At 60.6% G+C, this 57435-nt stretch carries 49 protein-coding genes (1 of these 49 only partly in view); 25 read left to right on the top strand and 24 right to left on the bottom strand.

The window, feature by feature from the left end; genetic code table 11:
- A protein-coding gene (locus ACM6IT_RS11075; RefSeq protein ID WP_414917993.1) for an HD-GYP domain-containing protein crosses the window boundary here: on the bottom strand, nucleotides 1-1094 show its 5' portion. The gene continues 64 nt to the left of window position 1, outside the view; the window shows 1094 of its 1158 coding nt (coding positions 1-1094); its start codon is at nucleotides 1092-1094; its stop codon lies beyond the left edge, outside the window.
- A gap of 270 nt (nucleotides 1095-1364) precedes the next feature.
- Here ACM6IT_RS11075 and ACM6IT_RS11070 point away from each other — a divergent pair, with 270 nt between their 5' ends.
- Nucleotides 1365-2066, top strand: a complete 702-nt coding sequence (locus ACM6IT_RS11070) for an EthD domain-containing protein (protein ID WP_414917992.1) — start codon at nucleotides 1365-1367, stop codon at nucleotides 2064-2066.
- Nucleotides 2067-2121: 55 nt separating this feature from the next.
- Here the strand turns inward: ACM6IT_RS11070 and ACM6IT_RS11065 are convergent, their stop codons facing one another.
- From ACM6IT_RS11065 to ACM6IT_RS11045, 5 genes are all read right to left on the bottom strand, one after another.
- Entirely contained in the window at nucleotides 2122-3120 is a 999-nt protein-coding gene (locus ACM6IT_RS11065) for a 3-hydroxybutyryl-CoA dehydrogenase (RefSeq protein ID WP_414913262.1), read from the bottom strand.
- Nucleotides 3120-4226, bottom strand: coding sequence for an NAD/NADP octopine/nopaline dehydrogenase family protein (locus ACM6IT_RS11060; protein WP_414913261.1), 1107 nt, complete (start codon nucleotides 4224-4226; stop codon nucleotides 3120-3122). Before ACM6IT_RS11060 ends, ACM6IT_RS11065 begins: the two co-directional genes overlap by 1 nt.
- Nucleotides 4227-4322: 96 nt before the next feature.
- On the bottom strand, nucleotides 4323-5297 hold the full coding sequence (locus tag ACM6IT_RS11055) for an AraC family transcriptional regulator (RefSeq protein ID WP_409079393.1): 975 nt from the start codon (nucleotides 5295-5297) through the stop codon (nucleotides 4323-4325).
- Between the two features lie 85 nt (nucleotides 5298-5382).
- Nucleotides 5383-6744: a spinster family MFS transporter gene (locus ACM6IT_RS11050; protein WP_414917991.1), complete on the bottom strand. Its 1362-nt coding sequence runs from the start codon at nucleotides 6742-6744 to the stop codon at nucleotides 5383-5385.
- Between the two features lie 160 nt (nucleotides 6745-6904).
- Complete coding sequence (locus ACM6IT_RS11045; RefSeq protein WP_056722799.1) at nucleotides 6905-8155, bottom strand: OprD family outer membrane porin; 1251 nt, start codon at nucleotides 8153-8155, stop codon at nucleotides 6905-6907.
- Nucleotides 8156-8942: 787 nt separating this feature from the next.
- Between ACM6IT_RS11045 and ACM6IT_RS11040 the strand changes: the two genes are divergently transcribed.
- From ACM6IT_RS11040 to ACM6IT_RS11030, 3 genes are all read left to right on the top strand, one after another.
- A complete protein-coding gene (locus ACM6IT_RS11040) occupies nucleotides 8943-9815 on the top strand; it encodes a TauD/TfdA dioxygenase family protein (RefSeq protein WP_414918008.1) in 873 nt (290 codons plus the stop codon).
- Nucleotides 9816-9930: 115 nt separating this feature from the next.
- Nucleotides 9931-10410, top strand: coding sequence for a 2,4'-dihydroxyacetophenone dioxygenase family protein (locus ACM6IT_RS11035; protein WP_414917990.1), 480 nt, complete (start codon nucleotides 9931-9933; stop codon nucleotides 10408-10410).
- Nucleotides 10411-10591: 181 nt separating this feature from the next.
- Complete coding sequence (locus ACM6IT_RS11030; protein ID WP_414917989.1) at nucleotides 10592-12241, top strand: 3-(methylthio)propionyl-CoA ligase; 1650 nt, start codon at nucleotides 10592-10594, stop codon at nucleotides 12239-12241.
- Nucleotides 12242-12301: 60 nt separating this feature from the next.
- On the opposite strand, the gene ACM6IT_RS11025 is transcribed toward ACM6IT_RS11030, so the two are convergent.
- Nucleotides 12302-13345, bottom strand: coding sequence for an alpha/beta fold hydrolase (locus ACM6IT_RS11025; RefSeq protein ID WP_414917988.1), 1044 nt, complete (start codon nucleotides 13343-13345; stop codon nucleotides 12302-12304).
- Between the two features lie 111 nt (nucleotides 13346-13456).
- Here ACM6IT_RS11025 and ACM6IT_RS11020 point away from each other — a divergent pair, with 111 nt between their 5' ends.
- Entirely contained in the window at nucleotides 13457-14494 is a 1038-nt protein-coding gene (locus ACM6IT_RS11020; protein ID WP_414917987.1) for an AraC family transcriptional regulator, read from the top strand.
- 434 nt (nucleotides 14495-14928) lie between these two features.
- A complete protein-coding gene (locus ACM6IT_RS11015; RefSeq protein ID WP_414917986.1) occupies nucleotides 14929-15963 on the top strand; it encodes an AraC family transcriptional regulator in 1035 nt (344 codons plus the stop codon).
- A gap of 85 nt (nucleotides 15964-16048) precedes the next feature.
- Here the strand turns inward: ACM6IT_RS11015 and ACM6IT_RS11010 are convergent, their stop codons facing one another.
- Nucleotides 16049-17380 carry an MFS transporter gene (locus ACM6IT_RS11010; protein ID WP_056722811.1) on the bottom strand — a complete coding sequence of 444 codons (1332 nt, stop codon included), beginning with the start codon at nucleotides 17378-17380 and terminating at the stop codon, nucleotides 16049-16051.
- A 460-nt stretch (nucleotides 17381-17840) separates the two neighbouring features.
- Here ACM6IT_RS11010 and ACM6IT_RS11005 point away from each other — a divergent pair, with 460 nt between their 5' ends.
- From ACM6IT_RS11005 to ACM6IT_RS10970, 8 genes are all read left to right on the top strand, one after another.
- Nucleotides 17841-18713, top strand: a complete 873-nt coding sequence (locus tag ACM6IT_RS11005; RefSeq protein WP_414917985.1) for a GNAT family N-acetyltransferase — start codon at nucleotides 17841-17843, stop codon at nucleotides 18711-18713.
- Entirely contained in the window at nucleotides 18713-19606 is an 894-nt protein-coding gene (locus ACM6IT_RS11000) for a polysaccharide deacetylase family protein (protein ID WP_414917984.1), read from the top strand. Before ACM6IT_RS11005 ends, ACM6IT_RS11000 begins: the two co-directional genes overlap by 1 nt.
- Before the next feature lie 161 nt (nucleotides 19607-19767).
- On the top strand, nucleotides 19768-20322 hold the full coding sequence (locus tag ACM6IT_RS10995; RefSeq protein WP_056722819.1) for a YdeI/OmpD-associated family protein: 555 nt from the start codon (nucleotides 19768-19770) through the stop codon (nucleotides 20320-20322).
- A gap of 282 nt (nucleotides 20323-20604) precedes the next feature.
- Nucleotides 20605-22017 carry an NAD(P)/FAD-dependent oxidoreductase gene (locus tag ACM6IT_RS10990; RefSeq protein WP_414917983.1) on the top strand — a complete coding sequence of 471 codons (1413 nt, stop codon included), beginning with the start codon at nucleotides 20605-20607 and terminating at the stop codon, nucleotides 22015-22017.
- Between the two features lie 16 nt (nucleotides 22018-22033).
- Complete coding sequence (locus ACM6IT_RS10985) at nucleotides 22034-22993, top strand: alpha/beta fold hydrolase (protein ID WP_414917982.1); 960 nt, start codon at nucleotides 22034-22036, stop codon at nucleotides 22991-22993.
- A 146-nt stretch (nucleotides 22994-23139) separates the two neighbouring features.
- A complete protein-coding gene (locus tag ACM6IT_RS10980) occupies nucleotides 23140-24567 on the top strand; it encodes a GGDEF domain-containing protein (protein WP_414917981.1) in 1428 nt (475 codons plus the stop codon).
- An 85-nt stretch (nucleotides 24568-24652) separates the two neighbouring features.
- The gene (gene gfa / locus ACM6IT_RS10975) at nucleotides 24653-25231 is read left to right on the top strand and encodes an S-(hydroxymethyl)glutathione synthase (protein ID WP_056722828.1); all 579 of its coding nucleotides are present in this window, start codon (nucleotides 24653-24655) and stop codon (nucleotides 25229-25231) included.
- Nucleotides 25232-25520: 289 nt separating this feature from the next.
- The gene (locus ACM6IT_RS10970; RefSeq protein WP_056722830.1) at nucleotides 25521-25709 is read left to right on the top strand and encodes a ribbon-helix-helix domain-containing protein; all 189 of its coding nucleotides are present in this window, start codon (nucleotides 25521-25523) and stop codon (nucleotides 25707-25709) included.
- Nucleotides 25710-25730: 21 nt separating this feature from the next.
- Here the strand turns inward: ACM6IT_RS10970 and ACM6IT_RS10965 are convergent, their stop codons facing one another.
- Nucleotides 25731-27392: a SulP family inorganic anion transporter gene (locus ACM6IT_RS10965; protein ID WP_414917980.1), complete on the bottom strand. Its 1662-nt coding sequence runs from the start codon at nucleotides 27390-27392 to the stop codon at nucleotides 25731-25733.
- 175 nt (nucleotides 27393-27567) lie between these two features.
- On the opposite strand from ACM6IT_RS10965, the gene ACM6IT_RS10960 reads away from it, so the two are divergent.
- Nucleotides 27568-27798 carry a hypothetical protein gene (locus ACM6IT_RS10960; RefSeq protein WP_056723133.1) on the top strand — a complete coding sequence of 77 codons (231 nt, stop codon included), beginning with the start codon at nucleotides 27568-27570 and terminating at the stop codon, nucleotides 27796-27798.
- 463 nt (nucleotides 27799-28261) lie between these two features.
- Here the strand turns inward: ACM6IT_RS10960 and ACM6IT_RS10955 are convergent, their stop codons facing one another.
- On the bottom strand, nucleotides 28262-29026 hold the full coding sequence (locus ACM6IT_RS10955; protein WP_414917979.1) for a tetratricopeptide repeat protein: 765 nt from the start codon (nucleotides 29024-29026) through the stop codon (nucleotides 28262-28264).
- Nucleotides 29027-29361: 335 nt separating this feature from the next.
- On the opposite strand from ACM6IT_RS10955, the gene ACM6IT_RS10950 reads away from it, so the two are divergent.
- Both ACM6IT_RS10950 and ACM6IT_RS10945 read left to right on the top strand, forming a co-directional pair.
- Entirely contained in the window at nucleotides 29362-29688 is a 327-nt protein-coding gene (locus ACM6IT_RS10950) for an AzlD domain-containing protein (RefSeq protein ID WP_056722846.1), read from the top strand.
- A gap of 83 nt (nucleotides 29689-29771) precedes the next feature.
- Nucleotides 29772-31631 carry an ABC transporter ATP-binding protein gene (locus ACM6IT_RS10945; protein ID WP_414917978.1) on the top strand — a complete coding sequence of 620 codons (1860 nt, stop codon included), beginning with the start codon at nucleotides 29772-29774 and terminating at the stop codon, nucleotides 31629-31631.
- A gap of 212 nt (nucleotides 31632-31843) precedes the next feature.
- Here ACM6IT_RS10945 and ACM6IT_RS10940 read toward each other — a convergent pair whose 3' ends face one another.
- On the bottom strand, nucleotides 31844-33181 hold the full coding sequence (locus ACM6IT_RS10940) for a Wzz/FepE/Etk N-terminal domain-containing protein (protein ID WP_414917977.1): 1338 nt from the start codon (nucleotides 33179-33181) through the stop codon (nucleotides 31844-31846).
- A 276-nt stretch (nucleotides 33182-33457) separates the two neighbouring features.
- Here ACM6IT_RS10940 and ACM6IT_RS10935 point away from each other — a divergent pair, with 276 nt between their 5' ends.
- Both ACM6IT_RS10935 and ACM6IT_RS10930 read left to right on the top strand, forming a co-directional pair.
- Nucleotides 33458-33856, top strand: a complete 399-nt coding sequence (locus ACM6IT_RS10935) for a hypothetical protein (RefSeq protein WP_414917976.1) — start codon at nucleotides 33458-33460, stop codon at nucleotides 33854-33856.
- Between the two features lie 198 nt (nucleotides 33857-34054).
- Nucleotides 34055-35227: a DUF1624 domain-containing protein gene (locus tag ACM6IT_RS10930; RefSeq protein ID WP_414917975.1), complete on the top strand. Its 1173-nt coding sequence runs from the start codon at nucleotides 34055-34057 to the stop codon at nucleotides 35225-35227.
- Nucleotides 35228-35295: 68 nt separating this feature from the next.
- Here ACM6IT_RS10930 and ACM6IT_RS10925 read toward each other — a convergent pair whose 3' ends face one another.
- The 7 genes from ACM6IT_RS10925 to ACM6IT_RS10895 form a co-directional block, all read right to left on the bottom strand.
- Nucleotides 35296-36669: an LLM class flavin-dependent oxidoreductase gene (locus ACM6IT_RS10925; RefSeq protein WP_414917974.1), complete on the bottom strand. Its 1374-nt coding sequence runs from the start codon at nucleotides 36667-36669 to the stop codon at nucleotides 35296-35298.
- A 34-nt stretch (nucleotides 36670-36703) separates the two neighbouring features.
- Entirely contained in the window at nucleotides 36704-37549 is an 846-nt protein-coding gene (locus ACM6IT_RS10920) for an amino acid ABC transporter permease (protein WP_414913249.1), read from the bottom strand.
- Nucleotides 37546-38367, bottom strand: coding sequence for an ABC transporter substrate-binding protein (locus tag ACM6IT_RS10915; RefSeq protein ID WP_414917973.1), 822 nt, complete (start codon nucleotides 38365-38367; stop codon nucleotides 37546-37548). The genes ACM6IT_RS10920 and ACM6IT_RS10915 overlap by 4 nt, the downstream gene beginning before the upstream one ends.
- Nucleotides 38368-38556: 189 nt before the next feature.
- A complete protein-coding gene (locus ACM6IT_RS10910; protein ID WP_414917972.1) occupies nucleotides 38557-39525 on the bottom strand; it encodes a DHH family phosphoesterase in 969 nt (322 codons plus the stop codon).
- A 12-nt stretch (nucleotides 39526-39537) separates the two neighbouring features.
- Nucleotides 39538-40326, bottom strand: a complete 789-nt coding sequence (locus ACM6IT_RS10905) for an SDR family oxidoreductase (protein ID WP_223541640.1) — start codon at nucleotides 40324-40326, stop codon at nucleotides 39538-39540.
- 32 nt (nucleotides 40327-40358) lie between these two features.
- Entirely contained in the window at nucleotides 40359-41528 is a 1170-nt protein-coding gene (locus tag ACM6IT_RS10900; protein WP_414917971.1) for a sulfotransferase family protein, read from the bottom strand.
- Nucleotides 41525-42640, bottom strand: coding sequence for a DUF1214 domain-containing protein (locus ACM6IT_RS10895; protein WP_223541642.1), 1116 nt, complete (start codon nucleotides 42638-42640; stop codon nucleotides 41525-41527). Before ACM6IT_RS10895 ends, ACM6IT_RS10900 begins: the two co-directional genes overlap by 4 nt.
- Nucleotides 42641-42849: 209 nt before the next feature.
- On the opposite strand from ACM6IT_RS10895, the gene ACM6IT_RS10890 reads away from it, so the two are divergent.
- From ACM6IT_RS10890 to ACM6IT_RS10875, 4 genes are all read left to right on the top strand, one after another.
- Nucleotides 42850-43320, top strand: a complete 471-nt coding sequence (locus ACM6IT_RS10890) for an SRPBCC domain-containing protein (RefSeq protein ID WP_414917970.1) — start codon at nucleotides 42850-42852, stop codon at nucleotides 43318-43320.
- Nucleotides 43235-44329, top strand: a complete 1095-nt coding sequence (cysD, locus tag ACM6IT_RS10885; RefSeq protein WP_414917969.1) for a sulfate adenylyltransferase subunit CysD — start codon at nucleotides 43235-43237, stop codon at nucleotides 44327-44329. The genes ACM6IT_RS10890 and cysD overlap by 86 nt, the downstream gene beginning before the upstream one ends.
- Complete coding sequence (cysN, locus tag ACM6IT_RS10880) at nucleotides 44329-46221, top strand: sulfate adenylyltransferase subunit CysN (RefSeq protein ID WP_414917968.1); 1893 nt, start codon at nucleotides 44329-44331, stop codon at nucleotides 46219-46221. The genes cysD and cysN overlap by 1 nt, the downstream gene beginning before the upstream one ends.
- Before the next feature lie 121 nt (nucleotides 46222-46342).
- Nucleotides 46343-47515, top strand: a complete 1173-nt coding sequence (locus tag ACM6IT_RS10875) for a helix-turn-helix transcriptional regulator (RefSeq protein ID WP_056722886.1) — start codon at nucleotides 46343-46345, stop codon at nucleotides 47513-47515.
- 50 nt (nucleotides 47516-47565) lie between these two features.
- On the opposite strand, the gene ACM6IT_RS10870 is transcribed toward ACM6IT_RS10875, so the two are convergent.
- The 5 genes from ACM6IT_RS10870 to ACM6IT_RS10850 form a co-directional block, all read right to left on the bottom strand.
- Complete coding sequence (locus ACM6IT_RS10870; RefSeq protein WP_414917967.1) at nucleotides 47566-48018, bottom strand: VOC family protein; 453 nt, start codon at nucleotides 48016-48018, stop codon at nucleotides 47566-47568.
- 139 nt (nucleotides 48019-48157) lie between these two features.
- Nucleotides 48158-49399: a thiolase family protein gene (locus tag ACM6IT_RS10865; protein WP_414918007.1), complete on the bottom strand. Its 1242-nt coding sequence runs from the start codon at nucleotides 49397-49399 to the stop codon at nucleotides 48158-48160.
- Nucleotides 49400-49407: 8 nt separating this feature from the next.
- Nucleotides 49408-51291: a feruloyl-CoA synthase gene (locus ACM6IT_RS10860; RefSeq protein ID WP_414917966.1), complete on the bottom strand. Its 1884-nt coding sequence runs from the start codon at nucleotides 51289-51291 to the stop codon at nucleotides 49408-49410.
- Between the two features lie 90 nt (nucleotides 51292-51381).
- Entirely contained in the window at nucleotides 51382-52830 is a 1449-nt protein-coding gene (locus ACM6IT_RS10855) for an aldehyde dehydrogenase (protein ID WP_414917965.1), read from the bottom strand.
- Between the two features lie 83 nt (nucleotides 52831-52913).
- Nucleotides 52914-53744, bottom strand: a complete 831-nt coding sequence (locus ACM6IT_RS10850; protein ID WP_414917964.1) for a p-hydroxycinnamoyl CoA hydratase/lyase — start codon at nucleotides 53742-53744, stop codon at nucleotides 52914-52916.
- A 214-nt stretch (nucleotides 53745-53958) separates the two neighbouring features.
- On the opposite strand from ACM6IT_RS10850, the gene ACM6IT_RS10845 reads away from it, so the two are divergent.
- Nucleotides 53959-54447 carry a MarR family winged helix-turn-helix transcriptional regulator gene (locus ACM6IT_RS10845; protein ID WP_056722902.1) on the top strand — a complete coding sequence of 163 codons (489 nt, stop codon included), beginning with the start codon at nucleotides 53959-53961 and terminating at the stop codon, nucleotides 54445-54447.
- 60 nt (nucleotides 54448-54507) lie between these two features.
- Here the strand turns inward: ACM6IT_RS10845 and ACM6IT_RS10840 are convergent, their stop codons facing one another.
- A complete protein-coding gene (locus ACM6IT_RS10840) occupies nucleotides 54508-55815 on the bottom strand; it encodes an OprD family porin (protein ID WP_414918006.1) in 1308 nt (435 codons plus the stop codon).
- 345 nt (nucleotides 55816-56160) lie between these two features.
- Here ACM6IT_RS10840 and mhpT point away from each other — a divergent pair, with 345 nt between their 5' ends.
- Entirely contained in the window at nucleotides 56161-57378 is a 1218-nt protein-coding gene (gene mhpT, locus ACM6IT_RS10835; protein WP_056722906.1) for a 3-(3-hydroxy-phenyl)propionate transporter MhpT, read from the top strand.
- Nucleotides 57379-57435: the final 57 nt, after the last annotated feature.

The raw sequence follows: 57435 nt of genomic DNA, 5'->3' as shown, positions 1-57435 counted from the left end.
GCGAAGCGCTCGGCAATGGTCTGGAACTGTTCGAGGCAATCCAGGAAGGCATCGCAGATATCGGGGTCGAAGTGCGTGCCGCGCCCCTGACGAATAATCTCGACGGCCTGCTCGTGGGGCATCCCCGCTTTATAGACCCGACGGCTGATCAACGCGTCATAGACGTCCGCCACCGCCATCAACCGGGCGCTGATAGGGATGTCGTCACCCGCCAGCCCTTGCGGATAGCCACTGCCGTCCCATTTTTCCTGGTGACTGTAGGCAATCTCCTTGGCCAGGCTGAGGAATTCGGCGCGAATGCCGAGCTGATCCTCGGCATGCTGGATGGCGTCACGCCCCAGCGTTGTATGGGTCTTCATGATCTCGAATTCTTCCTCGGTATAGCGTCCCGGCTTGAGGAGGATATGGTCGGGGATGCCGATCTTGCCGATGTCATGCAGCGGCGCCGACTTGAACAATAACGCGATGGTGGCCTCGGTGAGAAAGTGACTGAAGCGCGGATGACCGCGTAGATGCTCCGCCAGCACCTTGATGTAATGCTGGGTCCGCCGGATATGGTTGCCGGTTTCGTTATCGCGAGTCTCGGCCAGTGAAGCCATGGCCTGGATGGCCACATCCTGGATCGCAATCACCTCTCGGGTCCGGCGCGCCACTTCCTTCTCCAGATAGTCGTTGTGATCGCGCAGGAAGTCTGCCGCCGCCTTGAGCTTGAGCTGGGTATCCACCCGCGCCAGAACCAGCGCCGGCCTGATCGGTTTGGTGATGTAGTCGACGGCCCCCAGTTCCAGGCCATGGATCTCGTCTTCGGTGCCGGCCATGGCCGTCAGGAAGATGATCGGAATGTCGCGGGTACGCGGGTCGCGCTTGAGCTGCCGGGCCACTTCATGGCCGGACAGCCCGGGCATCATCACGTCCAGCAGGATCAGGTCCGGGAGGGTGTCGCCCTGCAGTACGCGCAAAGCCTTTTCACCGCTATTGGCGGCCTTGACCCGGTAGCGATCCTTGAGCAGATCCGTCATCAGCATCAGGTTGTCGGGCGTGTCATCGACCACCAGCAGGGTCGGCGGGCTGTAATGACTCTGTTCGGCGCTCATGGCGGGTGGCTCCCTTGCCGGAAATGGACCTCCCGGGGCAACGCTTGCACTGCCACCCCGGCGCAAGAGAGCTTAGCTGCTGTTTTCCATGGCTGCCCGGCGTCGAGCGGCGCAGTCATTGCCCTCATATTGTGAGTCAATAGTCTGTTTGAAGTATTACCCGGGGCTGACCTTGATTGACTATGACGCCAGGGATTTTCGGTCATCCGGATGGGCCAGACAGCACGACCGCGACCCCATCCATCAACCGCAACGAGGAGCTTGATAGCTATGGAAAAAGTCATCTATCTGCTGTGGCGTGATACCCAAGTCAGTCCTGATACCTTCGCCCATCGCCTGCGCAGCGAGGTCGCCGGGCAATTGCAGGCACTCGGTGCCCTAGGTGTGCAATTGAACCTGGCCGATGCCGATGTCCAGCCGGCCAGCGGCCTGCGCCAGGAAAACAACCGACCGTTGCCCAATGGCAGCCTGTCGCTGTGGCTGGACAGTGCCAACGGCCCGGCCCGTCGCCCGTTCGACCAATTGATCAGCGCGGCAACCGCGCGCATGGCCGCCTACCTGGTCTGCGAGTCGGTCGCCATCGCCAATACCCGGTTCCCGGCAACGCCCGGTGAGCGTACCCACGGATTTGCCCAACTGGCCCTGCTGACCCGCCCTCCACGGCTGACCCCCGAGGCCTGGCTGGACATCTGGCGCAACCATCACACGGCCGTGGCCGTGGACACGCAAGCCAACTTCCAGTACGTGCAAAACCTGGTGGTGTCGGCACTGACCCACGGCGCCCCACGGATCGACGCCATCGTCGAGGAATGTTTTCCGCCAGCGGCCATGACCGATCCCATGGCCTTTTTCGATGCGGCGGGCGACGACGCGAAATTCCAGCGCAACCTGGCGGCGATGATGGACAGTTGCAGCCGCTTCATCGATTTCGACAAGATCGACGTGCTGCCCACCAGCCAGTACTGCCTGTAGGACCGGGAAATCGTAGCGTGAAGCGTGTCAGGGCCCGGCCTCCAGGCCCTGATGCTCAGGCCTGTTTCAAGGCGCCATCGAACGCAGGCGTCAGCCCCGACAACTCCAGCTTGCGAACAAAGTCGCCAAGGCGCTGCTGCTTGTAGGCGTCTACGTCCATGTCGCGGTAGTCGTAGAAACCCTGGCCATCGCGCAAGCCATTGCGGCCGTTTTGCATGTTGTCGGCGATGACCTGCGGCGATTCGAAGCGCGGTGACAGCGCACCACTCAGGTAGCGCGAGGCGTAGTAAAGAATGTCGCCGCCGCCCCAGTCGATGAACTCAAGCAAGCCCAGCACCGAGAAACGTAAACCAAAGCCGACGCGTACCGCCGTGTCGATATCCTCTGCACTGGCCACGCCCTCTTCCACCATCCGTGCCGCTTCGTTCATGACCAATGCCTGGATGCGCGGCACGATGTAGCCAGCCACCGGGTTGCACACCACGGGCACCTTGCCGATGCGCTTGAGCAGTTGCAGCAGCCTCTGGACCACCTGCGGGCAGGTCGCATCACTGCGGCTGACTTCCACCAACGGCATCAGGTACGCGGGATTTAGCCAGTGCGCGTTCACGAAGCGCTGGGGCTCACTGACCATTTCGCTCAGTTCGGTGACCAGGAAAGTCGAAGTGGTCGAGGCGATGATGGTCGAGGCCGGGACATGCTCGCTGACCCAGGCGAAGGTCTCCTGCTTGACTGCGATGACTTCCGGCACCGCTTCGAACACCAGGTCGCACTGGCGCAAAACCTCTGCGGCTTGGGATCTGGATTGCAGCGTCAACCGGGCTAGCGCGATGTCCGCCTGATGCCCTTCGAGCACACCAAGGCGTACCAGCATCTGCAATTCGTTGTGGATGTTGTTGCGCACACGCTCGAAATAGCCGTGCCGCTCATCCTCGGCGCGATCCTTGATATCGATCAGGGTCACCGGCAGGCCCGCATGGATGAATGCCAGGGCAATGCCCTCGCCCATCCGCCCGGCACCGACCACGCTGACTTGGGGCAGCGCGGCGTTCATCAGTTGTAGCCCTTGGTCAGCAGCTCGGTCATCTGCGCCCGACTCAGCGTGGCCAGACCGAGGTTTTCCAGGGTGCGGCCTTCGGCGTAGAGATCACGCGCAGCGACGACCGAGGCAATGCTCAGCAGGCCTTGCGCAACCGGAGTCGGCACACCGGCCCAGCGACCGACGGACACCAGGAAGGACAGGCCCAGGCGGGTGTCTTCGAGCATGTAGCGATGCTTCTGCAGGTCGATGTCTTCGCGCCAGTCGCCGCTGTCGGTCAGCTTGCCATGGGCACCGCGACCGTACATCCACTCGTCACCTTCGGTGGTGTTGTAGTGGTCGGCCAGCGGGAAATGCGGCGCGCCGTAGGTCAGTGCTTCGCGCACGGCCATGCGCTCGGCATCGAGCTGGTTGGTCACGCGGCGAATTGACGGTTGGGTGCCTTCGTTGTGAATGTCCCAGGCCTCGAAATGCTCCAGTGGACCTGCGTTCATCATGATCAGCGGCGGGTGGATGATGGGACCTGCGTTCATCAACGCACCGCTCAGGGCGTCTTCAATCGGCTCGACGCTCGGGTAGGCTTCACGCAGCACCGCGAAAGCATGCTCGGACAGGTTGCTGGGCAATACCCCGGTCGGCAGGCGGGTGGCATAGCCGCTGATCACCAGGTCGCTGGCGCCGTGTTTGCGTACCAGGTACGGCAGCGTACCGGTTTCTGCGAAGGCGACCTTGCTGCGGTTGCCCGCATCGGCCATGGCCTTGGCGAACACGAAGCTGCCGAAGGTGCCCGGCGGCAGGAACACCACCTGACCGTCGTGCAGGTGCGGCGCAACATGTTTGGCCAGGTCTTCGTGGGAGGTCGACGGCAGCGGGATGATCACCAATTGTGCGTCGGCCAGGGCTTCGGCCAGGTCGTCGCTGAACGAGAGCTTGTCGCCCTGCTGGCCGACGGACAATTTGCGGGTGCCCTTGTAGTCCTTGATGGTCAGGCTGCCGATGGCCAGCAGTTCCTTGAGCGCGGCGCCGTCTCGACGCCAGAGGCGGGTCTGGTGGCCCTTTTCAGCCATTTCGACAGCAGCGGCGTAACAGCCGTGACCACCACCCAGCACAGTAATATTCATGCAGATACTCCTTTTTGTCAGAGACTCGATCCTATCGAGCCGCACCGCCACGGACTCATCCGATTGCGCAGCCGAATGACGGATTGCGCAGGAGTCTCAATGCTTTTGCCGCCGCAGGGTGTCCGACGGCAGGCAACCATAGCGCTGCCGGTAGGCGCTGGAAAAATGCCCGAAGCTGTTGATGCCATGACGCAACAGGATATCGGTGACGGTCTCGCCGGCCCTGCCCTGTTTGAGCGATTCGTGGATCACCGCCAGGCGACGGTCGCGGATGTACTCGACCGGCGCCTGCTGGAGGAACTGGTTGAAGCCGTTCTGCAAGGTGCGCACCGAGACGCCACACAGTTCGCTCAGGGTCGTCAGGCTGATCGGTTCGTCGAGGTGTTCCTCGATGTAGTCACGGGCCTTTTTCACGTGGTGCGGCAGCGGCGCGCGCGAGTCGATCAACAGATCCGCCGAGTAGTTGTGCGGCAGCTGAGTGAGCAGCAACTGCATCAGGTATTCGGACAGGCCGCTGGCCAGGCGCGAACCGTCAACGCCGCTGCCGTACAGCCGGCAAATGTAGTCCAGGGTGTGATAGAGGCTGACGACCCCGACGCCCAGGTGGTCGACGCTGACATCAAAGATCACCGACTGTCGCAGGCTGCGGCCGAGCAGGCGTTGCAGTTGCGTCTCCAGGGCATCACGGTCGACGCGCAGGATCAGGTTGCGGCACTCGCCATCGGTGACGATGCGGCTTTGCGCGAACGGCGAGGAAACGCTCAGGTAGCCCGACTGCATCGCCGCGCTGCGCCGCCCGTGGGCCACTTCGCAATGCCCCTGCAAGGTGATGCGAAACAGGTACTGATCGGTAATGTCGCCGATGGTGATCTCCACCGGCGCGCCATAGCGCAGGTCGAGCAGTGCCGAATCGCCGAAGAATACGCCGTTGAGCCGGGTGTGGATCGGCTCGTCACACAGCACGTTGAAGCTGTGGGGGCACAGGTATTGGCTGACCTTGTCCTTGATCTCGCGGTAATCGGCCGAGCTGAGCAGGCTGTGCCGTTCAAGCAGGTGTACGTCATTCAACATCAAGGGTTCTCCTGACCTGGAGCACCTCGGCCCCGCTCCCTTTAACAGGAGCGAGGCCGGGGCGCCGATCGTGGACTATGACCAATCAGGCCCGGGTCGGGTGCTCACGGGCATAGCTTTCGCGGAAATGACGGCAACCACGCCACAGTAGAAGTACGGTCAATGCCGAGGCGCCGGCGATCACCAGCGACATCGACGAGCCGACTGCCGCAGGCGATCCGAAGTAGCGGTCGGTCAACAGCGCCACCAGCGTGGTGCCCAGGCCCAACCCCAGCAGGTTGCTGATCAGCAGGAACACCGCTGATACCTGCGCACGTACCTGGTTCGGCGCGAGGATCTGCATCGCTGCCGTGGACGCCGGCATCGGGAACGAAGCGAAGAACATCGCCGGCACCAACAGGGTCACCGACAGCCAAAGTTGATCGACTTGCGAGAACAGCACGGCCGGCACCGCCATGCCGAGGGCACCGATGACGCCAGTGCGCATGGCAGCGTCCTGATGACCTTTCTTCGCCAGATAATCGGTGAGCCATCCACCGAACAGTACCCCGGCGGTGTTGGCCACCAACAGCACGGTGCCGAGCATGTAGCCGGCCTCCATCGGCGACAGGCCAAACTTGCGGATATACAGCGCCGGGCTCCAGCTCATCAAGCAGAACAGGGCCATGGCGTAGAACGAAAAGCCCAGGTAATGGCAGGTGAAAGTGGCACGGTGGCGGCCAAGGAAGTGCAAGCCATCGCTCATCGCGACCTTCTTCGCCCGACCCTGCGCATCGACCTGCAGGCCTTTGCGCGCCGGATCGCGCACGGTGAGCCAGATCAACAGGCCGACCACGATGCCGGGCAGCCCGACAATGAAGAACGCCAGCTGCCAGGCCTTCATCGCGCCGAGAACGGCGACCTCAATGGTGTTCATGTCCTTGAGCATCGCGATCACATAGCCGCCCACCAGGAAGGCCAGGCCACCACCGACGAACGAGCCGATCGAGTAGATGCCCACGGCGCGGCCGAGTTTCTCCTTGGGGAACATGTCGCTGAACATCGAATAGGCCGAGGGCGACAGGGCCGCTTCGCCGACGCCAACGCCAATGCGGGCGAGGAACATGTGCAGGAAGTTCTTGCTCAGGCCGCAGGCAGCCGTCGCCAGGCTCCAGAACACCACGCCGACGGCGATGATCTTCGGCCGGGAGAAGCGATCGGCCAGATAGGCGATGGGCATGCCCATGAACGCATAGAACAACGAAAAGGCCAGCCCGTGCAGCAAGCTGAACTGGGTGTCGCTGATCTGCAGGTCGGCTTTGATCGGCTCGATCATCAGCGCCAGGATCTGCCGATCCACAAATGAAAAGATGTAGGCGATCATGCACAAGCCGACCACGTACCACTCGTAAATGTAGGTTTTCTTCTTCTGCTGCTGCAGGACCGCGTTATCGACCTGGATATTCACTAGTGTTTGCTCCTCTTGGAATCCGCTCATGCGCGCAGCGCGCCGGGTGACGGTGCACAGCACACCGACTGGGAAGTTGCGGGGCAGATGCAAAGGACAAAGGGTTCGAACATGGTCACGCCTCTTATTGTTATGGGGTCAAACCCCGGATGGACCGGGCTTACCAGAACTTCCAGGTGTAGGTCGTGGCGACACGGAATTCGTTGTAGTCGTAGCCGTACTTCTGTTTCACGTCGATGTTGCGCAGGTCCAGCCCCAAGCCTTGCAGCGCTCCGCTCTGGACCACGTAGCTGAGACCCAGGAAGCGTTCGCTTTCCTGGTTGTCGCTCAGGTTGTTGCCTCGGTCCCAGTTGGTACCCTTGATGTAGCGGGTGTAGAGCTTGAGCCCCGGCATGCCCATCCCGGCAAAGTCATAGCTGTAGCGCGCGCCCCAGGACTTTTCATCCGGGCGGACAAACCCCAGGGACGACCAGTGCACCAGGTAAGGTTGCGGGATATAACCGTTCATCGTCGGGAACACGCTGTCACCGAGCATGCGCTGGTAACTGAGGCCAAACATGTGCGCGCCTTTGAGCAAAGTGAACAAACCACCGTAGGAACGGTTGTCGATCTCACCGTTCAAGGCATTGCCATCTTCATTGTTATTGAAGTAGCGCAAGTCGGTTTTAAGTTTGTAGCCATTACCCAGGTCAGCCATATGCATCAGGCCGAAATAGTGTTGCTGATAAATATCGTGCAACACGCCGTAGAAATAACTGGCTTGCAGGTTCTTGGTAATGTCGTAAGTTGCGCCGCCGAAATCCAGGCCGTCACTGTCGAGATTATCGGTGGAGCCAAACTTGTACAGTTTCTCGTGGTTGGAAGATTCCCGCGTCACGGCAGACCAGAACCGGCCACCGGTCATCGTCAACCCGTCGACTTCCCTGGACTCGACCACAGCCCCTTGATAGATCGTATCCAGTTGCCGGCTGGTGTCATCGTACGCCACCGGCAATTGTGGGCGAAGGTCACCCACCTTCAGCTCGGTCTTGCTGTAGCGCATCTTGAAGGTTGCACCGGCGCGACTGTAGTCATCGGCCGTCTGCTGGTCACGGACGCTGTAGGGCAGCGAACCGTCGTTGCCCGACGAATCCAGGCGCACGGCGTACTGCGCATCCACATCAAGGCCGATGGCCAGGGCCGTGTCGGTATAACCGGACGTAAACTGCGCATCGAAACCCTGAGACCAACTATGCACTTCAGAAACTGGCGCGTTGTTATTGGTGTAGTTACGGTGCAAGTAGAAGTTGCGCGTATCCACTTTCAAGTGACTGTCATCGACAACATCGGCATAGACTGCCAATGGTGAACAGATCATTCCCAATACGCCGGCAATACCGAGCCCACGGCAAGATTGTTTTACCTGATACATCTAACTTCTCCACACTTGTATGTGCTGGGCACTGTATTTATAGGAGCAGATTCGAACTGAAAATTAAAAATGCCGGCAGCCGAACACCGAGCCTTCTTGCGCAGGAAGGCGGATTGCATCAGGGATATAGAGAACGATGGGTTCGAGCATTGTCAGGCCTATTGTTGTTATGGGGGTAAAACGCCAGGCGGGCTCAATGGAACAGTCCGCCACGACGACACGCCTCTTGTCTAACCAAGGTAAGTCAGCAGGCGCCGCGCCGATATCGAGATGAACAGCATCCTCTGGGGGGAAATCTTCAACCCGGCTAAAGGTTTCCCTTAGTCGACTCAAAAGCGCAGGGCCCACAGTGGGCGATGGCAAGCCTGTATTGCATAAGCCTTCCTTTAGCGAGGTCTTGTTGCTGGATGGACCCTAAACTAGCGATTGCACTGCCCGCCAACCTCCCCGATTGCGCAAGCGACTCTCCAATTGCGCAGTCAGATGCAGACCGGCCGGGTACTGCAGCCCGCGAGCAACTTTGTTCGTTCTCCTCCTCTCCAGCGTCCCAATATGCGAAGAAACTGTCCCGCCATGCCCATGACATTGCGCCCTGGACACCTACTATTGGACCTGCATCCCTGCCCCACTGGCAGGGACCCGCTACCTATACCGGATGTGCACAGCGCACCCGGACAAGCACGGATTGGAGACAACAATGACAACAGTCGCCGCACCCCAAGACGCTCCTTCACCTCTTCCCGCCTCGGCACCCGCCATTATCCGCTCGTCAGTGCGCCAGCATTCGATCAAGGTGCAGATTTGCTCCCCCGCCATCGGTGCCGAGCTCAGCAACGTCAACCTGGCCGACGCTGCCCAGGACCCCGAACTGATCGCAGAAATCAGGGCACTGTGGTTGAAGCACAAAGTGCTGTTCTTCCGCGACCAGGACATCACCCCCCTGGAGCAACAGCACTTCGCCGCGCAATTCGGCGAACTGGAAGCCCACCCCCTGGCACCGAGCCATCCGGAGGCGGACAAGCTGCTGATGCTGTATCGCAATCTCGATCCGGGTAAACCCAAGAGCTATGTCGAAAAGGCCAGCCGCGAAAACCTCTGGCATGCCGATGTCACCTACAAGCCGGCGCCGCCCCGCGGTGCGGTTTTGCGCTGCGAGATGGGGCCGGAGGCCGGCGGCGATACCTTGTTTTCCAACATGGTGATGGCTTACGAAAAACTGCCGCAGGCCATCAAGCAACGAATCGACGGTCTGTATGCAAAGCATGGCGCCGAGCAGACTTTCGGCGCCCAGTTGCCACGCGAAGAGCGTCATGGGATGGCCGCGAAGAACCCCGCCGTTGAACACCCGGTGGTGCTGACCCATCCGGAGACCGGCGAAAGGGTCTTGTTCGTCAACTCCGCGTTCACGACCCACTTCTCGAACTTCTTCAACTTCGAGGATATCCGCTACGGCCAGGACTTCATGCCAGAGGCTCATCACCTGATGAACTACCTGATGTCCCAGGCTGCCATTCCGGAGTACCAGGTACGCCTGAAGTGGCGAACCAACACGATTGCCATGTGGGACAACCTGCAAGTCCAGCACTACGCGGTGGCGGACTACGGCAATGCACCCAGAAAGATGCTCCGCGCAACCCTTGCGGGCACCCCGCTCGCCTAATCCAAACGGGTTCCCTCCGGGAGAATTTAGGGCACCCGACCGACCATCCGAGTCAGTCGGGCAGCCCTGGCCGCTCACAAATGCTCGACCTCAAACAAAAACAATGGAGATACCTATGCTCTACGAACACGTCGACACCGCAGTCATCGATGGCGAATCGCTGCCGTGGATTCCCTTTACGCCCTATGCCGAAAACGTCCTGCTGAAGTACTTCAAGCTTGACCCGATTCGCGGTGAATGGATTGTCATGATGAAGGCGCCGATCGACATGCAACTGCCCAAGCATCACCACACGGGTACGGTGATGGTCTACACGTTCGAAGGCCAATGGAAATACAAGGAGCATGACTGGATCGCCGGCCCTGGCAGCATCGTCTATGAGACGGCCGGATCGACTCACACGCCGGAAGTCGTCAGCACGGCAAGCACAGACGGGTATGTGCTCACACTGGTTCAGGTTAATGGCGACCTCGCGTTCCTTGACGGCAACGACAACATCGTCGCGCTGGAGAACTGGAAGACCGGGTTGCAACGCTATCTGGCTTATTGCGAGCAACATGACATCGCGCCGAAGGACCTGACGGCATTCAACTGACCCGGATCTCACGGGAAACCCCGGCGCCTCTGGTTCAAGGGGCGACCGGGCCAGTTGCCGGTTAGCAATCATTCAGGGGAGGGAAACAGGCTGTGTCGGGGCGCGGTCTTGACGCGACATCTGACCCGGGCCTGGCCGCCTGCTCGCTCCCCGATCACAGACAAGCGAACGGAGCGATGCCATGAAAGGCCTGATGATGCAAAAGCAGCTTTTGATTTCCTCACTCATTGAACATGCCGACCGCCATCACGGCGATACGCAGATCGTATCCCGTCGGGTGGAGGGCGATATCCATCGCTACACCTTCCGTGACTGCCACCGCCGCGCGCGCCAGCTGGCCAGCGCGCTGACCCGCCTGGGCGTCAAGCCTTCCGAGCGAATCGGTACACTGGCATGGAATGGCTATAGGCACCTGGAGTTGTACTACGGCGTTGCCGGCATGGGTGCCATTGTGCATACCATCAACCCTCGCCTGCATGAAGACCAGGTCGCCTACATCGCCAATCACGCCGAAGACCAGTACATCTTCTTCGACTTGACCTTCCTGCCACTGATCCAGGCCATCGCCGGGCGCTGCAATGGGGTCAAGGCGTTCATCGCCATGACCGATCAGGCGCGTATGCCCAAGGATGCCGGCATCGACAACTTGCTGTGCTATGAAGACCTCCTTCAACAGGGATCCGCCGGCTACGCCTGGCCGGTTTTCGACGAGGATGCCGCCAGTACGCTCTGCTACACCTCTGGCACGACGGGCAACCCGAAAGGGGTTTTGTACAGTCATCGCTCGTCGGTGCTGCACACCTATGCCGCCGCGCTCCCCGACGCCCTGAATTGTTCGGCGCACGACGTGATCCTGCCCGTTGTGCCGATGTTTCATATCAACGCCTGGGGACTTCCCTACATCGCGTGCATGGTCGGGGCAAAACTTGTATTTCCCGGACCGGCCCTGGATGGAGCATCGCTGTTCGAACTGCTCGAAGCCGAGCAGGTGACACTGTCGGCGGGTGTCCCGACCGTGTGGCAAGGCTTGCTTGGTCATCTGGAAAAAACCGGCCGGCAATTCTCCAGCATGAAACGCAGCATCATTGGTGGCGCGACCTGCCCCCCGTCCATGCTGCACACCTTTGAGCAAACCTACGGCGTAGCGGTATTGCACGTCTGGGGGATGACGGAGCTGAGCCCTATCGGAACCGTCGGCGCCCTGAAGGCCAGGCACCTCGAAATGTCCCCGGCAGAGCGTCATGTCGTGCAATCCAAGCAAGGCCGGGCGGTGTTTGGCGTCGACATGAAGATCGTTGACGCCGATGGCATGGAATTACCCTGGGACGGCGCAACCTCGGGTGAGCTGTTGGTGCGTGGACCCTGGGTGGTGCGCGATTATTTCAGGAACGAAACGAACAGTTCGCCGCTGCTCGAGCACGCAGGCCAAGGGTGGTTCCCAACCGGCGATGTAGCGACCATCGACGTCGATGGCTTCATGCAGATCACCGATCGCAGCAAGGATGTGATCAAGTCGGGCGGCGAATGGATAGGCTCCATCGAGCTGGAAACCATTGCGATGGGCCATCCGGCAGTCTCCCAGGCGGCCTGCATTGCCGCCAGACACGCCAAGTGGGACGAACGCCCATTGCTGATCGTCGTCAGGAAGCCGCAAGCGACACTGACGCGAGAAGAACTGCTCGCATTTTATGAAGGCAAGATCGCGAAGTGGTGGACGCCGGATGATGTGATCTTTGTCGATACGATTGCGTTGGGTGCTACGGGCAAGATCCAGAAGAACCGTCTGCGCGAGCAGTTCGGTGACCATCTGCTGGTCAAGGCTGCCGGCTGAACGAGTGCAAGCACTGTGCCTGGCCGCGAGTGATCGCGACCACGCGCAGTGCACTTGTTTCTAGCGCTCCAGTTGCTCGAGAAAGGTCAGGAGTAATTCATTGACTTGATCGACGCTTTCTTCCGCGGCGCTGTGGCCCACGCCGGGTAGCAAGACCTTCTTCTGCAGCCCGGGCAGATAAGTGTCGAGCCGTTCGTAGAGCGCGCGGATTTCGTCCGGTTCCAGCGAAGGGTCGGCGGCACCGCCAATGAACATACTCGGCTGGCGTACCAGCGCACCGTCGAGAAACGCGGTGATCTCCCAGTTCCGGTCACGACAGCGGTAGTAGTTCAAGGCACCGGTAAACCCTGTGCGCGTGTATTCAGTGACGTAGTAGTCGAGCGCCCGTGGGCTCAGCCATGACGGGAACTCGCCCTTCGGCTCAGTGAACGCGTTGAGAATGGGTTCACCAGGTTCGACGAACAGGCGCCAGCGTTCAGCCCCGACAGCGCTGCCGGAGATCGAGTAGAAGACGCTGCGCAAGGTCTTGCGCGCATCGCTGGCCAACTCGCGGTCCGGCTTGTGGAGCTGCTGGAAATACAGGTGGTGATACACCCTGCCCTTCGCCATTGCCTGCAAGCCTATGGTCGGCTTGACCTTGCCCCGCGGCGGCACTGGCGTATTGAGCATCACCAGGCCACGGAACAGATCCGGCCGCAGCATGGCCGCCGCCTGGGCCACCCAGGCGCCCAGGTCGTGCCCGATGATCACAGCCGATGTTTCGCCCAGCGTCGCCATCAAGCCGACCATGTCGCCGACGGCCTGACTCATGTCATAGGCTTCAATGGCATCGGGTCGATCGGTTTGGCCAAACCCCCGTTGATCAGGGACCACGACTCGATAACCGGCCTCGGCCAGTGCCGCGATCTGGCGCCGCCACATGTACCAAAGGTAAGGAAAACCGTGCAGCAGGATGACGAGAGGCCCTTGTCCCTCGTCGATGTAATGCATGCGAATGCCGTTGAGTTCGGCAAAGCAGTGGTTGAATGCATCGGGGTCGTCGGCGTCCACCTGCGCCCTTGCCGCGAGCGGCTGGCCGATACCTGTAGCGGTGCGCGTGTCCATTATCTACCTCCATCTTTGTTGTCATTGTCGGCGTGAAGGTAGCCTTGGGCGGTTGTCCTGCACTAAGCTTCCCGGGACACAATCTGGTGAAACTGGGACACGAGGCCAAGCATGTATACCTTGACGCGAAGCGCCAGCCTTACCGACTTTGAGCAGGTTGCCCGTTCAGTGGGGCTCGATCCATTTCGCATGCTGCGCATGACCCGGCTACCGGCCAGTGTCCTCGACGATCCCAACATCATGATCAGCAGCGATTCGGTAGGCTGGCTGCTGGAGGAGTCAGCCCGCCTGTCCGGCCAGGAGGCCTTCGGGCTGCTGCTTGCGGAAACCCGGCACCTCTCCAACTTTGGCATGCTCGCGCTGCTCATCCGCGAAGAGCCAACACTTCGCGCAGCGCTGCAATCGTGCTTTCGCTATACGCGCTTGCATAACGCCGGTGTACAAATGTGGCTCGAGGATGCAGGCGACCTGACCCTGCTGCATGTGGGTGTAAACATGCAGGGCCATCGTGGCGTCTGGCGCCAGGCGATTGAACAGGCAACCGGTATTATGCTTCGCACGTTGAGCATCCTGAGCGGCCATGCCTTCCGGCCGGCAAGGGTCAGTTTCACTCACGAGCGACCTTCCAGCCTTGAAGTACACCACCGCGTGTTGGGTACCAACATCGAGTTTTCCCAGGAATTCAATGCCATCGTATGCCGTCGGCATGATCTGGACCTGCCTATTCCCACGGCCGACCCCGCGTTGCATCGCGAGGTGAAACGATCGCTGGACATGCAGTTGGCCAACCTGCGCGACGAACCGGCGCAGCGGGTACGCCAGATCGTCAAGATGCTGCTGCCAAGCGGACTGTGCTCCGTCGATGGCGTGGCCCAGCATCTCGGAATGCACCGACGCACCCTCAACCGACACCTGGCAGCCGAGGGAGAGAGTGTCACGACCATCATGAATGCCGTACGCGCCGAACTCGCCGAAGAGTATCTGGCCAACAGCAAGCGCCGATTGTATGAAGTCGCCGAACTCCTCGGGTTTTCCTCTGCCGGTGATTTTTCACGCTGGTTCCGCAGCCGTTTTGGCAAGACACCCTCGGCTTGGGCCGTCTCCTACCGAGCGAGCAAGACGGCATCCGGGCCCCTGTCGCCTGAATAAGAAAGCAGGTTAATGGCCGACTCAAGCCTGTTGGCCAGCCACATTGCCTGAGCCTCGCACCCCCGACGTTTCTGACCCCGCCACCCTTGCGCAAGCGTCCCAATACGCGAAGATTCTGTCCTGAAATGCTCCTTGCACCGCGCTCGTGCAACCTACTATGAGTCAGTGGCCCCTGCTCCGTTGATGGGGGCCACAACACCTACCGGATACACGTAGACCGCCCAGGATCCTGGGTCCTTGATGGCTCCAGCGGTTCGTGAATTCGGGCCCAGCAACCCATTCGATGGTGATGCAAAAAATACGATCCTGGATCTGATCGCGCTACTTGCAGTCCCCCACCGGGATCGTCCCGGGAGCAGCGCAAACGTCATCAGAACAGCACCCGATCGCGCAACACATCTTCACGTCACCATCGGCCGAGGGAAGTCCTACGCATGCCCACGCTTGTTCGCGCCGCCGTTTTGACCAAATACCTGGACGTTACCCAGGACCTGGGATTCAACCCGCTCGACGTCATGGCAGTCGCAGGCCTGAACAAGGCTCAGCTGCAAGACCCGGAATCGCGCATTCCCATCGATGCCGCCGTGCGTCTGCTGGAAGATTCGGCCATCGCCAGCGGTTGCCAGACCTTCGGCCTGAGCATGGCCGAGTCGCGCCAGTTATCGGACTTCGGCGTGGTCAGCCTGCTGCTCAGCCATCAACGCACCCTGCGCGAAGCGCTGCAGGTGATGGTGCGCTACCGTCATCTGATGAACGACTCGCTGGCCATCTTCGTTGAAGAGTGCGGCAAGATGGTGATCATCCGTGAAGAAATGGTCACCGAGTCGCCGATGCCCAGTCGCCAGGCCACGGAGCTGGCCATCGGCGTGACGTTCGGTCTGTGCTCGGCCCTGCTCGGCTCGCACTGGCGCCCTTACAGCGTCAATTTCATGCACCAGCCGCCGGACAACCTGTACCTGCATCGACGCGTATTCGGCTGCAACCTGGAATTCGGCAGCGAGTTCAATGGCATCGTTTGCCCTGTCGCCAGCCTCGACATGATCAACCCCGATGCCGACCCGACCATGGCCCGTCATGCCCAGAGCTACCTGGACTCGCTGCAAAGCCCCGAGTCCACCTCGACGCTGTTCGAAGTGCGCAAGGCCATCTACCTGCTGTTGCCCATGGGCCGCGCCACCATTGAGCAGATCGCCCAGCACCAGGGGATGAACGTGCGCACCCTGCAACGTCGCCTCAAGGACCATGGCTGTGCCTTCAGCGACCTGATCAACGATGTGCGCCGCGCCCTGGTACTGCGTTATATGGAAAACCCGAACCACTCGCTGAGCCACATTGCCGACATGTTCGGCTTCTCCATGGCGAGTTCCTTTACCCGCTGGTTCATCAACCAGTTCGGCATGCCGCCGGCGGTGTGGCGCAGCGCGCAGAAACAGTCCGGTTCGGACGCTGCCGCCTCCAAGTCATTCTGAACACACGGCAAAAAAAACGGCGACTGCTGGTACAGTCGCCGCAAAAAACGGTGTTTGTGGCACAGGTCGGGATGTTAACGACGACTCACAGTTTCACCTCCAGCCCGAATTCGCTCATGGACTCAGGAACACTCTGCCCCTGAAGGCGGGCAATGTCTTTGTGGTAATGACACTTGGCATAAAAGAACACCGCCGCCGCGACGAGGCTGATCAATGGCACCAGTTGAAACGCGGCATGCAGACCGATGAGGTCCGACACCCGGCCGGTGATGAACGGCCCCGGCGCCAGCCCCAGCAGGTTGTTGGCCAGGGTCAGCGTGGCGAATGCCGTACCGTGCACCGAGTAATGGGTCAGGTTGGCAACCATCGCGCCACTGGGGCCTGTAGTGCCGGTAGCAATCAACATGCCCAGGCAGATCAGCAGCAGTTGCACCGGCCCTGCCTGCAAGGCAAAGGCCGTCGACAGCAACAGGCAACTGCCCAGGCAGAAGCCGATGGCCAGGCTGACCTTGCGCTCCGGTGAGTGCCGACACAGGCGGTCGCTGAGCATGCCGCACACAATCATCCCCACACCGCTGCACAACACGATGCCCGCCGCCATGCCACCGGCCTTGTCGGTGGGCATGTCGTAGTAGCGATTGAGGTAGCTGGGAATCCACACCATCACCGTACCGCCGACGAACAACTGCAAGCCGCTGCCGATGTAGGTCGACACCACCGAACGGCTGGACCACAGCGTGCGCAGCGGACGCTTGACCGCCACCGTTGCCTTGTTCGCCACTGGAGCGACACGTGATGGCGCAATGCGCGCTTCCTTGACGATCAGCGGATAAAGCATCGCCAGCACCAGGCCAAACAACGACATGCCGGCGAACGACCAGCGCCAGCCCAGCTTGGCCGCGATGGCGCCGCCCAGGGCCATCCCTAAGACAGCGCCGAACAATCCGCCGGCCATGAAGGCACTGGTCAGGGTGGCCCGCATGTGTTTGGGGAACACCGAAATCACCACGGCGATGCCGACGCTGCCGTAGGCAGCCTCACCGACACCGACCATGAATCGCGCGATGAACATCTGCTGGTAGTCCTGAGCCAGCGCGCAACCCAGGGTCGCCACGCTCCACAGCAACGCCATCAGCGCCAGGCTCTTGACCCGGCCGAAACGGTCGGCCAGCAACGACAGGGGAAACGTCAGCAGCCCCACCATCAGGGCAACGATGCCACTGAGCAGGCCGAGCTGTCCGTCGCTCAGCGCCCACTCGGTCTTGAGCAACGGGAACACCGCGTTCAGCACCTGACGCGACATGTAATCGGAAATCAACAGGCCGAACGTCAGTGCAAAAACGATCCAGGCATATTGGCGCGAAACGCTGACGCAACCAGCGTCGTCATCGTCGGCGACGATAGGATGAAAGGCCATGCAGCCTCCTCGAAGTCTTTATTTTATTGTTGTTATCAAGCGTGTAGCCGGACGGCGAGCGATAGTCTCTTCAAAGCCCGCACGGGAGTGCATCTACATGGCCAGGGTCATGTTGTTGCCCGGCAGAACGTTCTTGAGCAGGGGGTCGGCGGTCAGGATTGACCAATGCGCATTGCAGTGAGTGCATCCACTTTCTACCTCCATCTATTTTCAGTAGTCGGCTTGAAGGTAGCCCTCGGAGGGCGCCTTGCACTCAGCTTTTCAGGACACAATATTGTGATACTGGGACAAAAGACCGTTCAGTTTGGGCATGCTCGCGCTGTTTATCCGCGAAGAACCCGCCGATGCTCCGGGTCAAAGCGGTCGGTAGACAGGCCAATGGCAAACAGGTGGTGCCCTGCTACCCTCTTTTTTACCCGGGTCGGGCTTACCGTCAATAGCGACTGAGGAGAACTTCGCGGTGTCGAATCAGCTGGTCATACGCAACATGACCCGTCCCGAGCTGGACGAGCTCGTCGATTGGGCTGCCCGTGAGGGTTGGAATCCCGGCCTTCACGATGCCGAGCTGTTCTGGGCGACGGACCCTGCCGCCTTCATCGCGGCGTCCCGGGGCGGCGAATTGATCGGCGGCGGTGCCATCACCTCCTACAATGGCGAATTCGGCTTCATGGGTTTTTTCATCGTCCGGCCTGAATATCGCGGTCAAGGCCTGGGCGATACCCTCTGGCACGCACGCCGCGAGCGACTCCTCGCCCGACTGCGCCCAGGCGCGAGCATCGGCATGGACGGCGTCTTCGCGATGCAGGACTACTACGCCAAGGGTGGTTTCGTCTTCTCCCATCGCAACATGCGTTTTCGCGCCGATCTCACCGCCCGCCCGACGACTTCGCAGGTAGACGGCCAGGACATCGTCCCGTTGGCCTCCTTCCCGTTCGATCAGGTTGTCGATTACGACCGCACCTGTTTTCCCGCCGCGCGCGCAAGTTTCCTGAGCGGGTGGATAGCCCAGGCCGATGCGCTCGCCGTGGGTTGCCGGCGCGCGGGCAGGCTAAGCGGCTATGGCGTAGTAAGGCGCTGCCGGGAAGGCTACAAGATCGGCCCCTTGTTCGCCGATGACACCCTGGCAGCCAATGCCCTCTATGCGCGCCTGGCGGAATTTGCCGAGGGTGGCCCGCTGTTTCTCGATGCCCCGGAGAATAACCCCGCCGCGATGGCGCTCGTGCACCAACAGGGCATGCTCGAGGTTTTCGGCTGCGCACGCATGTACCTCGGCCCTCCTCCGGCGATCGCGCACGAACGTGTGTTCGGCGTCACGACCTTCGAGCTGGGCTGATGTCCGCTCGCGACCTCATCGGATATGGCGGCTGCCCGCCCCACCCGCGTTGGCCCGGTGAGGCGCGCGTCGCGGTCCAGTTCGTACTCAATATCGAAGAAGGCGCGGAGTCATGCCTCCTTAATGGCGATGCCCAGTCGGAGGCCTGGCTTCACGAGCTGCCGGGCCGCCCGCCACGTGTGGGGGAACCGGACTTGAGCGTCGAGGGCATGTACGAATACGGATCGCGCGCGGGGGTGTGGCGCATTCTGGAGCTGTTCAGCGCCCGCGGCCTGCCGCTGACCGCCTTCGCCGTCGGCCGGGCACTGGAACTCACCCCGGCCATTGGCCTGGCGCTTTGCGCTGCGGGGCATGAGATTGCCGGGCATGGCTACCGTTGGCTGGACTATCGCGACATGCCTGAAGACCAGGAGCGGCGCCATATTCGCCTCACTCTCGACGTGATCGAGCAGATCTGCGGTAAGCGCCCCGTGGGTTGGTACACAGGAAGGGTCAGCCAGAACACCCGCCGTCTGTTGCGTGAGGAAGGTGGGTTTCTCTATAGCTCGGACGCCTACAACGATGACCTGCCCTATTGGCTCCCAGGCTCGCCCGCCCACTTGGTGATTCCTTACACACTGGTCAACAACGACGCCCGCTATCTGCTGCCCAATGGTTTCGCCTGCGGTGAAGACTTCTTCCAGCTGCTCAAGGACGCTTTCGACCTGTTGTGGCAGGAGGGCGCGCAACACCCGAAGATGATGAGCATCGGCCTGCATGGGCGGATCAGTGGCCACCCAGGTCGTGCGATGGCGCTGGCGCGTTTTCTCGATTACGTGCAATGCCACGATGCGGTGTGGATCTGCCGACGCGAAGAGATTGCCAGGCACTGGATAGCCCGATTCCCCGCGTGAGTGGCAAGTGGTTCGCAACGGCCTGCATCACTGACCTGTCTTATCCCGAATGTGTCACATTGTGCCGTTACCGCTCGTCCCTGAACCTCGGAATCGGCACCTGTCTGTCGGCCTGGGTAACGACCGCAGCTGAGCTTGGCGTATTAGTTGGAGGAGTTGCAATGACAACAATCGATGTGAAATCCCGATTCGAAGCAAAGCTTCTTCGTCCGGCAAAGCCTGGTAACGATACGTCGTGGGCGTTCGTAGTACTGCCAAGAGACGCGAGTGAACAGCTTCCGAGGCGAGGAAGGACGACAGTTGAAGGCACAATCAATGGACAGCATTTCCAGGCAACCCTTGAGCCCGATGGTCAACTGAGCCATTGGCTGCAGGTAAGTAGAGCGTTACTCGAGGCCGCAGGCGCGGCCGTTGGGGATATCGTTACACTCGAGCTAACCCCTGTGAAGAAGGAACCCGAGCCTGACATCCCGGCAGATTTTCAGGAGGCACTGGCAGCCGCTCCCGAGGCTCGTAACGTTTGGAACAATACGACGACCATCGCACGAGTAGACTGGATTCACTGGATTACTTCAGCCAAGCAACTTAAGACGCGCGCAAAAAGAATTGGTGATGCCTGCGATATGCTTGCATCCGGCAAGAAGCAGGTTTGCTGTTTCGACCAGTCCGGCTACTACAGTAAGGCCTTCCGTGCGCCCGAGGCAGAAAGTTGTTAAATGGAACATTCCGTTAAATACACCTGACAATGCGTTCAAGTTGTTCACCGGGACGGTTTTCGGGGCGTCCGTCTACCGCGCGGTCATTGACTACCGGTTAACTGAAATCCAGGCCGCATGGCTGAAGTTTCTTCGCGCATGCCGACTTGAGTATGGACATTCAGGCTGCAGCCATTAATTCCATTGGTTATGTGGGTGAGGAGCATTCGTTCTATTGCGCGCGGCATGGGTGGCTAATCTTCGGAGGTTAAGGAGGGGCAGCCTCCGGGAAGGTGCAACCTTATGGACGCAAATCCTATCGAAACCGACTACCTGGTCATCGGGGCTGGCGCGACGGCCATGGCCTTCGTCGATACGCTGCTCAAGGAAACGAATGCACGCATCGTGATGGTGGATCGACACGGTCGACCTGGCGGGCACTGGAATGATGCCTACCCCTTTGTCCGATTGCACCAGCCCTCGGCCTTCTATGGCGTCAACTCACGGGAACTGGGCAGCGGAACGAAAGACACGACGGCACTGAACGAGGGCTTGTATGAGCTAGCCTCCGGCGCCGAGGTGGTGAGCTACTTCGATCAGGTGATGAACCAGCAGTTTCTGCCGTCAGGTCGGGTCCGTTACTTCCCCATGTGCGACTACACCGGCGACCGCATTGACGACCACCGGTTTACCTCCCTCGTTAGCGGCGTAAGCCATCAGGTGCGGGTGTGCAAAAAAGTGGTGGACGCCACCCATGCCCAGACGGCGGTGCCCTCGACCCACCCGCCCAGATACACGGTGGAGTCCGGCGTGCAATGCGTGCCACTGAACGACCTGCCGAAGATCCGGCACCCACACACTGGCTACGTCGTGGTGGGATCGGGCAAGACCGGGATCGACGCCTGCCTGTGGTGCCTGCAAAACGGTGTTGCGCCCGAAAAAATCTGCTGGATCATGCCGAACGATCCGTGGTTGATCGACCGGGCCAACCTGCAACCCGGCCTCGACGGCTTCGAACGAACAATCGGCGGCCTCACGGCACAGTTCGAGGCCATCGCCGCCGCGGACTCGATCCCGGACCTGTTCTCCAGGCTTGAGGCGGCGGGCCAGCTCCTGCGCCTGGACAAGTCCGTCGAACCCACTGCTTACCGCTGCGCCACCGTCACACAGGCGGAACTGCGTGAGCTGCGACGCATCGACAACATTGTGCGCCTGGGGCGGGTGCGAGTGATCGAGCCAACGCGCATTGTGCTCGAGCAGGGAAGCATCGCCACGAGCCCAGGCGTTCTGCACATTGATTGCAGCGCCAGCGCCATTCCGTCACTGCCTGAAATGCAGGTGTTCGACGGCGGCAAGATCAACCTGTTGATGGTAAGCACCTGCCAACCGTTGTTCAGCGCGGCCTTGATCGCTTATGTGGAAAGCCACCTGGAGGATCAAACGCAAATGAACGCGTTTTGCACAATGGTCCCCCCGCCTCACCTCCCCACGGACTGGATCAGAATGTGGGCGGTCAACCTGGGTAACCAACTACGCTGGGGAGAGCATGAAGGCCTGGCCCGCTGGGTCAGGCAGTCGCGTTTGTACTTCATGACGGCGGTGGTCAGGGGCATGCAAGAGGCCGACACCGAGAAACTGGCGCAGCTGCATCGGCTCTCTGTCAGCAAGCAGCAGGCTCTGGCGAATCTGCCGCGGTTACTGGAGGCCATCGCTTGAATAGCAGGAAGCGCACATGAACGAGCCACACCTCGAACTGCTCGACATCAATGGCATCCGCATGCAGGTCGCCATCCAGGGCTCCGGTCCGTTGGTCTTGCTGTGCCACGGATTCCCGGAGCTGTGGTACTCGTGGCGCAACCAGCTTGCTGCGCTGGCGGCCGCCGGCTACAGAGCGGTAGCGCCCGACATGCGCGGCTATGGCGGCACGGATGCGCCAGCCGAACCCGACGCCTACACCACGCTCCACCTGGTAGGCGACATGGTCGAGTTGGTCAATGCACTCGGCGAACAGCAAGCAGTGATCGTTGGCCATGACTGGGGCGCGCAGGTGGCCTGGAGCGCAGCATTGATGCGACCCGATCTGTTCCGCGCCGTGGTCGGCATGAGTGTTCCCTTCTCGCCACCGGGGCGCGTGGAGCTCCTCAGTGCTCTTGTCTCACGGGGTATCAGCGACTTCTACATCCAGTATTTCCAGACGCCGGGTGTGGCCGAGGCCGAGCTGGAAAGGGACGTCGAGTCGTCGATCCGGCGCATCTACTTCAGTGGCTCGGGTGACGGGCCCGATTGGCCGGTTTTCGGCAGGCTGCAGCCAGGCCAGGGCTTCCTGGGTGCGATGATCGAGCCCGAAACCCTGCCAGACTGGCTAAACCTCGAGGATATTGCCTACTACACCCGCGAATTCACCCGCAGTGGATTTCGCGGCGGCTTGAACTGGTACCGCAACATGACTCACTCATGGGCACTGCTGGCACCTTGGCGCGGTTGCATTATCCGGCAGCCGTCGATGTTCATTGCGGGCAGCCGCGACGGCGTGCTGAAGTTTCCGAGCTCCCCGCGGCAGATCGAAGCCTTCGCGCAGACACTGCCGGAACTGCGCGGGTGTCATATCCTCGAAGGTGCCGGCCACTGGATACAACAAGAGCGCGCGACAGAGGTCAATGAGCTGCTACTGGACTTCCTGAAAAAACTCTGATCAGAAGGTTGAATTTTTATCCATAATTGAAATGCCATAGACCGGTCCATCCCGTATTTGGGTATTGATGCGAGTGACCGTGGGCATGCAGGCGGCGCCAACACCGGACCGGTGTTGGCTGTATGGATTCAAGATTGGAGGGAACCATGAGCAATCTCATCGCCACCGACGAACCACCTGAAGCCGTTCGCCTCATGGTCAGGGTTTACGCCTACTTGCTGCTCGCAGGATTTGCGTTTGTTCCGGCCTATCTGATTGGCTACTTATACTTTTTCCAGGACCCCACGCTTTTATTCGAGAATCACCTGTTCCATATAGTTGCGATCACGACAGCCACCTTGGCAGGCTTGTTTGTTACCTACGTAACGTGGCGCTGCTATCAGTCATCGGGAGATCCGCTGCTGCGATGGATGACGCTTGGATTTCTCGGCTTTGTACTGATCTACGCGTTGCACGGTGCGCTCACCGAACAAGCACACCACAATATCTGGCTCTTCCTGCTTTATGGACCAGCCTCTCGACTGGTCATGTCGATTCTGCTGTTAGTCGCAATGCTGTCGTACCACCGCCCACCTGATACCGCGGACCAACGAATGAAGGCCCGCCCGTGGTTGACCTGGATAGGACTGTTCCTGGTGGTTGACGGGGCAGTGGCGTACGTCGCGAATTCGCCGATCGCCAGCGATCTCGCGGTGCGCCTCTCGATGGAGGGTGGTGCCCTCGTTCTTTCCACATTGACCGTGACAATACTCGTACTGCGCCGTATCCGTTCGCCGCTGATGACAATTTTCATCATCTCGGTCACCGCGTTCGCGCTGTCCTCTCTTGCCTTCATCCTTGCACGTCCGTGGAACCATATGTGGTGGCTCGCCCACGCGATCTTCGCCGGTGGATTCTTCATGCTGAGCTATGGGGTAGTGCAAGCGTTCCTCACCACTCGGTCGTTTTCGAAGATTTACAGCCAGGAGGAGTTGATGGTGCGTCTTGCCGAGGCGATGGCGTATACCGAGAGCGCCCTGCAGGAGCTCCAGCGCACCAATCAAAAGCTCGGGCACCTTGCGGCGACCGATCCACTGACAGGCGCTGATAATCGGCGTCGGTTCATGGAGCGGGTCGAAGCCGAAATTGGCCGGACCAAACGCGGCGGTGCGCCGTTCTCCGTGTTGGCACTCGATCTGGATAATTTCAAGTCCATCAACGATCGCTTCGGGCATCAGGTTGGCGATGACATCCTGAAGAGTTTCGTGGAGAAATGCCTCGATTCGATCCGGCCGTATGACGGTGTAGCCCGAGTGGGCGGGGAAGAATTCATGATACTGCTACCTCAGACTTCACTTGAAGGCGCGCACGAAATCGCTGAGCGTCTGCGAAACACCGTTGCAAACAGTTCCTTTCATGGCCTGCAGCGGTCAACCGTGGTTACAGTGAGCATCGGCGTATCGCAATCCGGTCGCGATGGCGACACCATCGAGGCAATTCTGCGTATAGCCGATCAACGCCTGTATCACGCTAAACACGAAGGCCGTAACCGAGTGGTCACTACCTTCAAAACCAGCCTGCAACCTCTGCCCTGACCATCGTCTCGAAGTCGCTGAACTACCGGTCTGAGGTACGGCCCCAGGCAATTTTGTCCGCCCCCCCTGAAACGGAGACGCCAGCATGAGCACCTTGCAACTTCACCCCGCACTGGACAACGGTATCCAACCCGCCGCCGCGAATTTCACAGGTGGCACCCTGCAATGCCTGTGTGCGACCGACAAGGTCGAGGTCAAGATCGACGCACAAACTCTGTATAACCACGCGTGCGGATGCAGCAAATGCTGGAAACCACAAAACGCGACATTCGCCGTCATCGCGGTGGTGCCTCGAGATAAGGTCAGCGTCATTGCCCACAGCGAAAAACTGGCAATTGTCGACGAAACCGCCACCATCCAGCGCCACGCCTGCAAGCAGTGTCACGCTCATCTCTTTGGGCGCATCGAGAACAAGGACCATGCGTTTTATGGCCTGGACTTCGTCCACACCGAACTTTCGCCACAGAGCGGATGGGCGGCGCCGGGATTCGCGGCGTTCGTGTCCTCCATCATCGAAACCGGCACACCGCCAGCGCAAATGAAGGCTATTCGCGAGCGCCTGCGCTCGATCGGCCTGGAACCCTATGACTGCCTGTCCCCGGATTTGATGGACGCACTGGCGACTCATGTTGCCAAACAGAAAGGCCTGCTCCCCTCCGCCTGATTGATCGGTTGCCGCGGTTTCTTTTTCGGACCGCGGCCATATCCGGTCGCTCGTGACTAGCCACAGTCCACCCGTTGCAGGCAGTCGGCTAGCCTGGAATAAATTTGCTCCCTTGCTTGCGGATGGGGATTATCCACGCTGAGTCGAAGCAGATCCGACTCATCACCCACCGTGAGAGCCAAATCTTTTCGTGTGAGTAAAGTCGAAGTAACGAGCAGCACAGTGACAGCACCGGACAAGGCAATTACAATTTGATTAACATCTAGCGACTTGAGCGATTGAATACCCCATGGAAAGCAAGACTGCGCGCCTCACTGTGCTCATTGATCCCGTCAAGAAAAAAGCCTTCGAGAAACTCTGTGCAGCACAAGACCTGACGCCTTCTCAGGTGGTCCGTCAACTGATTCGTGACTACCTGGACACCCACGGTGCCACCTATTCAACCAAAAGTAAGCATGCCGCCAGTACCAAGTCATAACCTGACACGGGCAGCAAGCCTCTAAAGGATCGACGGACCCTCTGCGAGGCTGACCGCTTTAGCCAGCGCGGTGTTGAAGTCGGCGTGGTAATGCTCCGTGCCGATTTCTTGCAAGATACCCACCCTATCGAGCTTGTTGAGCACCTTCGTGTTCGCTTCGCAGAGTTTCACCACGATATTGCGCTTGTGCAGTTGCTGAATGACCTCCTCCAGCACCTGCAAGCCAGTGATATCCATGAACGGTACACGCTTCAAGCGAATAATCAGCAGACGTGGATCGGTATGGGTCTGTGCCAAGACTCGCTCGAAGGTCTCAGCCGCGCCAAAGAACAATGGCCCTTCAATCGTATAAATCAATGTGCCTGCCGGCAGGCGAGTGTGCCCATTGGCCCTCAACTCTTCTTCAAGCTCGTGCTCGACTACCTGTTGTACCTCAACAGATGAGGCCATGCGGCGCATGAAGTGCAGCATCGCAAGGATGACGCCGATATTCACAGCGATCACCAAGTCACTGAACACTGTGAGACTGAAAGTGATGAGCAGAATAGCTACGTCTGCGCGAGGGGCCCGCTGGACCATGCGTTTGAAGTGCTTCAACTCGCTCATGTTGTACGCGACCACGAAAAGAATGGCGGCCAGAGCGCACAGTGGAATGTTTGAGGCCAGAGGTGCCAGAAACAGAATAATAAGCACCAACGTGACCGCGTGCGTAATGCCGGCCAGCGGGCTCGTGCCGCCGTTACGGATATTGGTTGCAGTACGGGCAATCGCTCCGGTAGCTGCGAAACCGCCAAACAATGGCGTGACCAGATTAGCCACTCCCTGACCGATCAGCTCCTGATTGGAATCATGCTTAGTGCCCGCCATGCCATCGGCCACCATCGCCGACAGCAGTGATTCGATCGCTCCAAGCATGGCGATAGTGAACGCCGGACCGATCAAATCGATGACGCGAGACAGCGTGATTTCAGGCAGGCTCAACGCTGGAAGGCCTTGAGGTATGCCACCAAATGCGCTGCCAATCGTGGCTACCCCCTCGAAATGAAAGGTTGACTGTATCGCTGTAGCTACCGCCATTGCGACTAATGGGCCAGGTACCCGTTTGAGTCCGGGCATTTTGGACGCGGTGATGACCAGGAAAAGACTAAGTACCGCCAGCAGGGTCGTGGCCCAATGAAGATCAGGGAGCGCCTGGAGCAAATGCCAGAGCTTTTCATGGAAATGCTCTCCACTGATCCTCGGTAAACCGAAAAAGTCTTTCCACTGTCCGACCCAGATGATCACGCCGATGCCTGCGGTGAATCCGACGATCACCGGATCGGGGATAAACTTGATGATTGCACCGAGCCGGGTCATCCCCAGCAATAACAACATGGCACCTGCCATCATCGTGGCGATTTGCAGACCGTCAACACCATGCTCGGCCGTGACTCCCGCCAGAATCACGATGAACGCGCCTGTCGGCCCGGCAATCTGCAAGCGGCTTCCCCCAAAGAGCGAAACCAGCAGGCCACCGATGATTGCGGTGTAGATGCCTTGCTCAGGTTTGACGCCAGATGCAATGGCAAACGCCATTGCCAGAGGGAGCGCCACGACCCCGACGATCACGCCAGACACCATATTGCGCAGCCAATGCTCTCGCCCCAACAACCCCGCCTTCCATGCCTCAACTATCGCAATCATGGCTAGCTCCTCAGTGGATGCATGTGCATAATATTAACATACAGTGATAATTGAAATGCCCTTGATCCACTGCTTCGGGCGGCTGGAAATGTTTATAGAGAAAGTTCAGATGGAGCTGGGCGGGCATGCACTGCAAATAGAGAATCTTGAGAGCGCGTGTAGCGTGGTGACTGACATGAATCGTAAAGCTGTGAAATGCAAACACGCCGAAGGCGTGACCTTTGACACCCATGTGATCGCAAACCCGACCAACCCCAAGGAGTGGATCGTGTTTTTCAAGAAGGACGCCGGGAGAAGTTATTTCTTGGTAGATGACAACGAGGAAGTCGAGTCTTTCGGGCATCTGGATGACCTGATCGCAGAGCTTCGAGACTTGGGCCTCAAGACCGCTGAAATCCACTTTTAACCCTTGGATCGCGCCTTGGAGACATGATCATGTCAGTGAAAATCGAGTACCTATCCAGTCAAAGAGAAGCTCTTTGGTCTGTATGTTTTGGCATCAGACGAGTTCAGTTTCGGCATGAAAAAAGTGCTCACGACTTTGCTGCCAAGCTCAAGGAGAGAATCGAGGCTCCGCATGTTTACCCTCAACGTGATCCGCCAGCGAAAAATCATAGTTGATCGGTACAGGCAGATTGAACATCGCCCTGCATATCTACCTGCTTGTTCTACATAACGGATCCGATTGAACTCGTGAGCTCCGGCAAAAAAGGCCGAGTAGCTCAATCACCGGTCAATGGGCCTTGATCCAATTGGTGACGATCGGTCAGTCCGCATTTGATACCGTTCTCGGCAGGTAGCTTTATCCCGATCACAGTCGTTTGCAGCCCCTCGCGACGCCCCCCTAGCCAGAAGTGGACACTCAGAACTCAGCCGCGCACCAGATAGGCTCCTGACGGAACCCGATGTCGCAGCTTCTTGCATTTGCCGGGTGCAGGCTGATGCCCCGGCGGACGATCAGGAAACCAGATTCGGCATTTGCCCGGAGGCGGCATATGGTCGCGCGGGATCTCAACCTCAGCGTACGCCCGCCCCGGCTCGACATTAGCCATTTGTAATTTTCCTTCGGGCCCGGTTCTGCCAGCCATCGGCGCAGCCGGACCCCGATCTGCCTCTGCGCGAGCGAAGTTGCCAGCATCGTGCCCAGTGTCGGAAGTGGATTGCTCGGCAACGGCCATTTCCGCTTCGCGGCGCCTTTGGGCCTCCTCTTGCAGCCCCTTCTGTGCTGCGACCAGGTCCTCTTTGGCATTGGGTGGAATACCCGAAGCCTGGGCCTGCTGCGCCGCCTGGATCAATTGGAAGTTGCGGTTGCGTAACGCGACATTGCCACCAACCCGCATGTTCGAGCGCGCCGCCAGGGTTTCGGCCTGCTGGTACTGCCCCTGCTGAAGACGCAACACACCGAGGTAATGCAGGGTCGCGGGATTGTTCGGCTGGATATGCAGGGCACGCTCCAGCGTGGCAGCAGCCTGGTCCAGCTGGCCATTTTCATACTGTCGCGAGGCGGTTTCGATCAGGGTGGTTGATGCGCTGTTGCTTTGCGCGGGCGCTCTTCGCTCGGCGGCAACCGAACAAAGCGACGCGACGGCGCAGAACGCCAGGATGAGTCCCGACAGAAAACTCTTGGTTGGCATCAGGGGGGGGCGAACTCGACTGATCTCGGACGGCACTGAAGTAAAACAGGCCAAGGCGCTGCTCGGCATCTGCGATACGGGGCCCCAATTGACCTGGCCAGCACCCTGAAGTTCCCGCTGCAACAGCCACTGCAACCTGGACTTTACCGCCCGCAAACCCCATCGCGGATTTGTTCGCGATGAGGTCTGCAACCGCATAGCAACGTGCGTATGCCCTACAACCCTGGATTGGTAATGGCTTCGATAGGTGGAGTCTTTACAGGGTTATTGATCGAGAACATTCGTAGAAGCCCGTTGAACACTATGAGCTCTGACGGCGTCGAGAGGGAGACACGATGAGTGACCTGGCTTTGTGGGGGATGTTTCTGGCAGTAGGCGTGGGAACCTTTGTGATGCGCCTTTCGTTTGTCGAGCTCTATGGTCGATGGCGAATTCCCGACCTGCTGAGTCGAGCCCTGCTCTACGTACCGGCAAGTGTGCTGGCGGCGTTGGTACTCCCCGCCGTGGTGTATCCCAACGGGCACAGTGAATTCGTGCTCGGCAACCCGCAAATCCCCGCCGCCATTGTTGCTGCCTGGGTCGCGTGGAAGACTCGAAATACTGTCCTGACACTGGCGGCAGGCATGGCGGCGCTTTGGGCTTTCAAGTTGATCGGATCATGAAGCGCTGACCCGCCACTCCATATAACCCTCAAAGTAACCTTTAAATGGCAGAATCTCCTTACTTGATCGTTTCGGAGACCAGCATGCTTCGCGCATTTGAACAAAGACTCGACCCCTTCCCGCCCGACGAGATACCACCGCCACCCGAAGGCCTGACTCGGTTCCTTTGGGCGTGCACACGGGGCGCCCGCGGCTATATTCTTGCGTTTGCGCTGCTCAGTGCCGGCGTGTCGATCTACGAAGCCTGGCTGTTTTCCTTCCTCGGCCAGGTCGTGGACCTGCTCTCGACCTGGCAGGCCGGTGGTGATGCGGCTGCGCAGGAGAGTCGCGTGTTGTGGGGCATGGGCATCGTAATGCTTGCCAGCATCGGGCTGGTGGCGCTGCGAACCATGGTTCAGCACCAGATATTGGCGATCAATCTGCCGTTGCGGCTGCGTTGGGACTTCCACCGCCTGATGCTCCGGCAAAGCCTTTCGTTCTTTTCCGATGAGTTCTCCGGACGGGTCACCACCAAGGTGATGCAGACTGCGCTGGCCGTGCGCGACGTGCTGTTCACCCTTATCGAGATCGCACCCGGAATCGGGGTGTACTTCATCGCGATCATCGCACTGGCCGGCGGCTTCGCACTGAAATTGATGCTGCCCTTCGTTGCCTGGATCGTGTTGTTCGGGCTGGCCATGCTCTACTTCGTCCCCCGCTTGGGGAAAGTCGGACAGGAACAAGCCCATGCGCGGTCGTCGATGACCGGACGTATCTCAGACGCCTACACCAACATCACGACAGTGAAACTGTTCTCCCACTCCAATCGTGAAGCGCACTTCGCGCGCGCGGCCATGGAGGATTTCAAGCAGACCGGCTTCCGCCAGATGCGCCTGGTCAGCCAATTCGAGATCGTCAACCAAGCGTTGGTGGTGGCTTTGATCATGGCAGCAGGCGGTTATGCGCTTTGGCTGTGGCACCTGGGCGAAGTCGGCACAGGTGCCGTGGCGGCGATTACCGCCATGGCGTTGCGTATCAACGGCATGTCGCACTGGATCATGTGGCAGATGGCCTCGCTGTTCGAAGGCATCGGCACCGTACAGGATGGCATGGCAACCCTTACCCGCGGCCCAAAGGTGCAGGATGCGCCAGGCGCGGGAGTCCTGGTGACCTCCGGCGGAGCGGTAACCTTCGACAACGTGAGCTTCAACTACAATGGCGAACGCCAAGTGCTCGATGGCCTGAGCCTGAGCATTCGTCCTGGCGAAAAAATCGGCCTGGTGGGCCGCTCCGGCGCGGGCAAATCCACACTCATCAACTTGCTGCTGCGCTTCTATGACGTCGACAGCGGGCAGATTCGCATTGACGGGCAAGACATTGCGCACGTGACGCAAGACAGCCTGCGCAGCGCCATCGGCATGGTCACCCAGGATACTTCCCTGCTGCACCGTTCCATTGGCGACAACATCGCCTACGGTCGACCCGATGCAAGCGACGCACAAATCCGCAGTGCCGCGGCCAATGCCCAGGCCGATGAGTTCATCAGCCAACTGAGCGACCGGCAAGGGCACACCGGCTACGACACCTTGGTGGGCGAGCGCGGCATCAAGCTTTCGGGCGGCCAGCGCCAGCGCGTCGCCATAGCCCGAGTGATGCTCAAGAACGCCCCGATCCTGCTACTTGACGAAGCGACCAGCGCGCTGGATTCGGAAGTCGAAGTGGCCATTCAGGAAAGCCTCGATGAAATGATGGAGGGAAAAACCGTAATCGCCATCGCCCATCGGTTGTCCACGATTGCGGCAATGGATCGACTTATTGTCATGGACGATGGACGCATCATCGAACAGGGCACCCACACCGAGTTGCTCGCCAGGAACGGCATCTATGCGCGGCTGTGGCACCATCAGAGTGGCGGGTTCCTGGGTGAAGATCGAGGGGTGACCGAGGCTATGGATCAGGTATGAGCGTGAACGGCCGGGGATGATCTCCAAGCGGCAGCTTTGTGTTGTGGATTCAACCGGTCGATGCAAAACAACTGAATTCCGTGCAAGCAGAAGGAGTGTTGCAGATCATTGAGCAGCTGCGACAGACTCACACGACATCACAATGCTTTCACCGCCAAGCCCGAGAGAGCCGCCGCATAACTTCGGAGTTATGCGACATGACTCCTTAATGCTTATTGTATGGTTGATTGCCCTATAAGTACTTTTCCGGTACTCAACTCGTAATGGCTGGCAGAGCGGTTAAGTACTATGCCGCGTATCAGTGCGACGAATATGCCGAGCACACCGCCCCCGAATATCCCGAGAATCAGAATCAGCAACTTATTGGGCTTGATCGGTTGGTTTGGCTTGATAGCCTGCTGATCAACCTTTACCAAAACCAGTTCACTCAGATCGCGATTGATATGTTCCAGCCGTGTTTTTTCTGCCCTCATATCAACCAGCGTATTGAGGAATAGATCGTCGTTTTTACGCGATTTAAGTCGTTCAATCTGCCGATTTTGATCCAGAAGCTGAAGCTCTTTTTTGATCTCGGAGATCCGAGGGCTGGCATGGTCATCAGACTTTCGTGCCAACAGGGCATTTCGCTCGGCACCAAGAGCTTCAGTACCCATGAAGTGCAGCGGGAACTGCTCGTTGAAAACTTCCGCACGAAAAACATTGCCCTGATTTACGCCGTTACCTTGCCCCATCGCCGTAGGGGTAGTCGGCTTCACGATCCCCAACTCACGAGCTATGTGAATGGACTCGTTCAGCTGGGTGATACGACTTTCCCGACGGTCGCGCAGCTCTGTACGAACTGCACGCAACTCATCCTGCAGCTGCGCGCGCTTGAGAACGTCACTTTCACTGATTTTAGCAATCGTTGAGTCCTTATCGGCCTCATAACTAGCGCGGGCAATGCCCATCTTGCGTTCCAGGGTGTTGAGACTGTTATCAATCACACTGTTCAAGTCGTCCTGAATCTGCTTGCGCTCGCTGTTGATGGCTTCTTGCACGATCCCATTAAGAATGAGATGACCTTCGACGGTTTCCGGATAAGTGATTTCCAGTCCGACGAATGTTGTAAGGTTGTCGCCACCCTTGGTACTTGGCTGAATAACCCTGAACGCTTCGCTGTTGAAGCGTTCGAAGGCCTGTTTCAAGTCGCCTGAGTCAATACCGGAGAATTGTTCTTGGTGCTTATCGAAGTAGGATTTATGCACTTCATAGGAGTTAAGTGCAGCACCTACGCGCCTGAGTGATTCCTCGGGATTGAGGGTGTAAACCCCAGTCTGATTGAGTGCGTCAAGGTCTTTAATAGACGGAGGACGAAGAAATGTCTTCGTCCGGTATTGAGGCGTCGCTGTAAAAGCGTAGACCGCTGCCATCGCTGTGACTGCCAAGGCTATGCCTGCGATTAGATACTTTTGACGCCACAGGGTGGTGAATAACTCAACCAAATCAATTGCTTGGGTATTGAACGAAACCGGGATGGGGCGGGATGGCGGTAGCGACTCTGCGTGACTCATACAAGCTCCATTGCACAATTTACTCGATTAAAACGGAACTATTCTACACACCCGCTGTCGCGCTCGAGCATTTATTTGCGCTCAATAACTTTCGAGGATTAATGCCTGGATCCCGCACCCTTATGCCGTTGGCTATTTAAACAGCGCCCCCCTAGAACTTTTTCCTGTTTATCGGTCTATGTGGATAGGCACATCCACTCGCCAGACGAGAACCCGCAGGATTCCCGCAGCCGGATGGCCACACGCCCAGAAATCAATCAGAGGTTGTCTTCGCTCATGAAATTCCATGACCCACGGATGGTGCTCTTCGGCCTGTTTGCGTTCGCGGCAGTGGGCTCGGCATCAGCCACACAGATGAAGACCTCAACCCCTGTTTTGGCACCTGAATTCGCGGCAGTTCAGGTTCCCGTCCAGGCTGCTGGCAACCCTTGGCCGACCTTGGCCAGCATGTCCGACAAGCAGGCAGGGCCGTTGCTTGCCCATGACGACCGATACTGGCATGACGGCCGTTGGCACTCTCGTAGAGACGATTGGCGCCGGGACGACTGGCATCGAGAAAACTGGCGTAGAGAACAAGCTCGCCGGGAAGCCGAACGCCGCCGTGATTGGGAGCGCCACCAGGATCGGGCCATGCGGTACCGTTACGAGGACGATCGCCGCTACTATCGTCGCTAATGCGACGCCCCGCAGGCTAAAAACGTCGATGAGGTACGAGCGATGCGCTTTCGCCCTCCTCGACGTGACGATGACACCGATTTAGCCACCCCATGCGAATGTCCACGAAGCAGGCAAACATGTTATGTTATAACCAATATAAACATGAGCTGCCCGTTGTCACTGGCAGAGCCATCCACTCCCTGCTTGCGATATTCGATGACAACTTCTACCCATGTCCCGCCCATCACAGGCTTGAGCCAACGCCTGCTGTCCATTGATGCCCTGAGGGGATTGGTAATCCTCCTGATGCTGTTGGATCACGTGCGCGAAACGTTCTTTTTGCACCGTCAGGTAACAGACCCGATGGACATCGAATCCACTGAGCCGGCGCTATTTTTCAGCCGCACACTTGCCCATTTGTGTGCGCCGGTTTTCATACTGCTCACCGGGCTTTCCGCTTACCTGTATGGCCAAAAACACCAGGGCAAGGGCGATGTGTCAGCCTTTTTATTCAAGCGCGGCCTGTTCCTGGTGCTGCTTGAGTTCACCCTGGTGAATTTCGCCTGGACTTTTCAGTTCCCGCCTACGGCAATCTACATGCAAGTGATCTGGGCCATTGGCATCTGCATGATTGCCCTGGCCGGACTGGTTTGGTTACCCAGGCCCATGCTGTGCTGCCTGGGCCTGGTGATCGTGGCCGGGCACAACCTGCTGGATAATGTTCACTTCGCGGCAGGCTCGCCCATGCATATACCTTGGGCGATTCTGCATGATCGCGGCTGGATCGATTTCTCCGACAGCTTGCGTCTGCGCACCTCTTATCCGGTGCTTCCCTGGATCGGTGTGATTGCCCTTGGATACAGTATCGGCCCCTGGTTTGCCGGCCAGGTCTTGGCCGCGCAGCGTCAACGTAATCTGCTGCTTGCCGGGGCCGGGGCATTGATCGGATTTGTCGCGCTGCGAGCCATCAATGGTTATGGCGAGGCGCATTGGGTCGCCCATGAAGGCATCACGCAAACCCTCATGAGCTTCTTCAACATTACAAAATACCCACCTTCCCTGCTGTTTCTTTCACTGACGCTGGGAGTGGGGCTGTTACTGCTACGTGCCCTGGAACGGGCCCGACAACGCAAGTGGGTCAATGCATTGGCCGTCTTTGGTGCGGCGCCGATGTTCTTCTACTTGCTTCACCTTTACGCACTCAAGGCGCTGTATCTGGTCGGCGTGGCGCTGTTCGGATTGAACCAGGGAGTTTTTTTCGGTTTCGACAGCATTTGGGCTGTGTGGCTGACGGCGGTGCTCCTGGCTTTATCCCTGTATTTACCCGTGCGCTGGTTCACGGCATTGAAGGCACGCCGTCGCGATATCGGATGGCTCAAATACTTCTGAACAGGATATTTGCTCAATGAAGGGGTCCCTGGAGAGCCCCTTTTTCAAGATGTCCCGTCCTGAAACCCTTAATCAAAGCGGAATGAGGCGCCGTAGGCCGAATCCGGTAAATGGCTAGCGCCATCTTGCCGTAACCGCGAACGGAAAGTACCGCTCTGTGGCCGGGTGCGATACAAACCACGCTTTTGCAGTTCAGGAATGATCAGCTCAACGAAGTCCTCAAGGCTGCCCGGGCTGATCAGCGGGTTGAGCATGTAGCCGCTGGTGCCGGAAATACGGGCGTGCTCTTCGATGCGATCGGCCACTTGTTGCGGCGTTCCCACCAGAATCAGGTCACTGCCCCGGGTGACGTTGGCAAAGCGCTGTTTGACATCGCCGGCGGTCAAGGGCTTGCCACTGCCATCGGGACGCATCACATAGGAGGTCATGCCTTCGGTGTGAGTGGACAACGCATCGCTGTCCGCGTAGCGGCTGATGTCGATACCGGTGTCCCCGGCATAACTCACCAGTTGCGCCTGCAAGTGATAGTTGCTTTGCAGCTCGTCATATTTGCGCTGGGCTTCGATCTCGGTCCTGGCGGTGACGATGCGCAGCACCGTCAGCGACTTCACATCCTCGGCGTGACGCCCCCGTGCCCTGGCCTGCGTCCATATATCTTCCAGTCCCTGGCGAATCTCCAGCGGGTTGGACTTGGCGATGAAAATCAGTTCGGCGTGCTTGGCCGCAAACTCGCGACCACGGCCTGACCAACCGGCCTGGATCAGCAAAGGTGTACGTTGCGGTGACGGGGACGTCAAATGCGGCCCGGCCACCCGGTAATGCTCGCCAACATGGTTGATCGGTCGCACGCGATCGCCCCTGGCATAGACCTGGCGAGACTTGTCGGCCACCACGGCATCGGTTGCCCAACTGCCCTCCCAGAGCTTGTAGACCACATCGAGAAATTCATCCGCGCGCTCATAGCGATCATCGTGCCTGATCATCTGCTCCAGGCCGAAGTTGCGAGCGGCGCTGGTCAGGTAGGAGGTGACGATGTTCCACCCGACCCGGCCATTGGTCAGGTGATCCAGTGTGCTGAAGCGCCGGGCATGGGTGAAAGGATGCTCGTAACTGGTAGTGACAGTGACGCCGAAGGCGAGGTTTTCCGTCACGGCGGCCAATGCCGGGATGATCATCAACGGATCGTTGGCCGGTGCTTCCACCGCCCACTTCATGGCCGCGTCGGCATTGCCGCCAAACACATCGTAGAAGCCCAGCACATCACCAAAGAACAGCATGTCGAGATGAGCCTGGTCGGCGATGCGTGCCAGATTCGACCAGTAGCCCAGGGAATTGATGGTCAGTCGTTCGTCAGCCGGGTGCGTCCAGAGGCTCGGCGCGCCGCCACAGCCAACACTGGCTTGCTCGTATAACGCAAACAACAGAGGTTTCGGATCGGACATCGTAGTACCTGTAAAAAATCATTAATCGGACGGGTCAGCGCTGATGCTTGAAACCCTTGCCGTAGTGGCGTTCAAGACGGTTCTGAATCAACTCCAGCCCAATGGACAGGAGCCAATAGATAACGGCTGCGGTGGTGAGCATTTCGATGTAGCGGTAGGACGAGCGACCGTACGACTGCGCCAGGAACATCACTTCCCAGACCCCCATCACCGATATCAACGAAGAGTCCTTGAGCATTGAAATGAACTGACTGGTTGTCGGGGGAATGATCGTGCGCATGGCTTGCGGCAGGACGACGTGCAGGAATGTTGCCGCCGGCTTCAGCCCCAGGGCCATCGCCGCTTCGCGCTGCCCGGGTGCGACAGCCATGATGCCGGCACGAAAAATCTCGCTGAGGTAGGCACCATAATTGAGCGACAGCGCAATGATCCCCGCGCTGATGGCGCCCGGAACCACACCCAACTGCGGCAGCCCCAGGTAGATCAGCAGGATCTGGATCAGCAGCGGAGTACCGCGAAAAAAGGACGCATAGAAACTGGCAATGCCGAAAGCCACTGCACTGCGAGACAGGCGTGCCAGTGCCGTCACGAAGCCAAGGAGCAATGAAAGCCAGATCGAGCAGAAGCACAGGAACAGTGTCAGTGCGGCGCCCTGCAAGAAACCGTCAGGCCCCAAATGCAGGCCGACCAGGTTGGGCAGCTTCTGCACAATGATCGAGAACTTCAGATCGAAGCTCATGAAAAACATGACGCACAGGGCAAACAGCACTGCCCAGGTCAAATACAGGCGAGTGCGAAAACCAGGTAGCGGGCTGAAACGACGCGTCTGGGTCTCGGGGGCGACAGTCGCCTTGGCCGGGTGTGGATTGAGGGCTGTCATTGGCTGATATCGGCACCGATCCACTTCTGTGAAATCTTGCTTAATGTGCCGTCGGCCTTGAGCTGGGTGACGACCTCAGTGACTTTGGCATTCCATTGCGGATCGCCCTTTTCGATCGCTACCACGTTGGGTTCCGCATACAGCGTGTCGCCGGCAATTTTGAAGCGAGGATCCTGGGCGATGCGTTCGCGAGCGGTGATGAGGTTGGTGACCATGGCATCCAGGCGCACGCCCGTACCCAGGGCCAGATCCTGGAAGGCTACCGTTTCGTTGTCGTACGGCGCGACCTGGACGCTTTCGAATGGATAGCTCAACGGCTTGTCCTCGGCGCCCTCGATCACCAGGTCCTTGTTCAGATAGGCTTCATAGGTCGACGCACTGATCACACCGACTTTTTTACCTGACAGATCCTTGCCCGTGGCAATGTTCTTGTCTTTGGCATTCACCACGATCACGGCCGGGGACTGGTAATACTCGACCGGGAAGTCGAACACTTCGGCCCGTGCCTTGCTCGGGGTCATCGAGCAGACGCAGATGTCATAGCGTCCGTTCCAGTGTCCGGCAGCGATGACATCCCAGGACGGTGTCTGCAGCTTGAGCTTCACCCCTAACCGTTGCGCAATGGCCTTGGCGACATCCACGTCAAACCCGTCCAGTTGGTTCTGTTCATTGAGAAAGGAAAATGGCGGATAGCTTTCCATCAGAACGCCGGTCAGCTCCCCGCTGCCGGTTACGCGATCCAGGGTGGCGCCCGCGAACGCCGTCGAGCAGGTAGCCAGTAATGCCAAGCCAAAAGGTAAAAGCGCCTTAGTGTTCACAGACAAGTGCTCCAATCGATTCAAAATACTGAATAGATTAAAACGCACTATAAAAATACTTTGTACTTCATTTATGGAATATAAGACTGCGTTCAAGCTATATTGGATCGAGCGGTTCAGGCGCTTGTATCGCTGACCCTTGGTGGCAAGCAACACCCCGACCGATCCGCTCGGGGCGTTGCTCTTTCTTCAGCGATAGCAATCGAGCAGGCGTGCGGCGACTTCCTTCAATTGCGCGTCGGCCAGACGGTTGATCCCGGCAGCACGCTTGCGCCCTCCCCCCGTTGGAAACTGCCGGCAGAAGGCATCCGCCGCCAGCCCGGCCTCTTCCGGTACCCGCAGGCTGAACGCCCAGTCACCGTCCGCCCTGGCGCTGAGCAAGCCGATCGCCTTGCGCGGTGCACCGGCCGCCAGCTGGTTGGCCAACACGCCACTGACCCTTCGCGCCCAGGGTTGCTCGGGCAGGCGATACAGCCGCGCGCCCCGGCCTTCGTGCCAGGGTTCAAGGCCTGCGGCAGCAGCCATGTCGGCGGCGTGGCCGATGCGCAGGGTGGTGAAGCTTGTGCTGTGGCGGATGAAATCCAGCGGGTCGTGGTAAGGCAGCAGCTCGGCGGCCAGCGCCAGCGGCTCGAAGTGCAGGTCCGACAGACTGTCGCCATAGGCGTTGTAGTTGAGCAGCAGGCCTAGCTCCTCCAGGGCCTGCAACTCATCGTTGGCCAGGCCATGCTGCTTCGCCAGCGCCCGCGCCGGCCCGGCCAGGCCGTCACCAAAGGCGGCGGCCACCGCCCAACGGTGATGACGCCCGTCCAGGTAGGTGTTGACCAGCAGGCTGGTGCACACCTGGGCGACCGTGTCGATGAAGGACTCAAATGCCGGGTGCCGAGGCAGTTCGCCGGCAAAGTGGTGGTCGAAGTAGCGTACCCGGACGCCGGCGTCGAGCAGGCGCCGGGTGGCCTCGCGGTTCTGCTCGTGGGCCACGTCCAGCACCGTGACCCGCTCGCCGGGTCCGGCCTGGACTCGGCGCAACAGTTCGATGTCGCGCTTGACCCCGCTGACCAGGTGCACCTGCGGACCCAGTTCTCCCGCCAGGCGCAACTGCTGCAGGGCGCACAGACCGTCGGCATCGCCGTTGAAGGCGCAGTGATCGATTGTGTTCATCTGCCGTCCTCCTCAGTGCATGACTTCGCCGCCGTTGGCATCGAGCTGCGCGCCATTGATCGCACTGGCGTAGTCCGATGCCAGAAACAACGCAGCGCGGGCGCACTCCTCATCGCTGCGCATGCGACCGCCAGGGATGCCGGCACTGAACTCGGCGCGCACCTGTTCTTCGCTGACACCCCGGGCGGCAGCCGTTTGTCGTACCAGGGCCTGCACCGGCTCGCCCCACATCCAGCCACAGGCCAGGGCGTTGACCCGCAGACCATGGGCCGCCTGCTCACTGGCCAGGTAGCGCACGCTGGCCGCCAGGGCGCTTTTCGACGCGGCATAGGCCGCCCCACCCTGATACGGCTTGCGCACCCCCAGGGTGTTGATCATCACAATCGCCCCCGCACCCTGCGCGCGCATGGGCGCCAGCACCGCGCGGCTCATGTTCAGCGAGCCCAGCAGGTTGACCTCCAGCGCCTCGCGAAGCGGGTCGTTGTCTGCCTCGTCCACCGCCTGGAATCCGCCATGGGAAAAGGCGCTGTTGATCAACGCATCGATACGGCCGAATTGCTCGAGGGTGGCTTCGGCGAAACGCTTGCAGGCCTGCACATCGGTGATGTCGGTGGCCACGCACAGCACTTGGCAATGCCCGGCGACCGCCTTGATGCGTTGTTGTGCCTCAAGCAGGCGGCCCCTGTCGCGGGCGCCGATGGCCACGGCCCGCGCCCCTTCCCGCGCGGCCTCCAGGGCCAGTTTGATACCCAGCCCGGGGCCGATGCCCGAAACCATCACGACTTTGTCTTTAAGCAGCATGGGATGAATCCTCTTATTGTTTTGGGACAGGCTCAGGCTTGCAGATGCCGGGCGCGGTACTCGGCGTAGTCACGTTGCAGCAACGTGTCGCTGAGGCCGAACTGGTCAGGACTGTAGTGATGGGCAGCGCGTTTTTCCCGGCCGTTGGCGGACAACCATTGGTCCATGGCCGCCCGGACCTTTGGCGTGCATTCAAGGCCGGCGAAGCGATAGATGCGTTCGACCACTGCCTGGGGCGCGGCCAGGGTGTCTTCGAACTGCACATCGAGAAAGCGCTCGGCCGGCATGCGTTCGCGCACCGCCATGGCATGGCGCAAGGCCCGCGCCATGCGCCGGTTCCACTGCTCGCCGACGGCGAGGGCATCGGCCTGGTCGCTGTACAGCTGCCACAGGGTATGGATGAAGCTGGCCAGCGAGGGAATGGTCCTGGCCGGTTCGCGATGAGTGAGCACCACCTGCGCCCCGGGGAACACGTCGAACAACAACTCCAGGGTATGCAGGTGCTGCGGGCTCTTGAGCAACCAGCGCCGGCCGGGGGCGATGCCACGGCGTGCCTGCTGCCATTGCAGGAACTGCAAGGTGCGCTTGAGGTAACGGTAGACTTGGGTCTGGTCCTGACGGTCGAGCCAGGCGGTGTAGCTGGGGACGTTGACGTAGGAGTCCATGGCGCAGAGGAACGAGTGCTCCATCAACATGAACTCTTCGTCGGGCTGCTCGGCGTCCAGTGGGTGGATGGCCAGCAACTGCGGAAGGAACTCGATCATCGCCGCCACTTCAGCGCGCGCCAGGCCCAGGCGCTGCAACGGTTGCTCCAGGGTCTCCCCGCTCAGTGGTGCCGGGTAGCGGGTTTCCCACCACTGTGCCTTGCTGAACTGCGGGTCCACCGCCAGGGTGCGTTGCAGCAATGTGGTGCCGGTGCGTGGCAGGCCGACGATCACCAACGGATCGTTGATTTGCAGTTCGAGGATTTCCGGGAAGCGTCGACAATGGTCTTCGATCACCAGACGGTTCACCAGTTGCGCCAGCAGTTTCTCGCGCAACAGTGCACGCCCCCGGGACGACAACCGTGCTTCTTTTTCCAGAGCGTCAGCCAGCACCACCAGGCCCTGGCGAAAATCACCCGGGCCGAAATCCTCAAGGCCACCTGCGCGAGCGCTGGCTTCGGCCAGCAGCAGCTCCGGAGAAAAATCGTTGCCGCTCATAGTGCCAGCTCCTTGAGGTCATTGAGTTTGACCACGCGGGTGGTCGGGTGAACCGGTTGCGTGGCGCCGACCCAGCGCAGGCACAGGGTGCCGTGGGGATGGCCGGCGGTTTCCAGCCAGTTGGCCAGGCCCGGGTCACGGTGGCTGAGGACCATGCGCAGGCTGCCGTCCGCCGCAAGCTGTGCCGAGTGCTTGTTCAGGCAGATGCGGTGGTAGCGGTAGTCGAGCGACTCCATCCAGTAGTTGTTGATCTGCAGGTTCCAGAAGTCGCAGGCCGGCACCTGATCGACTTCGATCAATAGCGCTTCGTCGTCGGCCAGCGCCCAGCAGGAGTGGTAATAGAAGATGTTGGGGTCGCCGCCCACGGACTGGCACAGCGCCTGGTCGGCAGGCGGCAGCTGGTTGCTGTGCTGCTGGTAACCCTGGGCCCAGTCGGCGAACAAGCGCGCAGTGTTCTCGACGAAACTGCCGACCCGCTGCAGGCTTTGTTGCAGGCCCGCGGCATCCAGCGGCACGGGTGCCTGGCTGGCCTGCAGGCGCTCGATGCGCAGTTGCGCCGGTTGCTCGCTGCTGCGATCGAGAAAGGTCTGGCGCACGATCAGCGCATTGCTCTGCGGCTCAAGGGGCAGCCAGTTGCCGCTGGCCGGCGGGCGCTGGCTGAGGATGATTTCGAAATTGCCCTCGGCATCCAGTTGCAGTTGCCCGGCGTCGATAAAGCCGGTCTGGATCATCTTGCCGTCCGTCTCGTAACCGCCCTTCTGCGAACCGAAGCTCAGGTAGGCGACACTGCCGCGCTGGCCGCTGACCCGGTATTCGTGCTCGCCGTTCAGGCGCGCATAGCGGTACAGGTTGTCGGGGTTGTCGGCGCCGATCTTGGCGGTTTCATGGGAAGGGGTGATGAACCCGGGGAAGTCGGGGTCGGCGAATTCCAGGTGCATCTCCAGGGCGATGCGCAGCAAGCGGGTGAGGTAGCGAAAGCCTTCGGCGCGGGTCTGCTCGTCGGCCGGGGCTTCGGCACGCAGTATCTGTTCGCCGCTGCGGCGCAACTGCTCGCAAAACCGGGTCCAGGTCTCACCGCTGATGACCTCCTGTTGGGGGGTGTCTGTAGCCATGTCAGTCTCCTCTGCCGGCGGAGGGCCCGCCGCTGTAGACGACCTTAGGGAGAAGCGCGGCAACGGTTCTTCGTCCATGCGGACTAAACGCCCGATCTAGTCCGGGCGGACGAGGAGCCGACGGGTACAAGCGGTGAGGATCGCGCCTGAGCCCAGGGCTCACTGGCGCCACCGTCCGTGGCGCGCAGTCATCCTCACAGGAGCCACCCATGAGCGCAGAAAAAAACCTGGTCCGTTCGCTGACCGTGGACATCGCCGCCCCGGCCGAACTGGTCTGGGCAATCCTCATCGACCTGCCCGCCTACCCGCAGTGGAACCCCTACACGGTCAAGGTCGAGTCGAGCCTGGTGCTCGGCGATCCGGTCAACCTGTTCCTGCCCAATCCGGGGCGCCCGGGTGAACTGCTGCACGTGATCGAGTACCTGGCGGACTTCGAGCCCCACCGGCTGCTCGCCTGGGAGATGTATGCCAACGCCGGCAATCCCGACGCGGCCCGTCGCGAGCAACACATCGAGCACACCGGAACGGCCAGTTGCCGCTACCACACCACCGACCAGTTCCTCGGCGCCACCGCCGACCAGGTCATGACCGACCATGGCGCTTGGGTCAAGCAAGGGTTCGATGCCGTTGCCCATGCCCTCAAGGTCCGTGCCGAGACGCTGTACGCGTCCGTCGCGTGATCTTCAACCGCCGGCGCTTCTTCGTCCGAGCAGACGAAGAGGCACCGGCGGTGCTTTACCTACCGTGGTGTTCAGCCGGCACCCATCCCGGCAGAACACGAGGAGGTATCCGATGTTGACTCATCTGCAATGGCTGGAAGCGGAAAGCATCCAGATCATCCGCGAAGTGGTGGCCGAGTGTGAGAACCCGGTGATGCTCTACTCCATCGGCAAGGACAGCGCGGTCATGCTGCACCTGGCGATGAAAGCCTTCGCCCCGGGCAAGCCGCCCTTCCCCCTGCTGCACGTGGACACCACCTGGAAGTTTCGCGAAATGATCGCCTTTCGCGACCAGACCGCCGAACGCCTGGGCCTGGAACTGCTGGTGCACATCAACCCCGAAGGCGTGGAAAAGGCCATCGATCCCTTCATCCACGGCTCGGCCGTGCACACCGATGTGTGGAAGACCCAGGGCCTCAAGCAGGCCCTGGACCACTACGGTTTCGATGCCGCGTTCGGCGGTGCCCGGCGCGACGAAGAAAAGTCGCGGGCCAAGGAGCGGGTGTTTTCCCTGCGCTCCGAGCAGCACCGCTGGGACCCCAAGCAGCAACGCCCGGAGCTCTGGCGCCTGTACAACACCCGCAAGCGCAAAGGTGAAAGCCTGCGGGTGTTCCCCCTGTCGAACTGGACCGAGCTGGATATCTGGCAATACATCTACCTGGAACAGATCCCCATCGTGCCTTTGTACTTCGCCAAGGAGCGCCCGGTGGTGCGCCGTGACGGCACGCTGATCATGGTCGACGACGAGCGCTTTCCGCTGCTGCCGGGAGAAACCCCGGAACTGCGCAAGGTGCGCTTCCGCACCCTGGGCTGCTACCCGTTGACCGGCGCCATCGACAGTGACGCCGACAACCTGCCGGCGATCATCGGCGAGATGCTGGTCAGCCGCACCTCGGAACGCCAGGGCCGCCTGATCGACAGCGATTCGGCGGGCTCCATGGAGAAGAAGAAACAAGAGGGGTATTTCTGATGAACGCGATCACCGATGCACGCAATGGCGACCTGACGCCCTACCTGCAACAACAGCAGAACAAGCAACTGCTGCGCTTCATCACCTGTGGCAGTGTCGACGACGGCAAGAGCACCCTGATCGGCCGCCTGCTGTACGAATCCAAGGTGCTGTTCGAGGACCAGTTGGGCCAGCTCGAAGCCGACTCGAAAAAGCTCGGTACCCAGGGTGACGAACTGGATTTCGCCCTGCTGGTGGACGGCCTGAGCGCCGAGCGCGAGCAAGGCATCACCATCGATGTGGCTTACCGTTTTTTTGCCACCGACAAGCGCAAGTTCATCGTCGCTGACACACCCGGCCACGAACAGTACACCCGCAACATGGTCACCGGCGCGTCCACCGCCGACCTGGCGGTGATCCTCATCGACGCCCGCCAGGGCTTGCTGACCCAGACCCGCCGACACAGTTACCTGGTGTCGCTGCTGGGTATTCGCAAGGTGGTGGTGGCGATCAACAAGCTCGACTTGGTGGACTATTCCCAGGCATTGTTCGAGCGCATCGAAGCCGAGTATCGCGCCTTCGCCGCGCAGATCGGCCTGCTGGATATCCAGTGCATCCCGCTGTCGGCACTGCGCGGTGACAACATGCTCCAGGCCAGCCCCAACACGCCCTGGTACCAGGGCCCGAGTCTGCTCGCCTACCTTGAAGACGTACCGCTGGAGCAGGACCGGCAGAGCAATGCGGCGTTCCGTTTGCCGGTGCAGTGGGTGAACCGGCCGAACCTGGATTTTCGTGGCTATTGCGGCAACGTCGTGGCCGGCAGCGTGAGCGTCGGCGAGCGTATCCGCGTGCTGCCCTCGGGCCAGCAGAGCGAGATCACCGGTATCCTGGGCAGCGCCGGGGAGCAGCAGCAAGCCCTGTGCGGCCAGGCCGTGACCCTGACCCTCAAGGACGAGATCGACATCAGCCGCGGCGATGTGATCGCCCTGGCCGACGCCCCGCCGGCGGTGGCCGACCAGTTCGAAGCGACCCTGGTCTGGATGGACGAACAGCCCCTGTTGCCGGGCCGCCCGTACCTGATGAAAATCGGTTACCGCACCGTTGGCATGAGCTGCGCCAACCTCAAGCACCGGGTCGATATGAACAGCCTCGAGCATCTGGCGGCCAAGACCCTGGAACTGAATGGCATTGGCGTGTGCAACCTGCACCTGGACCGGCCGATCGCCTTCGATGCCTATGCCGACAACCGCGACACCGGAGGCTTTATCGTCATCGACCGCCTGAGCAATCGCACGGTCGGCGCCGGCATGCTGCACTTCGCCTTGCGCCGTGCGCAGAACGTGCACTGGCAGGCCATCGACGTCAACCGCGAGGCCCACGCCGCGCTCAAGGGCCAATCGCCGCGGGTGCTGTGGTTTACCGGTTTGTCCGGCGCGGGCAAGTCGACCATCGCCAACCTGGTCGAACGCAAGCTGCATGCCCTGGGCCGGCACACCTACCTGCTCGACGGCGATAACGTGCGCCACGGCCTGAACCGCGACCTGGGCTTTACCGAAGCCGACCGGGTGGAAAACATCCGACGGGTTTCGGAGGTGGCCAGGCTGATGCTCGATGCCGGGCTGATCACCCTGGTCTCGTTCATCTCGCCGTTCCGTGCCGAGCGTGACATGGCCCGCAGCCTGGCAGGCGACGGCAACTTCCTCGAGATCTTCATCGATGCGCCGCTGGCCCTGGCCGAGCAGCGCGACCCCAAGGGCCTGTACCTCAAGGCCCGGCGCGGTGAGCTGAAAAACTTCACTGGCATCGACTCACCCTACGAGCCGCCGGTGGCGCCGGACATCCACATCGACACCCAGTTCGAGTCCGCCGAAGCCGCCGCCGAACGCATCGTCGAAGCCCTGCTGGCGCTGTAACGGCTACCGGGCGCAGCCTGCCCCTTGGGCATGCGCTGCACCCCTAGGCCAAACGGACGATTTTGCTGTCGTAACCCCGGTCGATACTCGCCCATGACAACACGCAGCCAAAGAGGCGCGCATGACCCTGCCCTTTTCCACCTGCCCGGACCTGCACGCCAGCATCGACATCCCCTCTGCCGAGCTCAGCAGCCTGCTCGGGCTGGTCTACCACGGCACGCTGGAGCCAACGCCCTGGGCCAGTTTGCTCGAAGCCCTGCGCCAGCGCTTCGCCGTCAGCTTCTTCACCCTGGTGCTGCGCAACCCCGACCATGAACGCCCCGGGCTGATCGTCAATGCCTCGGTGCATGGCGCGCTGTTGCCCGGCGAGCCCTCCTACAGCGAGCACTTCTATTCGATCTGCCCGTTCCTCGACTGGCCCGCGGACCAGGTGGCCAGTGCCGACCAGGTGCTGGGCACGGAGGCCTGGCTGGCCCATGATTTCTACCGCAACTACCTGCAGCCCCTGGACCTGCGCGATGTGCTGGTGGCCAACATGCGCACCGCCGCCGGCATGCACTGCGCGCTGTTCGCCTGCCGCGACCACGCCAGCGAAGCCTTCACCCCGGCGCAGCTCAACCTGATCCGCCTGTTGTTGCCGCACCTGCAACAGGCGGTGGACCTGCACTCGGCGGTGGATCAACTGGATGCCGAACGCCAGCTCTACGCGGCCACCATCGACCGCCTGATGGTGGGCACGGCCATCCTCGACGAGAACGGCCGGATGATGCGCTGCAACCGTGCCGCCCAGCGCCTGTTCGACAGCCATGACGGCCTGGAGTGCAAGCACGACAAGCTCTGTGCCTTCGCCAACCATGAGAACCGCACACTGCAGCAGGCCATCCAGGCGGTGCTGAAACAGCGCCCGCGGGGCCTCGACGACCTGCAAGTCCTGACCCTGTCGCGGCCCAGCGGCGAGATGCCGCTGAACTTGCTGCTGCGCCCGATTGCCATGAACTACCAGACCCACAACAGCGCCCGACGCCCCGCAGTGGTGGTATTCATCCGCGATCCCGCCGACTCGCCCCAAGCCTCCCGAGACCTGCTGCGCAGCCTGTTTCAGCTGACCCGCACGGAAACCGAAGTGGCCATGCTGGTCATGGACGGCCAGACCCTCGACGAGACGGCCGAGGCACTCGGGGTTTCGCGCAACACCGTGCGCGCCCACCTGCGCGGAGTGTTCGCCAAGACCGGCGCCACGCGCCAGGCGCAACTGGTCAAGACCTTGCTCAATAGCGTGGCGTCGTTGGGGTAGCGGACAGCGGCGGATGTTTCAGGCACAGGGGCGACCGTCCAGCGATGTGCTCATCGAGAAGCGTGCTGCCCCAGCTCCTGGGCCAGACCGATGAGAATGCCTTCGGGTCCCCGTATGTAGCAGAGGCGATACGCATCTTCGTATCGGGTCACTTTGCCAACGAGCTCCGCGCCGCGTTTCTGGAGCCTGGCAAGCGTATCGTCGATGTCCTCCACTGTGAACATGACGCGCAGATAACCGAGGGCGTTCACCGGGGCGTTGCGGTGATCGGCGACCACAGGTGGTGCGATAAATCGGGATAACTCGAGCCGGCTGTGACCGTCCGGCGTACGCATCATGGCAATCTCGACGCGCATGTCACGCAATCCAGTGACGCCATCTGCCCAGTCGCCTTCGATGGGCGCGCGCCCCTCGAACTCGAGGCCAAGTTCGGTGAAGAAATCGATGGCAGCGTCGAGGTCCTCTACAACGATGCCGATGTTGTCCATACGCTTGACCGTCATGATGTCTCCTTGCCGTCCAACGTTGTCGCCGAACACCTAGCTTGGCATTGTCGGGCAAGACGACAAAACAAACTGACCAGCGGATACCCACGCTCTATAGGCACTGGACAACACAGGCTGTCCGCCAGCCGAAGAAGTCTCAAGCACGCCAGTCGGGGTTCTCGATCAATAGCGCCATGCCCTGCCCGCCGCCAACACAGGCCGCGGCGACGCCGTAACGCAGATTGTGCTCACGCAGTTGTCGGGCCAGGGTCAGCACCAGACGCAAGCCGCTGGCGGCCAAGGGGTGGCCAAGCGCCAACGAACCGCCCTGGACGTTCAGACGCGAAGGGTCCAGCTCCAGTTCCTGAGCCACCGCCAGGACCTGGGCGGCCTGGGCTTCGTTGATTTCAAAGCGACCGATCTGCTCCAGGTTCAGGCCGCTGCGTTGCAACAGCAGGCGAATCGCCGGTGCCGGACCGATGCCCATGAACTCCGGCGCCACCCCGACCACCGCGCTGGCCCGCAGCAAGGCCAAGGGTATATCCCGACAGGCCGAAGCGCGCCCGACCAGGGCAGCCGCCGCGCCATCAACCACCGCACAACTGTTGCCGGCGGTTTGCACCCCGCCTTCGTGCACGCTGCGCAACCGGGCCAACGCCGCGATGTCACCGGGTCGTGGGTGGCTGTCCTGACTCACCGTGGCGACACCGCGTGACAGGCGGATGCCCCGTGGCTGATAGCCTTGCAGTTCGAACACCTGATGCCCCACGGCAACGATCTCGGGTGCCAGCCACCCCGCTTGTTGTGCCGCAAACGCCCGCTGATGACTGGCACAGGCGTAGGCGTCCACCGCTTCGCGACTCAGCCCATAACGCCGCGCCAGGTTGTCGGCGGTGGTGATCATGTCCACCCCGGGGGCCGGGTCGTACAAGGCTTCCCAGAGAAAATCCTTGAACTGCACTTGCGCGCCAAGGCGGAAGCCACCTCGATGGGTATAGGCCGCAATCGGATTGCGCGACATCGATTCGGTGGCCACGCACAGAGCCAATTGCACGCCGTCATCCAATTGCCTGGCGGCCTGGCGCAGCAGTTCGAAACCGGTGGCGCAGATGCGCTGCACCCCCAGTGCCGGTACCGACTGCGCCACGCCGCTGTAGAGGCCAAGGTGCCGTGGCAGCAGGTAGGCATCGAAGCTGGCCTGGGCCATGGAGCCCGCCAGCACGCTGTCGACCGCCAGCGGATCGACTTGCGCGCGCGCCAGTACTTCGCGCCCGACCTTGATGCCCAGGTCGATCGGCGACACCTCGGCCAACGCCCCGCCGAGGTCCACCCACGGCGTGCGCACCGCATCGAAAATCGCCGCATCGGTAAAGGCCGAGTACTGCCCGCCGGTGTTCAGGACTTCGCTCACGACTTCGCCCCGGCACGCAGGATGGCCGGATCGAGCCCGCGATACAGCGCCTCGACCTGCTCCGCGCGCCACTGCAATACCGCACGCTGATTGATCGAGCCCTTGTCGGTGATTTCACCCCGGTCGATAGACGCCGGCTCGTCGAGCAAGGCGATCCATTCCAGGCGACTGGCATTGCCCGTGGCGTCGCGATTGAGTCGCTGCAACCAGCCGGCAAACCATTCGCGCACCGGCGCGCTGGCCAACACCTCGGTGTCACTGGCACTGGCCGCCAACCCTGATAGCCGTCGACATTCGAACATCCGCGCAAACACCAACGCGCCCAGGCATTCGCGATCCGGCGCGGTCACCACCAGGTCCTGGACATAGGGCGAACCTTCGAGCACCGCACGACTGCGCAAGGGCCCGACGCTGACAAACACGCCGGATGACAATTTGAAATCTTCGGCGATACGCCCGTCGAACATCAGCCCCAATTGCGGATCACGCGGGTCGGCGAGCTTGAGCGCATCGCCGGAACAGTAGAAGCCCTGCGGGTCGAACGCATCGAGCGTCTGCTGCGGTGACCGCCAGTAGCCGGGCATGATGTGCGGCCCACGAAAGCGCCCTTCCAGCTTGCCGTCCACCGGCACCAGGCGCACCTCGCAACCGGGCGCCGGCAAGCCGACATAACCGGCCATGGACAACGGCCCGGTGGTGAAGGTGCAGGACGGTGAAGCCTCGGTCATGCCGAGCCCGGCCATCATGCGGATACGCTCGCCGCAGTGCTGTTCGCTGATCCGGTCGAGGCGGTCCCAGACGCTTTGCGACAGACCGGCCGCAGCAAAGAAAAACAGGCTGATGCGCTTGAAAAAGATCTCCCGCAGCTCCGCGTCCTGCTCCAGTGCCGAGGTCAGTTCCTCCCAGCCCTTGGGCACGGTCAGGTAGGCGGTGGGCGACACTTCCTTGAGGTTACGCAGGGTCTGCGCGACCCCCTGCGCCGTGGGCTTGCCGTCGTCCAGGTAAAAGCTGCCACCGTTGTAGAGCACGATGCCGACGTTATGGCTGCCGCCGAAGGTGTGGTTCCATGGCAGCCAGTCCACCAGCACCGGCGGTTCTTCACCGAACACCGGAAACGTCTGCAATAGCATCTGTTGGTTAGAGCACAGCATGCGCTGGGTGGTGATCACCGCCTTGGGCAGTTTGGTCGAGCCGGAGGTGAACAGGAACTTGGCGATGCTGTCCGGCCCCGTGCCGGCAAACGCGGCTTCGGCCTCGGCCCCGCCCGGCTGCTCAAGCAGGCTGGCAAAGCTGACCTGGTTACGCCCGGCGATTTGGCCACGGACGGTGATCAATGGCGTTTGGGCCGGCAGCACCGCCTCGATGGCGCGTTGGTAGGCCGCGGCGTCACTGACAAACACCAGGCCGGGCTGCAGCAGCTCGCAGACGTGACGCAGCTTGGCGAAATCCTGGGACAACAGCGAGTAGGCCGGCGATACCGGGCAGTAGGGAATGCCCGCGTACAGGGCACCGAACGCCAGTTGCAAATGTTCGATGTCGTTGCCCGAAAGCAGCACCAACGGTTTCTCTGCGCACAGCCCGTAACTCAGTAAGCGCTGGGCAATGGCGCGAACGCTGTCGAGCATCTCGGCATAGCTGACCCGGCGCCACTCACCGTCGGCCTGGCGGGCGGCAATGAAAGTCTGCTCGGGACGCACCCGGGCCCAATGCACCAGGCGGTCAAGCAGGCGCGGCGGATACTCGGCCAATGGCTCCAGGGAACGCATGTGCAATGCGCCCTGCCGCTCTGTCACCTCGACCGCGGCGCGACCGATGGACACGTGGCGGTAGCGCGGCGCGCCGGCCTCGGTGTGGGGTTGCGATCTGAATTCGGAACTCACGTGCTTGTTCTCCATCAAGGCACGCTACCACCAAGCCGCACGAATGGGCATGGTGGTAGCTGCAGCCTTTTTTATTGTTATTTCTGCGGTTCAGATCGGGTAATGCCGTGGTCCATGCTGCAAGGTGACCCAGCGCAACTGAGTGAAATGCTCGATGGATGCCTTGCCGCCAAAGCTGCCGTAGCCGCTGGACTTGACCCCGCCGAAGGGCATTTGCGCTTCGTCGTGCACGGTCGGGCCATTGATATGGCAGATGCCCGACTCGACCCGTTGGGCCAGCGCCAGGGCACGCCCGGTATCACGGCTGAAGATCGCCGCCGACAACCCGAACTCGGAATCGTTGGCCAGACGCAACAACGCTTCATCGCCATCACCACGCAACAACACCGCTACCGGGCCGAAGGACTCTTCGCGGTACAGGCGCATGCTCTCGTTGACACCATCGAGCAGGGTCGGCTGCAAAATGCTGCCTTCCAGTTGCCCGCCAATCACCAGCCGCGCGCCCTTGGCGACGGCATCATCGATCAGCGACTTGATGCGCGTGCCGGCACTGGCATCGACCAGCGAACCGAGCACTGAATCCGTCGCCGCAGGATCACCGGCGCGCAAGGTCTCGACCTTGGCCGCCAGTTTGGCGACGAAGGCATCGGCAACCTTGGCATCGACGATCAGCCGTTCAGTGGACATGCAGATCTGGCCCTGATTGAAATACGCGCCAAAGGCTGCCGCCGCCACCGCTGCATCCAGGTCGGCATCATCGAGCACCAGCAACGGCGCCTTGCCGCCCAGCTCCAGCAGCGCCGGTTTGAGGTGACGCGCCGAGAGCTCACCAACGATGCGCCCGACATGGGTCGAACCGGTGAAGTTGACCCGCCGCACCGCCGGGTTGGCGATCAGCCGCTCGACAATCGCCGGGGCATCGGCCGGGGCATTACTGATGACGTTGACCACGCCATCGCCCAATCCGGCATCCTGCAAGACCTGGCCGATCAGGCGGTGTACCGCCGGGCTCAGCTCCGAAGCCTTGAGCACCACGGTATTGCCGCACGCCAGCGGCATGGCGATGGCGCGGGTGGCGAGAATCACCGGGGCGTTCCACGGGGCAATGCCCAACACCACACCGCAGGGTTGGCGCAGGGCCATGGCAAAACTGCCCGGCACATCCGAAGGGATGACTTCGCCATTGATCTGGGTGGTCATCGACGCCGCTTCACGCAGCATGTTGGCCGCCAGCCGCACGTTGAAACCGTACCAGTTGGCCATGGCCCCGGTTTCGCCAGCCGCAGCAATGAACTCGTCGCTGCGCGCCTGCAACTGCTCGGCGGCCTTGAGCAAACGGGTGCGACGTTCATTGGGCGCCAGGGCGGCCCAGGCGGGAAACGCTGCCTGGGCCGCAGCCACCGCGGCATCGGCATCTTCCAGGGTGGCGGCGGCTACCCGCGATACCACTTCACCGGTCACCGGGTTGCGGCGTTCGAAGGTCCGACCGTCGCGGGCAGGCAGCGACTGGCCGCCAATCAGCAGGGGCACGTCCAGCATGGTGATTCCTCTTTATTGTCTTTATCGGGAATACAGTCGAGCGATACAGAGCGCCGGGGCGGACATGCACCCGGCGATCAGTCTCAGCGTTTGTAGGCCTGCAGACCGGGCTTGATGCTCTTGTCGTCGAGGAACTGCTTCATGCCCTGTTCGCGGCCACCTTCGGTGTCGAGCAGGCGCGACTGGTCGAGCTTGGCGTACAGGTAGTCTTCGTTCTGCTCCCAGGTCAGCTCGCGGCAGCGCTTGAAGCCATGCTTGGCCGCACGCAGCACCACCGGGTTTTTCTCCAGCAGGTTGCGCGCCAGATCCACGGTGACTTCACGCAGTTGCGCCAGGGGCACGCTTTCGTTGACCAGGCCCATCTCGGCGGCTTTCTGCCCATCGAAGGTCTTGCCGGTCATGATGTAGTACAGCGATTGACGGTGGCCCACGGTGTCGGCCATGGCCTTGCTCACCAGGTTGCCCGGCGGGATGCCCCAGTTGATTTCCGAGAGGCCGAAGGTTGCTTCATCGGCGCAGATCGCCAGGTCACAGGCCACCAGCGGACTGAAGCCGCCACCGAAGCACCAGCCGTTGACCATGGCGATGGTTGGCTTGGCGTACATGCGCAGCAGTTTCCATTGCCATTGCGAGGCTTCGCGGCGGATTTTTTCCTGGAGGATCTCCGGGCCCGCGTCCACTTCGCGAAAGTACTCCTTGAGGTCCATGCCCGCGGTCCAGGCGTCACCAGCACCGGTCAGCACCAACACGCCGGCCGCCGGGTCCTGCTCCAGGGTTTCCAGCACATCGATCATTTCCCGGTTGAGCGTCGGGCTCATGGCGTTGCGTTTTTCCGGGCGATTGAGGATGACCCAGGCGATGCCTTCTTCGATCTCGACCTTGACGGTTGTCCAGCGACCTTCGTAATTGCTCATGGCGATGCTCTCTTGTTCTTGGCTTGAAGATGACTGGAAATTAAAGGAGCGATTTAGTTATGTCAATTAACCATTAATCGAATTAACCATTTTTTTATCCACCCGCAAATATCCTTCCACCCCATCGCTGTGAACGACGGGCATAGCTATCAGCGGCCAACCCCGGCAAACTAGATACACTTGTTAACCTCCACCTCTTCAGGATTCACCCGCAATGGCCAAGCCCTCTCCCCTCGCCGACCAGAGCGAGTCCCCTTCCGCCACCGCCGAGCTGCAGGCACCGCTGGATTCGGCACTGGATGACCTGATCGGCTACGCGATGCGGCGCGCCCAACTCAAACTGTTCCAGAACCTGATCGGTCGCCTGTCAGCCCACGACCTGCGCCCCGCGCAGTTCTCGGCCCTGGCGATCATCGACCAGAATCCGGGGCTGATGCAGGCCGACCTGGCTCGGGCCCTGGCCATCGAGCCGCCGCAGGTGGTGCCGCTGCTCAATAAACTGGAAAGCCGCGCGCTGGCGGTGCGGGTGCGTTGCAAGCCGGACAAACGCTCCTACGGGATCTTCCTGAGCAAGACCGGCGAAACTTTGCTCAAGGAGCTCAAGCAAATCGCCGCGCAAAGCGATTTCGACTCCACGTCAGCGCTGACCGGCGGGGAACGCGAAGAACTGCTGCGCCTGCTCAAGAAGGTTTATCAGGACTGAACGCGTTATGCCGGCACACCCCCGAGGGGTGGCCGGCCAGGAACATCGAGCAACTTGGCGTTACCAGATCGGCAAGGTGTAGAGCACCTGGAACCGGGTCTGGTTTTCGTCACGAAAGGCTGTACCGCTCGGGAAGTCGTTGCGATAGATCGCCTTGCGCGCCAACAGCCCGACGTTTTTCAGCGGACCGCTCTGAATCACATAACCCAGTTCCATCTGGAATTCGCGCTCTTTGCGGTCCTCGGCGTTGAAGGCGGCCAGCTCAATGTTGTCGCCGCGCACGTAACGCAACCTTCCCTTCAAGCCGGGCACCCCGGACGCGACGAAGTCGTAGTCATAGATCGCTTGCCAGGTGCGCTCCTTGGCGTTGAGAAAATCCGAAGCCATGGTCTGTTCGCTCATGCCCATCAACTCCGTGCCGGAGATGTAGGGCGTCGCCGTGTCGCCGCTGGAATACATGTAGCCGAGGCTCACACGGTGCCCGCCGAGGCGGTAGCCGAACAATGCCGAGAGGTTGCGGTTGTCCACCTCACCCGCTTTGGCGGCGCCATCCTCACGGCTGAAAAAACTGCGCAAGTCACTGGTGAACACACCGTCGCCGAGCGGCAGGTTGTGCAGCAGCGCCAGGGTGTCCTGTTGGTACAGCTCGGCCACCTCCGCATGGTAGGCGCGCAGACTGAGTTCTTTGTTGACCTGATAATCGCCCCCCACGTACGCCAGATGCGAGGTCGTGGCGGCGCCGTTGAATCGCCGGTTTGGCGTGGCGATACTCATGGCCTGATAGTCCGTGGAATCGCGCTTGTTGATGCGGTCGATGTAGCCGGTGTTGAGGGTCAGGCCATCGAAATCTTTGGAACTGAGGGTCGTGCCGCGAAAGGTCTGTGGCAACAGTCGCGATGGGCTGGCGAAAGCGAACGGCAGGAAAATCGAGACATCGCCGCTCTTTACCGTGGATTGGGCAAATCTCAGTTTGGCTGTCGGGGCGAGCCGTGAATATTCATCCGCCGCGCGCTTGTCGCTGGCCGACACCGGCAACAACTCGGTGCCGCTGCGATGCGGCGCGGAATCGAGCTTGACCCCCAGCAACCCGCGAACGTCCAGACCGAAACCCACAACCCCTTCGGTAAACCCCGACTCCATGCCAAGGATGAACCCCTGGGCCCACTCCCGCGCAGCAGACTTGGCCCCGCCATCCTTGTAGTCACGGTCCATGTAGTAATTGCGCAGGGTCAAGTTTGCGTGACTGTCCTCGATAAACCCCTCGGCCCGCAGCTCAGAGGGCAGAACGCTGACGCCTAGCAGTGCCACGACCCACCCTGGATGGACACTGCAGACGCAGGGAAGTGACGCTACGGAACCGCTGTTCATAGGGCGTTTTGGCATGTTCGATGTCCACTTTTTATTGTTGTTCGTGGGTGCCGGATCCGCACGGGACTGCCGGCTTCACGACCAGAGAATGGAAACAGCCAAGGGTCGCCGTCAATCGCAGATGACCGATAATCGAACATTAATATTATTATCTATTTTCACATAATCATCTGAATGCATTCTTAATAGACTGTTTTTAAACACTTTATTTGTGTTTTTTACAATTTTCAGGACGGTGTTCTTTTTTTAGTTATCTTTGTTATCTTAATCACCAGCGGTCAGCGACGGCACCCCAAACACATGGCGGGCTCGACTGCATAACAAAAACAACAATGAGGTTCACCCATGGACAGTCCATCGCGTCGCTCGACGCTGACAATCGCTTTGTGCTTTATCGTTGCGCTGATCGAGGGGTTCGATCTGCAGGCTGCCGGCACCGCTGCCGCGGGATTGCGCCAGAGCTTTGCCCTGGACCCGAAGATGATGGGCTGGGTGTTCAGCGCCGGGATCATCGGCCTGCTGCCGGGTGCGTTTTTTGGCGGCTGGGTGGCCGATCGTATCGGCCGCAAGAAAATCCTCGTCGGCGCCGTGCTGCTGTTCGGTGTCTTCTCGCTCTGCACCGCCTATGTCGAGAACTACTCCAGCCTGCTGCTGGTGCGCTTCATGACCGGCCTGGGCCTGGGTGCCGCCCTGCCCAACCTGATTGCCTTGTGTGCCGAGGCCGTGAGCGAGCGCCATCGCGGTACCGCCATCAGCGTCATGTACTGCGGCGTGCCCTTGGGCGGCGCGCTGGCGGCCGTGGTGGCGATGTTTTCCAGTGAGCACTGGCAAACCACCTTCATCATCGGCGGTCTGACGCCCTTGCTCGTAGTGCCGCTGATGGCCCTGCTGCTGCCCGAATCCACCGCGTTCCGCCAGCAACACATCACGACCAGCAGCTCACGCTCGTCTACCGCCCAGGCGCTGTTCGGCGAAGGACGCGCACGCTGCACGCTGGCCTTGTGGTTGAGCTACTTCTTCACCCTGACCGTGATGTACATGCTGCTCAACTGGCTGCCTTCACTGTTGCTGGAACAGGGTTTCACCAAGCCCCAGGCAGGCATGGTGCAGATGCTGTTCAACATCGGCGGCGCCATTGGTTCGCTGCTCGGCGGGGTGATGCTGGACCGCTGCAACGGCCTGAAAGTGGTCCTGTTCGTGTACGCCGGGGTGTTGGCGGCGCTGGCCGGGGTCGGCCTGTCGGTGGGTATCGTGCCAATGGCCATCGCCGGGTTTGCCGTCGGGTTGTTCGTCATGGCCGCACAGCTGGTGCTGTATGCACTGGCGCCCCCTTCCTACCCGACATCGGTGCGCGCCACCGGAGTCGGCGCGGCCGTGGCCATCGGCCGGCTCGGCTCGGTGGCAGGCCCCCTGGCCGCCGGCCAGATCCTTGCCGCCGGTGCCGGCACCACGGGCGTGCTGCTGGCAACGTCACCAGGGCTGGTGATCGCCGCGCTGTCGATCCTGACCGTGATCGCCCGCAACGGAGCGACCACCGAGTCTCAACCGCAAGCGGCAAACTGAGCTCCGTAACCCGGGTCGCAGAAATGAAAATGCCCGGCAATTGGCCGGGCATTTTTT

This window comes from Pseudomonas sp. IT-P4 (assembly GCF_949767755.1).
Classification (GTDB): domain Bacteria; phylum Pseudomonadota; class Gammaproteobacteria; order Pseudomonadales; family Pseudomonadaceae; genus Aquipseudomonas; species Aquipseudomonas monachiensis.
Note: the sequence above shows the minus strand (reverse complement) of the source record. Positions and strands in the feature narration are given on the sequence as shown.

What these genes read in the sequence shown, in the direction of transcription:
- ACM6IT_RS10850 (WP_414917964.1), bottom strand. Translation starts at nt 53,744, where the DNA reads ATGAGCAATTACGAAGGTCGCTGGACAACCGTCAAGGTCGAGATCGAA.
- ACM6IT_RS11055 (WP_409079393.1), bottom strand. Translation starts at nt 5,297, where the DNA reads ATGTTGAATGACGTACACCTGCTTGAACGGCACAGCCTGCTCAGCTCG.
- ACM6IT_RS10940 (WP_414917977.1), bottom strand. Translation starts at nt 33,181, where the DNA reads ATGAGTCACGCAGAGTCGCTACCGCCATCCCGCCCCATCCCGGTTTCG.
- ACM6IT_RS10960 (WP_056723133.1), top strand. Translation starts at nt 27,568, where the DNA reads ATGAATCGTAAAGCTGTGAAATGCAAACACGCCGAAGGCGTGACCTTT.
- ACM6IT_RS11045 (WP_056722799.1), bottom strand. Translation starts at nt 8,155, where the DNA reads ATGTATCAGGTAAAACAATCTTGCCGTGGGCTCGGTATTGCCGGCGTA.
- ACM6IT_RS11020 (WP_414917987.1), top strand. Translation starts at nt 13,457, where the DNA reads ATGTATACCTTGACGCGAAGCGCCAGCCTTACCGACTTTGAGCAGGTT.
- ACM6IT_RS11000 (WP_414917984.1), top strand. Translation starts at nt 18,713, where the DNA reads ATGTCCGCTCGCGACCTCATCGGATATGGCGGCTGCCCGCCCCACCCG.
- ACM6IT_RS10955 (WP_414917979.1), bottom strand. Translation starts at nt 29,026, where the DNA reads ATGCCAACCAAGAGTTTTCTGTCGGGACTCATCCTGGCGTTCTGCGCC.
- ACM6IT_RS10945 (WP_414917978.1), top strand. Translation starts at nt 29,772, where the DNA reads ATGCTTCGCGCATTTGAACAAAGACTCGACCCCTTCCCGCCCGACGAG.
- ACM6IT_RS10985 (WP_414917982.1), top strand. Translation starts at nt 22,034, where the DNA reads ATGAACGAGCCACACCTCGAACTGCTCGACATCAATGGCATCCGCATG.
- ACM6IT_RS11025 (WP_414917988.1), bottom strand. Translation starts at nt 13,345, where the DNA reads ATGGACACGCGCACCGCTACAGGTATCGGCCAGCCGCTCGCGGCAAGG.
- ACM6IT_RS10910 (WP_414917972.1), bottom strand. Translation starts at nt 39,525, where the DNA reads ATGAACACAATCGATCACTGCGCCTTCAACGGCGATGCCGACGGTCTG.
- ACM6IT_RS10900 (WP_414917971.1), bottom strand. Translation starts at nt 41,528, where the DNA reads ATGAGCGGCAACGATTTTTCTCCGGAGCTGCTGCTGGCCGAAGCCAGC.
- ACM6IT_RS10920 (WP_414913249.1), bottom strand. Translation starts at nt 37,549, where the DNA reads ATGACAGCCCTCAATCCACACCCGGCCAAGGCGACTGTCGCCCCCGAG.
- ACM6IT_RS10870 (WP_414917967.1), bottom strand. Translation starts at nt 48,018, where the DNA reads ATGACGGTCAAGCGTATGGACAACATCGGCATCGTTGTAGAGGACCTC.
- ACM6IT_RS10840 (WP_414918006.1), bottom strand. Translation starts at nt 55,815, where the DNA reads ATGAACAGCGGTTCCGTAGCGTCACTTCCCTGCGTCTGCAGTGTCCAT.
- ACM6IT_RS10925 (WP_414917974.1), bottom strand. Translation starts at nt 36,669, where the DNA reads ATGTCCGATCCGAAACCTCTGTTGTTTGCGTTATACGAGCAAGCCAGT.
- ACM6IT_RS10980 (WP_414917981.1), top strand. Translation starts at nt 23,140, where the DNA reads ATGAGCAATCTCATCGCCACCGACGAACCACCTGAAGCCGTTCGCCTC.
- mhpT (WP_056722906.1), top strand. Translation starts at nt 56,161, where the DNA reads ATGGACAGTCCATCGCGTCGCTCGACGCTGACAATCGCTTTGTGCTTT.
- ACM6IT_RS10935 (WP_414917976.1), top strand. Translation starts at nt 33,458, where the DNA reads ATGAAATTCCATGACCCACGGATGGTGCTCTTCGGCCTGTTTGCGTTC.
- ACM6IT_RS11065 (WP_414913262.1), bottom strand. Translation starts at nt 3,120, where the DNA reads ATGAACGCCGCGCTGCCCCAAGTCAGCGTGGTCGGTGCCGGGCGGATG.
- ACM6IT_RS10950 (WP_056722846.1), top strand. Translation starts at nt 29,362, where the DNA reads ATGAGTGACCTGGCTTTGTGGGGGATGTTTCTGGCAGTAGGCGTGGGA.
- cysN (WP_414917968.1), top strand. Translation starts at nt 44,329, where the DNA reads ATGAACGCGATCACCGATGCACGCAATGGCGACCTGACGCCCTACCTG.
- gfa (WP_056722828.1), top strand. Translation starts at nt 24,653, where the DNA reads ATGAGCACCTTGCAACTTCACCCCGCACTGGACAACGGTATCCAACCC.
- ACM6IT_RS10855 (WP_414917965.1), bottom strand. Translation starts at nt 52,830, where the DNA reads ATGCTGGACGTGCCCCTGCTGATTGGCGGCCAGTCGCTGCCTGCCCGC.
- ACM6IT_RS10930 (WP_414917975.1), top strand. Translation starts at nt 34,055, where the DNA reads ATGACAACTTCTACCCATGTCCCGCCCATCACAGGCTTGAGCCAACGC.
- ACM6IT_RS11010 (WP_056722811.1), bottom strand. Translation starts at nt 17,380, where the DNA reads ATGGCCTTTCATCCTATCGTCGCCGACGATGACGACGCTGGTTGCGTC.
- ACM6IT_RS11060 (WP_414913261.1), bottom strand. Translation starts at nt 4,226, where the DNA reads ATGAATATTACTGTGCTGGGTGGTGGTCACGGCTGTTACGCCGCTGCT.
- ACM6IT_RS10845 (WP_056722902.1), top strand. Translation starts at nt 53,959, where the DNA reads ATGGCCAAGCCCTCTCCCCTCGCCGACCAGAGCGAGTCCCCTTCCGCC.
- ACM6IT_RS10895 (WP_223541642.1), bottom strand. Translation starts at nt 42,640, where the DNA reads ATGGCTACAGACACCCCCCAACAGGAGGTCATCAGCGGTGAGACCTGG.
- ACM6IT_RS10965 (WP_414917980.1), bottom strand. Translation starts at nt 27,392, where the DNA reads ATGATTGCGATAGTTGAGGCATGGAAGGCGGGGTTGTTGGGGCGAGAG.
- ACM6IT_RS10995 (WP_056722819.1), top strand. Translation starts at nt 19,768, where the DNA reads ATGACAACAATCGATGTGAAATCCCGATTCGAAGCAAAGCTTCTTCGT.
- ACM6IT_RS11035 (WP_414917990.1), top strand. Translation starts at nt 9,931, where the DNA reads ATGCTCTACGAACACGTCGACACCGCAGTCATCGATGGCGAATCGCTG.
- ACM6IT_RS10905 (WP_223541640.1), bottom strand. Translation starts at nt 40,326, where the DNA reads ATGCTGCTTAAAGACAAAGTCGTGATGGTTTCGGGCATCGGCCCCGGG.
- ACM6IT_RS11070 (WP_414917992.1), top strand. Translation starts at nt 1,365, where the DNA reads ATGGAAAAAGTCATCTATCTGCTGTGGCGTGATACCCAAGTCAGTCCT.
- ACM6IT_RS10890 (WP_414917970.1), top strand. Translation starts at nt 42,850, where the DNA reads ATGAGCGCAGAAAAAAACCTGGTCCGTTCGCTGACCGTGGACATCGCC.
- ACM6IT_RS11015 (WP_414917986.1), top strand. Translation starts at nt 14,929, where the DNA reads ATGCCCACGCTTGTTCGCGCCGCCGTTTTGACCAAATACCTGGACGTT.
- ACM6IT_RS11030 (WP_414917989.1), top strand. Translation starts at nt 10,592, where the DNA reads ATGAAAGGCCTGATGATGCAAAAGCAGCTTTTGATTTCCTCACTCATT.
- ACM6IT_RS10990 (WP_414917983.1), top strand. Translation starts at nt 20,605, where the DNA reads ATGGACGCAAATCCTATCGAAACCGACTACCTGGTCATCGGGGCTGGC.
- ACM6IT_RS10970 (WP_056722830.1), top strand. Translation starts at nt 25,521, where the DNA reads ATGGAAAGCAAGACTGCGCGCCTCACTGTGCTCATTGATCCCGTCAAG.
- cysD (WP_414917969.1), top strand. Translation starts at nt 43,235, where the DNA reads ATGGCGCTTGGGTCAAGCAAGGGTTCGATGCCGTTGCCCATGCCCTCA.
- ACM6IT_RS10875 (WP_056722886.1), top strand. Translation starts at nt 46,343, where the DNA reads ATGACCCTGCCCTTTTCCACCTGCCCGGACCTGCACGCCAGCATCGAC.